Source organism: Kribbella sp. NPDC058245, from assembly GCF_042882005.1.
GTDB lineage: Bacteria > Actinomycetota > Actinomycetes > Propionibacteriales > Kribbellaceae > Kribbella.
Window position 1 is genome coordinate 1 of sequence record NZ_JBHVWY010000013.1, and the last position, 55,020, is coordinate 55,020.

The 55,020-nt window shown below is 67.3% G+C and carries 56 protein-coding genes (1 of these 56 only partly in view); 22 read left to right on the top strand and 34 right to left on the bottom strand.

Features of this window, described 5'->3' with window-relative positions:
• Positions 1-396: 396 nt before the first annotated feature.
• From ACFVWG_RS27670 to ACFVWG_RS27680, 3 genes are all read right to left on the bottom strand, one after another.
• A complete protein-coding gene (locus ACFVWG_RS27670) occupies positions 397-1,716 on the bottom strand; it encodes a serine hydrolase domain-containing protein (RefSeq protein ID WP_391546339.1) in 1,320 nt (439 codons plus the stop codon).
• 48 nt (positions 1,717-1,764) lie between these two features.
• Complete coding sequence (locus tag ACFVWG_RS27675) at positions 1,765-1,986, bottom strand: hypothetical protein (protein WP_391546340.1); 222 nt, start codon at positions 1,984-1,986, stop codon at positions 1,765-1,767.
• A gap of 76 nt (positions 1,987-2,062) precedes the next feature.
• Entirely contained in the window at positions 2,063-2,416 is a 354-nt protein-coding gene (locus tag ACFVWG_RS27680) for an XRE family transcriptional regulator (protein ID WP_391546341.1), read from the bottom strand.
• 141 nt (positions 2,417-2,557) lie between these two features.
• Here ACFVWG_RS27680 and ACFVWG_RS27685 point away from each other — a divergent pair, with 141 nt between their 5' ends.
• Entirely contained in the window at positions 2,558-2,854 is a 297-nt protein-coding gene (locus ACFVWG_RS27685) for a hypothetical protein (protein ID WP_391546342.1), read from the top strand.
• Between the two features lie 56 nt (positions 2,855-2,910).
• Here the strand turns inward: ACFVWG_RS27685 and ACFVWG_RS27690 are convergent, their stop codons facing one another.
• Positions 2,911-3,897, bottom strand: coding sequence for a hypothetical protein (locus ACFVWG_RS27690; protein WP_391546343.1), 987 nt, complete (start codon positions 3,895-3,897; stop codon positions 2,911-2,913).
• Between the two features lie 495 nt (positions 3,898-4,392).
• Positions 4,393-5,022, bottom strand: coding sequence for a hypothetical protein (locus ACFVWG_RS27695; protein ID WP_132406442.1), 630 nt, complete (start codon positions 5,020-5,022; stop codon positions 4,393-4,395).
• 199 nt (positions 5,023-5,221) lie between these two features.
• On the opposite strand from ACFVWG_RS27695, the gene ACFVWG_RS27700 reads away from it, so the two are divergent.
• Positions 5,222-6,046, top strand: coding sequence for an aldo/keto reductase (locus tag ACFVWG_RS27700; protein WP_391546344.1), 825 nt, complete (start codon positions 5,222-5,224; stop codon positions 6,044-6,046).
• Positions 6,047-6,119: 73 nt separating this feature from the next.
• On the top strand, positions 6,120-6,542 hold the full coding sequence (locus tag ACFVWG_RS27705; protein ID WP_391546345.1) for a hypothetical protein: 423 nt from the start codon (positions 6,120-6,122) through the stop codon (positions 6,540-6,542).
• Here the strand turns inward: ACFVWG_RS27705 and ACFVWG_RS27710 are convergent.
• Positions 6,532-7,314 carry an amidohydrolase family protein gene (locus tag ACFVWG_RS27710; RefSeq protein ID WP_391546346.1) on the bottom strand — a complete coding sequence of 261 codons (783 nt, stop codon included), beginning with the start codon at positions 7,312-7,314 and terminating at the stop codon, positions 6,532-6,534. The genes ACFVWG_RS27705 and ACFVWG_RS27710 overlap by 11 nt on opposite strands.
• A 91-nt stretch (positions 7,315-7,405) precedes the next feature.
• On the opposite strand from ACFVWG_RS27710, the gene ACFVWG_RS27715 reads away from it, so the two are divergent.
• Positions 7,406-7,756: a MerR family transcriptional regulator gene (locus tag ACFVWG_RS27715; protein ID WP_391546347.1), complete on the top strand. Its 351-nt coding sequence runs from the start codon at positions 7,406-7,408 to the stop codon at positions 7,754-7,756.
• A gap of 63 nt (positions 7,757-7,819) precedes the next feature.
• On the opposite strand, the gene ACFVWG_RS27720 is transcribed toward ACFVWG_RS27715, so the two are convergent.
• The gene (locus ACFVWG_RS27720) at positions 7,820-10,735 is read right to left on the bottom strand and encodes a vitamin B12-dependent ribonucleotide reductase (protein WP_391546348.1); all 2,916 of its coding nucleotides are present in this window, start codon (positions 10,733-10,735) and stop codon (positions 7,820-7,822) included.
• A 149-nt stretch (positions 10,736-10,884) separates the two neighbouring features.
• A complete protein-coding gene (gene nrdR / locus ACFVWG_RS27725) occupies positions 10,885-11,379 on the bottom strand; it encodes a transcriptional regulator NrdR (protein ID WP_355467557.1) in 495 nt (164 codons plus the stop codon).
• 349 nt (positions 11,380-11,728) lie between these two features.
• Here nrdR and ACFVWG_RS27730 point away from each other — a divergent pair, with 349 nt between their 5' ends.
• Entirely contained in the window at positions 11,729-12,679 is a 951-nt protein-coding gene (locus ACFVWG_RS27730) for a nucleoside hydrolase (RefSeq protein ID WP_391546349.1), read from the top strand.
• Here the strand turns inward: ACFVWG_RS27730 and ACFVWG_RS27735 are convergent.
• Positions 12,672-13,271, bottom strand: coding sequence for a TetR/AcrR family transcriptional regulator (locus ACFVWG_RS27735; RefSeq protein WP_391546350.1), 600 nt, complete (start codon positions 13,269-13,271; stop codon positions 12,672-12,674). The two genes, ACFVWG_RS27730 and ACFVWG_RS27735, sit on opposite strands and share 8 nt — an antisense overlap.
• 77 nt (positions 13,272-13,348) lie before the next feature.
• Here ACFVWG_RS27735 and ACFVWG_RS27740 point away from each other — a divergent pair, with 77 nt between their 5' ends.
• A complete protein-coding gene (locus ACFVWG_RS27740; protein ID WP_391546351.1) occupies positions 13,349-13,942 on the top strand; it encodes a GNAT family N-acetyltransferase in 594 nt (197 codons plus the stop codon).
• On the opposite strand, the gene ACFVWG_RS27745 is transcribed toward ACFVWG_RS27740, so the two are convergent.
• Positions 13,902-14,447 (bottom strand): LysM peptidoglycan-binding domain-containing protein, encoded by a 546-nt coding sequence (locus ACFVWG_RS27745; RefSeq protein ID WP_391546352.1) that lies wholly within the window; start codon positions 14,445-14,447, stop codon positions 13,902-13,904. The genes ACFVWG_RS27740 and ACFVWG_RS27745 overlap by 41 nt on opposite strands.
• 363 nt (positions 14,448-14,810) lie before the next feature.
• Between ACFVWG_RS27745 and lexA the strand changes: the two genes are divergently transcribed.
• The 3 genes from lexA (at position 14,811) to ACFVWG_RS27760 (ending at position 17,324) form a co-directional block, all read left to right on the top strand.
• Positions 14,811-15,590 (top strand): transcriptional repressor LexA, encoded by a 780-nt coding sequence (lexA, locus tag ACFVWG_RS27750; RefSeq protein ID WP_391546353.1) that lies wholly within the window; start codon positions 14,811-14,813, stop codon positions 15,588-15,590.
• Between the two features lie 49 nt (positions 15,591-15,639).
• Complete coding sequence (locus ACFVWG_RS27755) at positions 15,640-16,149, top strand: glutathione peroxidase (protein ID WP_391546354.1); 510 nt, start codon at positions 15,640-15,642, stop codon at positions 16,147-16,149.
• A 215-nt stretch (positions 16,150-16,364) separates the two neighbouring features.
• Entirely contained in the window at positions 16,365-17,324 is a 960-nt protein-coding gene (locus tag ACFVWG_RS27760; protein ID WP_391546355.1) for a hypothetical protein, read from the top strand.
• Here ACFVWG_RS27760 and ligD read toward each other — a convergent pair.
• The 5 genes from ligD to secD all read right to left on the bottom strand — a co-directional run bounded on the left by ligD (position 17,310) and on the right by secD (position 24,639).
• The gene (gene ligD, locus ACFVWG_RS27765; protein ID WP_391546356.1) at positions 17,310-18,287 is read right to left on the bottom strand and encodes a non-homologous end-joining DNA ligase; all 978 of its coding nucleotides are present in this window, start codon (positions 18,285-18,287) and stop codon (positions 17,310-17,312) included. The genes ACFVWG_RS27760 and ligD overlap by 15 nt on opposite strands.
• Entirely contained in the window at positions 18,284-20,281 is a 1,998-nt protein-coding gene (locus tag ACFVWG_RS27770; protein WP_391546357.1) for an ATP-dependent DNA helicase, read from the bottom strand. The genes ligD and ACFVWG_RS27770 overlap by 4 nt, the downstream gene beginning before the upstream one ends.
• 571 nt (positions 20,282-20,852) lie before the next feature.
• Entirely contained in the window at positions 20,853-21,497 is a 645-nt protein-coding gene (locus ACFVWG_RS27775; protein ID WP_391546358.1) for an alpha/beta fold hydrolase, read from the bottom strand.
• Between the two features lie 11 nt (positions 21,498-21,508).
• Entirely contained in the window at positions 21,509-22,291 is a 783-nt protein-coding gene (locus ACFVWG_RS27780) for an EamA family transporter (protein WP_391546359.1), read from the bottom strand.
• A gap of 47 nt (positions 22,292-22,338) precedes the next feature.
• Positions 22,339-24,639, bottom strand: coding sequence for a protein translocase subunit SecD (gene secD, locus ACFVWG_RS27785; protein WP_391546360.1), 2,301 nt, complete (start codon positions 24,637-24,639; stop codon positions 22,339-22,341).
• Between the two features lie 340 nt (positions 24,640-24,979).
• Here secD and ACFVWG_RS27790 point away from each other — a divergent pair, with 340 nt between their 5' ends.
• On the top strand, positions 24,980-26,155 hold the full coding sequence (locus tag ACFVWG_RS27790; protein ID WP_391546361.1) for a S8 family peptidase: 1,176 nt from the start codon (positions 24,980-24,982) through the stop codon (positions 26,153-26,155).
• Positions 26,156-26,182: 27 nt separating this feature from the next.
• Here the strand turns inward: ACFVWG_RS27790 and ACFVWG_RS27795 are convergent, their stop codons facing one another.
• Entirely contained in the window at positions 26,183-26,818 is a 636-nt protein-coding gene (locus tag ACFVWG_RS27795) for a response regulator (RefSeq protein ID WP_391546362.1), read from the bottom strand.
• Positions 26,815-27,939 (bottom strand): MacS family sensor histidine kinase, encoded by a 1,125-nt coding sequence (gene macS / locus ACFVWG_RS27800; RefSeq protein ID WP_391546363.1) that lies wholly within the window; start codon positions 27,937-27,939, stop codon positions 26,815-26,817. Before macS ends, ACFVWG_RS27795 begins: the two co-directional genes overlap by 4 nt.
• 226 nt (positions 27,940-28,165) lie before the next feature.
• Here macS and ACFVWG_RS27805 point away from each other — a divergent pair, with 226 nt between their 5' ends.
• Together ACFVWG_RS27805 and ACFVWG_RS27810 are read left to right on the top strand one after the other, a co-directional pair.
• The gene (locus ACFVWG_RS27805; RefSeq protein WP_391546364.1) at positions 28,166-30,538 is read left to right on the top strand and encodes an immune inhibitor A domain-containing protein; all 2,373 of its coding nucleotides are present in this window, start codon (positions 28,166-28,168) and stop codon (positions 30,536-30,538) included.
• Between the two features lie 146 nt (positions 30,539-30,684).
• On the top strand, positions 30,685-31,074 hold the full coding sequence (locus ACFVWG_RS27810; protein WP_391546365.1) for a hypothetical protein: 390 nt from the start codon (positions 30,685-30,687) through the stop codon (positions 31,072-31,074).
• A 140-nt stretch (positions 31,075-31,214) separates the two neighbouring features.
• On the opposite strand, the gene ACFVWG_RS27815 is transcribed toward ACFVWG_RS27810, so the two are convergent.
• Entirely contained in the window at positions 31,215-31,703 is a 489-nt protein-coding gene (locus ACFVWG_RS27815) for an Imm1 family immunity protein (RefSeq protein ID WP_391546366.1), read from the bottom strand.
• Positions 31,700-32,614, bottom strand: a complete 915-nt coding sequence (locus ACFVWG_RS27820) for a DddA-like double-stranded DNA deaminase toxin (protein ID WP_391546367.1) — start codon at positions 32,612-32,614, stop codon at positions 31,700-31,702. The genes ACFVWG_RS27815 and ACFVWG_RS27820 overlap by 4 nt, the downstream gene beginning before the upstream one ends.
• On the opposite strand from ACFVWG_RS27820, the gene ACFVWG_RS27825 reads away from it, so the two are divergent.
• The gene (locus ACFVWG_RS27825) at positions 32,543-32,707 is read left to right on the top strand and encodes a hypothetical protein (protein WP_391546595.1); all 165 of its coding nucleotides are present in this window, start codon (positions 32,543-32,545) and stop codon (positions 32,705-32,707) included. The genes ACFVWG_RS27820 and ACFVWG_RS27825 overlap by 72 nt on opposite strands.
• Before the next feature lie 26 nt (positions 32,708-32,733).
• Here ACFVWG_RS27825 and ACFVWG_RS27830 read toward each other — a convergent pair whose 3' ends face one another.
• Positions 32,734-33,612 (bottom strand): phosphotransferase, encoded by an 879-nt coding sequence (locus tag ACFVWG_RS27830; RefSeq protein ID WP_391546368.1) that lies wholly within the window; start codon positions 33,610-33,612, stop codon positions 32,734-32,736.
• Positions 33,613-33,617: 5 nt separating this feature from the next.
• Positions 33,618-34,994, bottom strand: coding sequence for a hypothetical protein (locus tag ACFVWG_RS27835; RefSeq protein WP_391546369.1), 1,377 nt, complete (start codon positions 34,992-34,994; stop codon positions 33,618-33,620).
• Between the two features lie 170 nt (positions 34,995-35,164).
• On the opposite strand from ACFVWG_RS27835, the gene ACFVWG_RS27840 reads away from it, so the two are divergent.
• Positions 35,165-35,494, top strand: a complete 330-nt coding sequence (locus tag ACFVWG_RS27840; RefSeq protein ID WP_391546370.1) for a hypothetical protein — start codon at positions 35,165-35,167, stop codon at positions 35,492-35,494.
• 401 nt (positions 35,495-35,895) lie between these two features.
• Here the strand turns inward: ACFVWG_RS27840 and hflX are convergent, their stop codons facing one another.
• Both hflX and dapF read right to left on the bottom strand, forming a co-directional pair.
• Positions 35,896-37,389, bottom strand: coding sequence for a GTPase HflX (gene hflX / locus ACFVWG_RS27845; RefSeq protein ID WP_391546371.1), 1,494 nt, complete (start codon positions 37,387-37,389; stop codon positions 35,896-35,898).
• Between the two features lie 60 nt (positions 37,390-37,449).
• Positions 37,450-38,313 (bottom strand): diaminopimelate epimerase, encoded by an 864-nt coding sequence (gene dapF, locus ACFVWG_RS27850; protein WP_391546372.1) that lies wholly within the window; start codon positions 38,311-38,313, stop codon positions 37,450-37,452.
• 24 nt (positions 38,314-38,337) lie between these two features.
• Here dapF and ACFVWG_RS27855 point away from each other — a divergent pair, with 24 nt between their 5' ends.
• Positions 38,338-38,601 carry a hypothetical protein gene (locus ACFVWG_RS27855; protein ID WP_391546373.1) on the top strand — a complete coding sequence of 88 codons (264 nt, stop codon included), beginning with the start codon at positions 38,338-38,340 and terminating at the stop codon, positions 38,599-38,601.
• Here the strand turns inward: ACFVWG_RS27855 and menC are convergent.
• Genes menC through ACFVWG_RS27870 form a run of 3 tightly spaced genes read right to left on the bottom strand, consistent with a single transcriptional unit; the run spans position 38,591 to position 41,019 of the window.
• On the bottom strand, positions 38,591-39,700 hold the full coding sequence (gene menC / locus ACFVWG_RS27860) for an o-succinylbenzoate synthase (protein WP_391546374.1): 1,110 nt from the start codon (positions 39,698-39,700) through the stop codon (positions 38,591-38,593). The two genes, ACFVWG_RS27855 and menC, sit on opposite strands and share 11 nt — an antisense overlap.
• A gap of 12 nt (positions 39,701-39,712) precedes the next feature.
• Positions 39,713-40,354, bottom strand: a complete 642-nt coding sequence (locus ACFVWG_RS27865; RefSeq protein WP_391546375.1) for a MurR/RpiR family transcriptional regulator — start codon at positions 40,352-40,354, stop codon at positions 39,713-39,715.
• On the bottom strand, positions 40,351-41,019 hold the full coding sequence (locus ACFVWG_RS27870; protein WP_391546376.1) for a hypothetical protein: 669 nt from the start codon (positions 41,017-41,019) through the stop codon (positions 40,351-40,353). The genes ACFVWG_RS27865 and ACFVWG_RS27870 overlap by 4 nt, the downstream gene beginning before the upstream one ends.
• Positions 41,020-41,142: 123 nt before the next feature.
• Here ACFVWG_RS27870 and ACFVWG_RS27875 point away from each other — a divergent pair, with 123 nt between their 5' ends.
• Positions 41,143-42,234 carry a M20/M25/M40 family metallo-hydrolase gene (locus ACFVWG_RS27875; protein WP_391546377.1) on the top strand — a complete coding sequence of 364 codons (1,092 nt, stop codon included), beginning with the start codon at positions 41,143-41,145 and terminating at the stop codon, positions 42,232-42,234.
• Positions 42,235-42,329: 95 nt separating this feature from the next.
• Here the strand turns inward: ACFVWG_RS27875 and ggt are convergent, their stop codons facing one another.
• From ggt to miaA, 4 genes are all read right to left on the bottom strand, one after another.
• Entirely contained in the window at positions 42,330-44,189 is a 1,860-nt protein-coding gene (gene ggt / locus ACFVWG_RS27880; RefSeq protein WP_391546378.1) for a gamma-glutamyltransferase, read from the bottom strand.
• 91 nt (positions 44,190-44,280) lie between these two features.
• The gene (locus ACFVWG_RS27885) at positions 44,281-44,967 is read right to left on the bottom strand and encodes a hypothetical protein (RefSeq protein ID WP_391546379.1); all 687 of its coding nucleotides are present in this window, start codon (positions 44,965-44,967) and stop codon (positions 44,281-44,283) included.
• A 39-nt stretch (positions 44,968-45,006) separates the two neighbouring features.
• Complete coding sequence (locus ACFVWG_RS27890; protein ID WP_391546380.1) at positions 45,007-45,525, bottom strand: sigma-70 family RNA polymerase sigma factor; 519 nt, start codon at positions 45,523-45,525, stop codon at positions 45,007-45,009.
• Positions 45,512-46,507: a tRNA (adenosine(37)-N6)-dimethylallyltransferase MiaA gene (gene miaA, locus ACFVWG_RS27895; protein ID WP_391546381.1), complete on the bottom strand. Its 996-nt coding sequence runs from the start codon at positions 46,505-46,507 to the stop codon at positions 45,512-45,514. The genes ACFVWG_RS27890 and miaA overlap by 14 nt, the downstream gene beginning before the upstream one ends.
• Before the next feature lie 170 nt (positions 46,508-46,677).
• Between miaA and ACFVWG_RS27900 the strand changes: the two genes are divergently transcribed.
• The 3 genes from ACFVWG_RS27900 to ACFVWG_RS27910 all read left to right on the top strand — a co-directional run bounded on the left by ACFVWG_RS27900 (position 46,678) and on the right by ACFVWG_RS27910 (position 48,493).
• The gene (locus ACFVWG_RS27900; protein ID WP_391546382.1) at positions 46,678-46,905 is read left to right on the top strand and encodes a hypothetical protein; all 228 of its coding nucleotides are present in this window, start codon (positions 46,678-46,680) and stop codon (positions 46,903-46,905) included.
• 106 nt (positions 46,906-47,011) lie between these two features.
• Positions 47,012-47,269 (top strand): antitoxin, encoded by a 258-nt coding sequence (locus ACFVWG_RS27905; protein ID WP_391546383.1) that lies wholly within the window; start codon positions 47,012-47,014, stop codon positions 47,267-47,269.
• 102 nt (positions 47,270-47,371) lie between these two features.
• The gene (locus ACFVWG_RS27910) at positions 47,372-48,493 is read left to right on the top strand and encodes a hypothetical protein (protein WP_391546384.1); all 1,122 of its coding nucleotides are present in this window, start codon (positions 47,372-47,374) and stop codon (positions 48,491-48,493) included.
• On the opposite strand, the gene ACFVWG_RS27915 is transcribed toward ACFVWG_RS27910, so the two are convergent.
• Positions 48,464-48,940 (bottom strand): NUDIX hydrolase, encoded by a 477-nt coding sequence (locus ACFVWG_RS27915; RefSeq protein WP_391546385.1) that lies wholly within the window; start codon positions 48,938-48,940, stop codon positions 48,464-48,466. The two genes, ACFVWG_RS27910 and ACFVWG_RS27915, sit on opposite strands and share 30 nt — an antisense overlap.
• 24 nt (positions 48,941-48,964) lie before the next feature.
• A complete protein-coding gene (locus ACFVWG_RS27920) occupies positions 48,965-49,375 on the bottom strand; it encodes a DUF6069 family protein (RefSeq protein ID WP_391546386.1) in 411 nt (136 codons plus the stop codon).
• A 134-nt stretch (positions 49,376-49,509) separates the two neighbouring features.
• Here ACFVWG_RS27920 and ACFVWG_RS27925 point away from each other — a divergent pair, with 134 nt between their 5' ends.
• The gene (locus ACFVWG_RS27925; RefSeq protein WP_391546387.1) at positions 49,510-49,959 is read left to right on the top strand and encodes an NUDIX domain-containing protein; all 450 of its coding nucleotides are present in this window, start codon (positions 49,510-49,512) and stop codon (positions 49,957-49,959) included.
• A gap of 105 nt (positions 49,960-50,064) precedes the next feature.
• Positions 50,065-51,873 (top strand): LamG-like jellyroll fold domain-containing protein, encoded by a 1,809-nt coding sequence (locus tag ACFVWG_RS27930; RefSeq protein ID WP_391546388.1) that lies wholly within the window; start codon positions 50,065-50,067, stop codon positions 51,871-51,873.
• Positions 51,874-51,984: 111 nt separating this feature from the next.
• On the opposite strand, the gene ACFVWG_RS27935 is transcribed toward ACFVWG_RS27930, so the two are convergent.
• The gene (locus ACFVWG_RS27935) at positions 51,985-52,650 is read right to left on the bottom strand and encodes a phosphotransferase (protein WP_391546389.1); all 666 of its coding nucleotides are present in this window, start codon (positions 52,648-52,650) and stop codon (positions 51,985-51,987) included.
• Positions 52,647-54,122, bottom strand: coding sequence for a tRNA (N6-isopentenyl adenosine(37)-C2)-methylthiotransferase MiaB (gene miaB / locus ACFVWG_RS27940; RefSeq protein WP_391546390.1), 1,476 nt, complete (start codon positions 54,120-54,122; stop codon positions 52,647-52,649). The genes ACFVWG_RS27935 and miaB overlap by 4 nt, the downstream gene beginning before the upstream one ends.
• Before the next feature lie 101 nt (positions 54,123-54,223).
• Here miaB and ACFVWG_RS27945 point away from each other — a divergent pair, with 101 nt between their 5' ends.
• A protein-coding gene (locus tag ACFVWG_RS27945) for an amidohydrolase family protein (protein ID WP_391546391.1) crosses the window boundary here: on the top strand, positions 54,224-55,020 show its 5' portion. It continues 724 nt past the right edge of the window; 797 of the gene's 1,521 nt are visible here — the first part of the coding sequence; the start codon lies at positions 54,224-54,226; its stop codon lies off the right edge, out of view.

Below are 55,020 nucleotides of genomic sequence, written 5' to 3' on the forward strand. Positions count from 1 at the left end.
CGCAGCCGAACCTTTCGATTCAAGCTTCCGGGGCAACCCGCCAAACATTACTGTTTCGATTCCAGCCGGTCAAATCGGCCGATTTCGTCCCAGTCTCCCCGTGTTTCAGCGGCCGACCCGGGTCCGAAGACCACGATCCGGCTGCGAAAGCCTTAGAGGAGGGTCAGGAGGTCCGGCCGCTTCCGCGTCCTGCACTCGCTCCCAACAAGAAGAACAATACTGATGTTCACCGTCCAGATGCAAATCGGGGTCTTGCAGCTTGCCGGACCCCTGACATCGAGCTTACTGAGCCGCCCGGCAGACGCCTCTCGGCGAGTGGCCGCTCGTAGCGGCGATGGTTGAGGCCCGGGGGTCTTGTACCGGACGGCACCAGGTGTAACCGGGCCGGTCCGCCGGCTATTCCCGCACGCAGTCGAGCTCGAAACCAGCCTGCTCGAAGACCAGCCGCCCGTCCCGCAGCTCCAGCTGAGCCTGGGTGCTCGAGGCCATGAAGCGCGTCGGTGAGAGCGCGATGAATCGCAGCGGCGGCTGCCCCGCGAACGTGACCAACAGGCCACTCCCCCACGGCTGCACCGCGAGGCGCGTCCGATCCCCCAGCCGATAGTCACCGGCGAGCTCCGCCAGCACCTCTGCGGACGGGGGCTCGAACAACTCAGCCGTGGGCCGATAGTTCTCCCACCCGTACGCCGATGCCGCGGTGGCGAACGCTCGGAGGGAGAGCCGGTTGCCGGCATCGGAGTTCGTCATCACGGCAGCGCCGTACCCGGTCGTCCGATCGACCAGCAGGTTGCAGCGGAACCCTAGGTTCCCGCCGCTGTGCCCGAACAACTGACCGGATGCGCTGAGGAACGGGCCGATCCCGACATGGGTCAGCCCCGCAATCGGCGGGTCTATCTGGATCACCGGCGTCAGCATCTGCCGCGCGAGCTCCGGTGACAGGAGCGCGCCGTGGGCGCCGGCGTACGACTGCTGAACTCCGATACCGAACCTGGCCAGATCAGTCGGGGTGGTCCACAACCCTGCTGCGGCCAGCTCTGGGTACAGGTGCCAACCGCCGTCGACCGGGTCGCCCGCCTCCCCGTGGCCGGTGGCCGCTCTCCCCGCAAGTTCCGACGGGAGTGGTTGGGCGTAGGCGCTGTCGGACATCCCCAATGGCTCGAGAACCAGCTCACGCATCAGATCAGGGAACGGCGTACCGGTCACGTCTTCGAGCAGTTGCTGCATGACCGTCGTACCGCCGCCTGAGTAGGCGAACTGCACACCTGGGATTCGCTCGACGCGTGGTCCGGCCGTGTTGCTCGGCTCGGTGCCGGTCAGGATCTCGACAGTTGTCGGCAGCGGCGCATCCCGGTGGTAGCCCGGGAACCCCGGAGTCGTGAGACCAGCGCTGTGGCTCGCCAACTGCCGCAACGTCACGACAGGCTGCCAGCCTCGGGTCGACGGCACCTGCCACGACTTGAGCCGGTCGTTCACGTTTTCGTCCAGCTCGAGCAACCCGCGATCCACGAGCCGCAGCATCGCGAGCGCCGCCACCGGTTTGCTGATCGAAGCGGCCTGGAACAGAGTCCCCGGCTCGACCGCCGCCGGCTTGCCTGTCTCGAGGACACCGACAGTGCCAGTGGAGGTGATCTCCCCGTTCTCGATCACCGCCCAGCTGACACCGGGAACCCCCAGTTCCTCGCGATCCGCTTCGATCCCGTCCCGCAGTACGTCCACGTTCCCCCTCCTCGGCGCCTCACCGAAGACGCTACGTCGGATCGGGGGCTACCTCGACGGCTTCGGCGCGGTGCAGTCGATCTTCGGGTTGGCACCGATGTAGTTCAGCGGGCCGGCGACGACGGTGAGGAGCGTCGTCCCAACCTTTGCGCAGGTCGCGTCGGAGCCGGAGAAGTAGCTCCGTTGCGCTGCCGCGGCCAGGCCGATCAGCAACCACACGACCACGATGACGGCGAGCGTCCGTGATCTCGATGCAGTGCGAGTACTCATGTCCCCTCCTGGGTTTGGGCGAACCCCCGTATGGAACGCCTCCCCAGTGCCCGCTCGCATGCGCCTGAAAACGTTCTCAGTGCGTCGGCGACTGCTGTGGGTCGGCCGGCTGCAGGCGGGCCAGGACGCGAGCGAGGTCACCGATGGCGGTGTTGAGCTGCGTCAGCGCCGCCGGGTCGATCGGGAGCGGCTGCTGATCGAGGCCGAGGTTCGCGGTGAACCTCAGTCTCGCGTCGGGCGCCGCATCCCGCAGCGAGGTGTCGAGCGCCTCCTGCAGTTGCGGGCTCGGCACCATCTCCGGTCTCTCGCGCCATTTCGTGACCGTGCGTGGTGCGATGCCGAGGTGCTCGGCGAAGGCCTCGTTGGTCAGCCGCAACGCCGCGCGCAAGGCATTCGCATGCCGGCCGGTCCATTCGTCGATGACTGTCATCGGTCTCACTCTCCTGGGGCGTCGATCACTCCTTGCAATCAGACTACGGCGATCGGGTGACCGCCGGAGTGCCTAATTTGTGCCCTGTGGATACCGGTTGAGTTCCTGGTGGGGTCAACGGCCGGCGCGTTGACTTGGGGCATGGACGAGATCAGCGGTAGGACCGCGACGCTGCCGCGGAGATCTTCGCGGCGGCGTCATCTGAAGGTGGCCAGCCAGGCAGGACCGCGCTGTTTCCAGCTCGTGCGCCACGTCGACGTCTCCGGCATCAGTGGGACGGGCGTCGTCGCCGAGGGAGTCGAGTGGACCGACGGCTCGGTGGCTCTGCACTGGGGCGGCCGCTTCCCGACCACCACGGTCTGGGCGGACGGCATCGACGCGCTCCTGACGATCCACGGCCACAACGGCTCCACCACGATCCGCTGGCTGGACGAATGAGCCACCACCGACCCCGGTGCGGCGGGTTCCCCTGGCAGACGGCCCGCCGCGCCGGCCTAATCCGAGTAGAACTCCTCGCGATACTCCTCGCGAGGCTCCTCGGGAGGCTTCGTTCCGTTGCGGCCGGCCCGCCCCTCGACCGCTCGAGGCGCCGTCCCGTTCACTCTCGCCGGCCGCTCGGCCGCGTCTGCGTCAGGTGTGAGCAGGTCGTCAACGGCCGCAGTGAATTCCAGTTCGGCGCGGGTCGGTTTCGGCTGTTTGATCGCCTCGGCCGAGGTCCGGCGTACCGGCAGGTCGTTGGCTGCCTCGGACAGCTCGGCGAGGGTGTCGAGCAGGCCGAGCGCGTTCTCGACATCACCAGGGTGATTGGCGAGCCACCAGACTGCGGCCGACCCCGGCGTCGCAAAGACGTCGTCTTTCAGGTAGGCGCGCTTGTCCTGCTCCATCCGGCGCTCGATCAAGGTCGTCTGTTCGAGGCGGTGCAGCGCCGCAAGGTGCTGAAGATGCTTATGGTCCGCATCGGGCAGCCGCAACCGCACCTCGGTCGCCCAGCAACGCACCTGTCCCTTGTCATCCAAAGCTGGCTCACCAAGGGTCGCCGCGAGGTGCTGCTGGTTCAGCGCCTCCTCCGTCACCTGCAATTGAACGGCCAGCGCCCGAGCCCGCTTCAGCAACGCATCCACAGCCACCGCCCCGAGGTCGGCATGCCGCGACCCCGACAGCACCGTCGACCACTGCACGATCGCCGAGAAGCTGAACTGGAAATCAGCCGAAGCAGACGGCAACCGCACATCGACAACAGTCCGCGTCGGCGGCCCGGTGAACACCGGATCCGGCAGTACGACGGGCGCCGGTGCAGCCTGCTTCACCTGTACGACGGCCTTGGGCGGCTCGGGCTGCTTCCACACCACGGCAAGCAACACCAGCAGCACGACGCTGAGCACAACACCCGCCCAAGTCGGCAAGCCCACGATCAGCGAGACGACGTACAGCACCACAACAATCGCGGCGGCCGTCAGAAGAGAGTTCCGATGGAGCTTCATGGTGGCGTTCCTTCACCGCGTCGGGCGGAAGACAGCAGGCCGACCAATGCGCACCGAACGGCTCCCCGTCGTCACGCCGCCCGGGCCACCGGCAACCCAGACCACGGGCCCCGTCTCACGACAAGCCCTCCAAAAGTCTCACATGCATCACCGACCGTAGCCGCCCGACGCGTGTCGTCCCTCCAGACCTCATCACCCGTCCTTCCCAGGTCCTCCAGACCCTCTCCGCTGCACCCGTCGCCGCTCACGCTGCAGACATCTGGGGTGCGCGTTGAGATTTGGGCGTCCGGCCGACTCCCTCCACACGGCCGGACGCCCAACGTTCCGACGCTCAACAGCCAGCACCCGCTCCCCCGCCCGCCGCTCTTCCCACGAAGGCCGGCCCCAGTCCCTCGGTGGACAGCGAAGGCGAGTTCGCACCCCCGAGACCGAGTGCCCGGCCACCAGCACCGCCGGCCGGGCACTCACCCCTTCGGTCGAGCGGGTGTAGCTGCGTCAGCCGGTGAGGGAGCGGAGGGCTCGGCGGGAGGGGGTGAGGAGGACGGGTTTGTAGGGGCAGCGGGCGTCGGTGAGGGTTTCGTAGGCGCTGATGGCACGGTTGGCGGCGTCCCAGCCTTGTTCGGCGGGGGTGCGGCCGAGGCCGCGGTTGCGGACGAGGGCGCCGTAGAAGGCGGAGCAGAAGACGGTGGCTTCGTACCAGCCGACGACGGTGCTGGTGCCGATGTAGGTGATGTCGTCCTGGAGGCAGTCGCGGATGGCGCGCTGCCATTTGCCGATGCCGGTTTTGCAGCCGTCGGCGATGACCACGCCGCTGGAGATGCCCCACTGGCGGTCGAGGAACCAGTCGGCCAGGGAGCGCAGGGAGACCTGGGTGCGGCCGTCGGTGGACAGGAAGGACGGCTCCTCGCTGTGGTCACCGTGTGCCATCACGTGCAGGACCGTCGAGGGGGTGGTCAGGGCGGAGAAGGCGGTCTCGTGGTCGCGGGTGCGGACGAAGTTCACGTCGATGACGGGCTCGTCCCAGCCGGCGTTGATGTTGCCGGTGATGCCCTGGACGAAGGTCATCGAGGCGTCGAACGAGCTGTCGAGTCCGAGGTCGACCAGAGTGATCAGCCGATTGCGCATTCGCCCACCCTCCAACGCCTTTCGTTCCCCACGGATGCCCATCATGCACCTCGGGTCCGACAATTCGCGCCCCGGATACGGGTACTGAGACACCGGCCCGGCCGTACGGCGTACGGCCGGATCCGGGCCGGGTGCGGCGGTGGGAGCAGAGGGTGTTCGGCGTACCGTGGCCGGAGACTCGCTGCCGAGGAGGAGATCGATGACGAAGGTCCCGACGGTCACATTGAGTAACGGAACGGCGATGCCGCGGATCGGGCTCGGTACATCGCCGATGAACGACGCGGACGCCGAGCGAGCGGTGAATCACGCGCTTGAACTCGGCTACCGGCTGATCGACACGGCCGAGAACTACCGCAACGAGACCGGTGTCGGCCGGGCCCTGCGGCAGGTACCGCGCGACGAACTGTTCGTGACGTCGAAGTTCAACAAGGCCTGGCACAGCGTCGAGGGAGTGCGGACGGCGTTCGAGGCGAGCGCGGAGAAGCTCGGCGTCGATTACCTCGATCTGTTCCTGATCCACTGGCCGAATCCGGACCAGGATCAGTACGTCGACGCGTGGCGAGGACTGATCGCGCTGCGTGAGGCCGGGCTCGTCAAAGCCATCGGTACGTCGAACTTCAAGCCGACCCATCTGCAGCGGCTGATCGACGAGACCGGCGTCGCCCCGGAGGTCAACCAGATCCAGCTGAGCCCGGTCTGGGCGAAGGGGGCCGAGCGCGGGTTCCACGCCAAGCACGGGATCGTCACCGAAGCGTGGAGCCCACTGGGTAAGGGCACCGACCTCCTGGACAACCCGGTGCTCCAGGACATCGCGAAGGCACACGGCCGCACCCCGGGCCAGGTCGTCCTGCGGTGGGAGTCGCAACAGGACGTCGTACCGATCCCGAAGTCCGCAGACCGCGGTCGCCTCGCGGAGAACCTGGCGATCTTCGACTTCGATCTGACCGCCGACCAGCTCGCTGCGCTGAGCGCGCTGGACGGAACGGCGAAGGCCGCGGCGGACTCGGATCGGTTCGGCCACTAGAGCCGTCGGGAGCGCTCCCAGTAGGACGTCCTATGATCTGCGTTCCGATCTCACGACGACTGGGAGCCGCTCCATGTCCTTCTCCGTCAGACGCGCCGCCGCCGGACTTACCGCCGGGCTGCTGGCCACCACAGTGCTTACGGGCACACCGGCGTACGCGAACACTCCGGCGAACTGCTATCACAATCCGTCGAAGGAGTTGGCCAACTCCCGGCTCAGCGCGGCCATCTACTGCACCGATGGTGAATGGCTGGGAGTCCACGACGACCAGGCCGACGGGTACAGCGCCCGGGCCGCCATCCAGCTCTACCAGAGCCAGGTCGGCTTCTGGTACGACGCGCACGAGTGCTTCGACGACACCACTGTCGCCGACTACCAGGGCTGGTCTTTCTGCAACTTCTCGGTACCTGACGGCACCCTGGTCCGCATCCGCCTCTGGTCCTCGCGCAACGGCGTCGAGTCCTACCCGGTCGTGACCGGCTCCTTCACAACCTGAGGAGTTCTGCGAGGTTCTCGCCCAGGATGCGGTCGCGGAGCGGCCCCGATTCGGTGACGCGTTCGATGGTGGCGCGCGCCAGCCAGGGATCGCCGTACGGCGCGTCCGAGCCGAACAGCACGCGGTCGGGGAGTTCGGCGATGGCTAGGCGGATGGCGAAGATGATGTTGGCCGTGGACGTCTCCAAGTAGAGGTTGGGGACGTCGCGGGCAAGCTCGATCGCCGGCAGCCAGTTGAGTCCGCCGAGCTGGCTGATGACGAGCGGTACGGACGGGTGGCGTCGGGCGAGCGCCGCCAGCGTCTCTAGATCGGCGACGGTCGGTCCGTGGCCGTGGACGACCACGGGCAGGCCGCCGTGGTCCGCGGCCGCGGCGAGAGCCGGCTCGACGCGGGCTGCCTGGCCTGGTGGTGGGGTCAGTTCGCCGATGCCGCGGTACCCCCGCCGTACCAACTCCGTTTCGACCACCGTGGCGATCTGCTCGGGTGAGAGCTCGAGGTCGACCTTGCCGAAGCCGATGAAGCGGTCCGGGAAGGCTGCGATCGCCGCATCCACCTCGTCCCACGCAAGCCGGTACGCCGTCGCGCCGGTCGACCGGCCGCTGACGGTGTCGGCCAACACGCTCAACTCGTGCCGGAGGCTCGCCACATCAGTGGCCCGCTCGGGATGCGGGCGGGTGCCGAAGACGACGGTGCGATCCACACCGGCCTCATCGAGTAGGGCAACGTGGCTGTCGACGGGATCGTGGACATGACTGTGGGCATCGAGAATCAACGCAACACTCCTGGTTCGCAGCGGAATGGACCGGTACCGAACCAGGGTTGAACGTTGGCATGGTGTCAGGGTCAAGCCGAGCGGAGCAGACATGTTGATCGGCCAGCTGGCCAGGCAAACCGAGACCAGCGAGCGGCTGCTCCGGTACTACGAGCGCGTCGGCCTGCTCACGTCACAACGGCAGGCCAACGGCTATCGCGAGTACGACGACTCCGCCGTACAGACTGTTCGTCAGATTCGTGCTCTGCTCGCGTCCGGCCTGTCGACCGCGCTGATCAAGCAGGTGCTCCCCTGCGCTGCGAACGACGGATCGCTGCGCCCGTGTCCCGGCGTACTGGAGAAGTTGCGCAGCAGGCTGCAGCAGTTAGACGAGCGAGCGCATGAGCTCGCCCTGGCGCGGCAGACCCTGCAGCAGGCCATCACCACCACCGAACGGGCCTAGACGCACCGCGGCCCCCGGGGGAAGTGGGAAGTTCCCGGGGGCCGGAGTGCGTTCACTTGTGGGTCAGCTGCAGCCGGAGGTGCTGCCGCAGCCTTCGCAGACGTAGCAGGAACCGCTGGGGCGCATCTTGGTACCGCAGGTGAAGCAGAGCGGGGCATCGACCGACGTACCGGTGATGAGCTCGAACATCTCGGCGGTGGTGCGGACCTCAGTGGTGTCGACCGGCTTGGCCGCCGCCGCGTCGGCCGGCTTGTCGGCGGCCTCGGTGACCTCGGCGATCGGCTCGACGGCCTTCAGGGACTCGGCCTCGGAGATCTCTACCGGGGCCGGCTCGTAGGAGCCGGTGTCGAGCTGACGGGAGCGCTCTTCGGCGGAGTAGATGCCGAGGGCCGCGCGCTCGTCGAAGGGCAGGTAATCCAGAGCAAGCCGACGAAAGATGTAGTCCATGATCGACTGCGCCATCCGGACGTCCGGGTCGTCGGTCAGACCGGCGGGCTCGAACTTCAGGTTGGTGAACTTCTGCACGTAGGTCTCCAGCGGTACGCCGTGCTGGAGGGCGATCGAGATCGCGATCGAGAAGGCGTCCATCACGCCGGCCAGGGTCGAGCCCTGCTTGCCCATCTTGAGGAAGACCTCGCCGAGGCCGTCGTCGGGGTAGGAGCCCGCCGTCATGTAGCCCTCGGCGCCACCGACCGCGAACGACGTGGTCCGCGACGGCCGCGACTTCGGCAGGCGCTTGCGGGTCGGCCGGTACTCGATGACCTTCTCGACGATCTTCTCGGCGGCGGCAGCCTCGCTGGCGATCGCCGCGGCGGCCGCGTCCGACGTCTTCTTCGACTTCGCGTCGGCCAGCGGCTGACCGACCTTGCAGTTGTCGCGGTAGACGGCCAGCGCCTTCAGGCCGAGCTTCCAGCCCTGGAAGTAGACGTCGGCGATCTCCTCGACCGTCGCGGTCTCCGGCAGGTTCACCGTCTTCGAGATCGCGCCGGACAGGAACGGCTGGGCCGCCGCCATCATCCGCACGTGACCCATCGGCTTGATCGCGCGCTCACCCATCGCGGTGTCGAAGATCTCGTAGTGCTCGGTCTTCAGACCCGGTGCGTCGACGACGTGACCGTTCTCCGAGATGTACTCGACGATCGCCTCGATCGTCTCCTCGGTGTAGCCGTACTGCCGCAGTGCCCGCGGGACCGTCTGGTTGACGATCTGCATCGACCCGCCGCCGACCAGCTTCTTGAACTTGACCAGCGAGAAGTCCGGCTCGATGCCGGTGGTGTCGCAGTCCATCATGAAGCCGATGGTCCCGGTCGGGGCCAGCACCGAGGCCTGCGCGTTGCGCCAGCCGTTCTTCGCGCCGATCTTCAGCACGCCCTCCCACGCCTCGGTGGCGTGCTTGTGGACGTCCTTGTCGATCTCGTGCACCGAGCGGATCGCGTCGTTGGCCGCGGCGTGCTTGCGCATCACCCGGGTGTGGGCTTCCTTGTTCCGCTCGAAGCCGTCGTACGCACCGACGACCCCGGCCAGCTCGGCCGACCGCCGGTACGACGTGCCTGTCATCAGCGACGTGATAGCGCCCGCCAGTGCGCGACCCCCGTCGGAGTCGTAGGCATGGCCCGTCGCCATCAGCAACGCACCGAGGTTCGCGTAACCGATGCCCAGCTGCCGGTAGGCGCGGGTGGTCTCACCGATCGGCTCGGTCGGGAAGTCGGCGAAGCAGATCGAGATGTCCATCGCGGTGATGATCAGCTCGACGGCCTTGACGAACTTCTCCGAGTCGAACAGGTCGTCGTCGCGGAGGAACTTCATCAGGTTCAGCGACGCGAGGTTGCAGGAGGAGTTGTCCAGGTGCATGTACTCCGAGCACGGGTTGGACGCGGTGATCCGGCCCGTCTCCGGGGTGGTGTGCCAGTCGTTGATGGTGTCGTCGTACTGCAGACCCGGGTCGGCGCAGGCCCACGCGGCGTGCGAGATCTTGTCGAACAGCTCGCGCGCGTCGACGGACTCGATGATCGAGTTGTCCAGCCGCGCCCGCAGCCCGAACTCGCCCTTGTCCTCGACCGCGCGCATGAACTCGTCGGTGACCCGGACGGAGTTGTTCGCGTTCTGGTACTGGACCGAGGTGATGTCGCGGCCGCCGAGGTCCATGTCGAACCCGGCGTCACGCAGGACGCGGATCTTGTCCTCCTCGCGCATCTTGGTCTCGACGAACTCCTCGATGTCGGGGTGGTCGACGTCCAGCACGACCATCTTGGCCGCCCGCCGGGTGGCGCCACCGGACTTGATCGTCCCGGCGCTCGCGTCGGCACCGCGCATGAAGGAGACCGGGCCGGAGGCCGTCCCGCCGGACGACTGCAGGAGCTCCTTGGAGGAGCGGATCCGGGACAGGTTCAGGCCGGCGCCGGAGCCGCCCTTGAAGATCAGCCCCTCTTCCTTGTACCAGTTCAGGATCGAGTCCATCGAGTCGTCGACGGCCAGGATGAAGCAGGCCGAGACCTGCTGCGGCGACGAGGTGCCGACGTTGAACCAGACCGGCGAGTTGAAGCTGAAGTACTGGTGCAGGAGCATCCAGGTGAGCTCGTGCTCGAAGACCTCGGCGTCGGCCGGGGTGGTGAAGTACCCGTGCTCCTCACCGGCCTTGCGGTAGGTCTTGACGACGCGGTCCAGCAGCTGGCGCAGGCTCCACTCGCGGTTGTCGTGACCGACCGCACCACGGAAGTACTTGGTGGTGACGATGGTGGACGCGTTCACGCTCCAGTAGTCGGGGAACTCCACCCCGCGCTGCTCGAAGACGGTCTCGCCGGTCTTCCAGTTCTGCTGTACGACGTCGCGGCGCTCCCACGTCACCTCGTCGTACGGATGTACGCCTTCGGTGGTGAAAATGCGCTCGATGGTGAGCCCCGCCGGCGCGTTCTTACGCCCGCGGAACCCGGCCGGCGACCTCTTGGTCGACCCCGAGTGGCCGGTCACCGTCTCTGTCATTTGTGCTCCTCGCAATTTCGCTCGCCCTGCCGCGGCCTGCCCGGGACCGCCCCGTTTGGTACTGCGTCAACGCCGTACCGGCCGTTGTGTTACTGGTGTTGCTCTGTTGCTACCTTCCCCGCCCCACCGCCCCGGACGGGTCCCCCGATTTATGTCTGCTGGGTCGGTGTCAGCGGCGGCGGCTCGGTGCCCTCGGGCTCCTTCTCCGCGCGCAGCAGGGCGATCTCGGTCTCGAAATCGTCCGCCGACTCGAACTGCCGGTACACACTGGCGAACCGCAGGTAAGCCACCTCGTCGAGCTCCCGCAGCGGCCCGAGGATGGCCAGGCCGACCTCGTGCGCGGGAACCTCCGGCGAACCGCTCGCCTTCAGGGCGTCCTCGACCTTCTGTCCCAGCCGGGACAGCGCGTCCGCGCCGACGGGCCGGCCCTTGCAGGCCTTGCTCACGCCGTTGACGACCTTCTCCCGGCTGAACGGCTCGGTCGCGCCGGAGCGCTTCACGACGGTCAGCTGCATCTGCTCGACGGTGGTGAACCGCTTCTCGCAGACCGGGCACTGGCGCCGGCGGCGGATCGCTCCGCCGTCCTCGGCCACCCGGCTGTCGACCACGCGGGAATCGGTGTGCCGGCAATACGGACAGTGCACGGCGAATCACTCCTCCCGTAGGCCGCCTGCTGGGCGGGTCTGTGGATCGATCTGGGGACAACCTGTGTATGGCCTGTGGGTAACCAAACACTACCTGTGGAAAATTACACCCGTGTAACCACTACATCTAGGGATGCTAGTCCTCGCCTCCGACAGTTTGCAAGAACGGCCAGATCTCGCGCGCGTCGCTTCGGAGTCGGTCTCACCCCTCATGGATTCCAACACTCGCGCGGGCCTGTGTAGTCCCGCGTGGCGTCACCGAAAGCGCCCCGGACGGGTGCACACTGCGACACTTCCCGACACCCTCCCCGGCGGTTCAGCGGTGCGGGCGATGGGCGAGGATGGGGTCATGAAACCGGTGATCCTGGACGTCGACACCGGGCTGGACGACGCTTGCGCGCTGCTGCTCGCCGCCCGCCACCCGGAACTCGATCTCCGCGCCGTCACCTGCGTCGGCGGAAACGTCGGCCTGGACGACGTCGTGATCAACACCCTGACCGTCCTGGAGGCCGCCGGCCGGACCGACGTACCGGTGGCTCGTGGAGCCGCGCTGCCGTTGCTGCAGTTACCGGTGACCGCGCAACACGTCCACGGCATGGACGGCCTTGGCGACCTGGACTGGCCGCGTTCCACCCGCGAGCCGTCTCCTACGCCGGCCGTCGAGCTTCTCCGCGAAACCCTGCAGGATGCCGCTGCGAAGGGGGCGCCGATCACGCTGATCCCGCTCGCACCGATGACGAACATCGCCCTGCTGCTGCGCACCTACCCCGAGGCGGCGGCCGGGCTGCGCGAGATCGTGTTCATGGGCGGCGGGGGCGGCATCGGAAACGTGACCGCGTCGGCCGAGTTCAACGTATGGACCGACCCCGAGGCGGCTGCCATCGTGCTTGCGGCCGCCGCGGAGCTCGACGTACCGGTGACGATGTACGGACTCGATGTGTTCTACGACGTGGTGGTGACGCTTGAGCAGGCACGTGAGTTGGGCGGATCGCCGTCGGCTGATCTCGCCCGCAAGCTGATCGAGAAGCGCACCGAACTGTACGGCGACGGCGGTGCGAGCATCGGCGACGGCGGTGCCGTGTGTGCGGTGATCGATCCGGACGGGCTCACGACGCAGCGCCTCCCGGTGCGCGTTGAGCTGGCCGGAAGCTGGTCCCGCGGCCGGACGATCGTGGACACACGGGACTGGGCGATCGATCGGAGCACCGATCCGCACGGCGTGTCACCGACCATGGTTGCGGTGGCGACGGCTGTGGACGCTTCCCGGTACGCCGAGCTGTGGCTGGACGCGGTCAGGTAGTCAGCTCGACCAGGCGGGCTTTCAGGCCGGCCAGGAAGAGGCTCAGGCCGTCGTCGAACAGGTCCGTGTCGATGGTCGTATCGGCGACGACTGCGGCCAGAGTCCAGCGGGCGGTGACTTCGAAGAGCTGTCGCGCCTGCGGATCCGGTACGCCGAGACGTTCCAGCGACTCGATCTGCGCCCGGATCAGCGCAGCCCGGGAGCCGTCGCCGCGGTCGCGGGCCGGGGTAGCAGTCGCCTGGATCAGGCCGGCCAGCCCGGGGTGGTCGGCATAGAACGCGCGGATCTCCAGCGAGCCGGTCCGGGTGAGGTCGAGCCATTCGTCGATGGTGGCGAGATTCTCGTACGCCGTTTCGTCGGCCGCGAACTCGTCGAAGGCGTTCCGGGCGACCAGGTCGAGGAGGTCGGCCTTGTTGTGCACGTGGTGATAGAGGGTCGGGGCGCGCACACCCAGCCGCTCGGCCACCCCACGCATTGTCAGCCCGTCGACACCCACGGCCCGGATGATCGCCAACGCGGCGTCGGTGATCGCCGAGACGGTAATCCCGACCGCAGCATGCGAGGAGACCGTTCGAGCAGATTTCTTGGGCACGGGAACCTCGTTGTGGGGTTCGGGAGGACGAGTTAGTGTCTAACACTGTTAGACAGACTACTCGTGAGGACGGCGCTGTGAGCGGATTGCACCCTGCTTATCCCCTGCGGACCGAGCGGCTGGAGCTGCGGCCGCATCGGATTGAGGATCTTGACGACCTACTGGCGTTTCACTCAGACCCGGAGATCGTGCGCTACGTGCCGTGGCCGGTGCGGGACCGGGAGCAGACTCGGGTGGCGCTGGAGGCGAAGCTCACGCAGGACCGCCTGACCGAAGCAGGTCAATGGCTGGTGCTGGCGATCGAGTTGCGCGAGACGGGCACTGTGATCGGCGAGGTGCTGCTGAAGTGGGCCAGCGAGGCGAATCAGCAGGGTGAACTCGGCTATGCGCTGCACGCCGGCTATCACGGCAAGGGACTCGCCTCGGAGGCTGCGCAGGAGATGCTGCGGCTGGGGTTCGAGGAGCTCGGGCTGCATCGGATCGTCGCCGTCCTGGACGATCGGAATACGGCGTCCGCGCAACTACTCGAACGGCTCGGGATGCGCCGCGAGGCCCATCATCTGCAGGCTTTGTGGTTCAAGGACGAGTGGTGCAACGAATTCGTCTACGCCCTCTTGAAGGACGAGTGGATCAGCGCGCGATCGGGATCTGCAGCGTCTGACCGGGGGTGATGTCGGCGGGGCCGGAGAGTTTGTTGACGTCGGCAATCTTCTCGACGACGGTCGCCGTGTCGAGACCAGGGTTGGTGTCCTGAGCGATCGACCACAGGCTCTGCCCCGGCTGCACCTGGACCGGGACCGTGCTGCTGAAGTCCGGGCCGGAGTCGAGCACACCGGCGATCCGCAGGCCGAGCACGGCGATGGCGGAGCCGAAGACCAGCACCGACACGAACGAGACCAGCATCCGGCCGCGCCTGGTCAGCCGCAGCGACGGCGCCCCGAGCTCATGCGCGCGGCGCAGTTGCTGAGTGCGGACGACCTGCCGGAGGGCGGGCGGCTCGGCGACGTGGCGACCGAGCACCTCACCGGCGCAGCCCCGGATCGGGAGCGGCTCGGTGGTGCTGCCGGGGATCCGGCGGCGGCGCGGTGCCCCCTGGGGAGCGGGCGCAACCTCGGGTGCCAACTCAGGTGCCAGCCGACCGGCCACTGCATCCGCCGCGAGTGCCGCTGTGCTCATCAGATCCTCCAGACCACGTTGTTCGCTGTGATTCCTTGTCTACCGGTGGCCTCCGACAGTTTCTGCTGAGACCATCAGGCGAACACCTGTTCGATCGAACGCCTGTACGAATGATTAACCCATCGCCCCTGCGGACGCAACTACTTCCAACGCCGACACGCCAGGAGAATTCCCGCCCTATAACCCGACACACGAACAAACGTGCGAACCGACACGCCTTCGAACAGATGTTTGAAGAATCTCAGGATTCGGTCTACGGTCATCTCAGTCGAGCCTGATCGCGGCGGTGCGGTGGGGCTCGGACCGAACACAGCTTTGGCCGGCGTCTTTCCGCGTCGGCCCGACCAGAGGAGCGGATCACCGATGGCCAGGACGCCGAGCGGTTCCAGCAAGAACGAGGACCGCGCCGCGGCTGCCGCCGGCGCGGCGAACCGGGTGAGCGAGCTGCCCGACGGGCCGGCCGACGCGACCGGGCTGACGCCGCGGCAGCGGCGGGTGCTGGACGTCATCCGCGACTCGGTGGACAGCCGCGGCTACCCGCCCTCGATGCGTGAGATCGGCGAGAAGGTCGGACTGACCAGCTCGTCGTCGGTGTCGCACCAGCTGCGGGTGCTCGAGCAGAAGGGCCTGCTGCGCCGCGACCCGAACCGGCCGCGCGCGATCGAGGTCCGCTACCCCGGCGAGGTCGACGCCGCCGCGCGACGCAGTGCGCTCGGCTCGGTGCGCCAGACCGCGTACGACGAGACCGGGGCCGGCGACGCGCACCCGGACGCGGTCTACGTGCCGGTGGTCGGCCAGATCGCCGCCGGTAACCCGATCCTGGCCGAGCAGGAGGTCGAAGAGGTCTTCCCGTTGCCCAAGGCAATGGTCGGCGAGGGCACGCTGTTCATGCTGAAGGTCAAGGGTGAGTCGATGATCGACATCGCCATCTGCGACGGCGACTGGGTGGTCGTCCGGCAGGAGCAGACCGCGGAGAACGGGGACATCGTCGCCGCCATGATCGACGGCGAGGCGACCGTGAAGACGTTCAAGAAGACCAAGTCCGAGATCTGGCTGATGCCGCACAACCCGGCGTTCGAGCCGATCGACGGCAAGGACGCGGTGATCCTCGGAAAGGTCGTAACAGTTCTGCGCCGAGTCTGACATCTCAGACAGCGAGCGAAGTCGGGCGTGTCGTGTCAGCATTGTTCTCATGACGACTGTCTACGACTTCAGCGCGCGCCGGATCGAAGGCAATGAACAGTCTCTTGCCGATTTCCGCGACCAGGTGCTCCTGGTGGTGAACACGGCCTCGCAGTGTTCCCAGACCCCGCAGTACGCGGGACTGCAGAAGCTCTACAAGACCTACCGTCGGCAGGGCTTCTCGGTGCTGGGCTTCCCCTGCGACCAGTTCAACCACCAGGAGCCCGGTGACGAGAACGAGATCGCGAACTTCTGCTCGACGATCTACCACGTGACGTTCCCGATGTTCGCCAAGATCGACGTGAACGGTTCGCGGACAATCCCCTTGTACAACTGGCTGAAACGCGAGGCGGGCGGCCTGCTCGGCGGCCGGATCAAGTGGAACTTCACCAAGTTCCTGATCGGCCGCGACGGTGCGGTGATCGCGCGCTACGCGCCCACCAACACCCCGGAGAAGCTGGCCGACAAGATCGAGGCGGCGCTGGCGATGCCGGCCACCTCCCGGGAATCGAACGACTGACCCCGGCCCACCGCGCTCGGCGATCGATGCCGAGCGCAACTATTTCACACCCGCCTCACTGCGACACCTGAACAGGCCGCGTCGCAGCGCAGCGCAAATACGTCCGTATACCGGGCAGTTTTCTCACGCCTCGGCGAGCCGGTCTTGTCATCTCCGCCGGCACGCAGACCGGTCACCGTTGACTAAACCGGTATAGTTCGACATCTTGACTGCCCATGAGGACAGTCATCAGGACAGCCTGCGTTGCGATCGCCGCCGGTGCCGTCGCGGTGGCACCGATCGCCCCGGCCACCACCGCCACCGCCACCGGCGCCACCGGCGCGCAGAACTGCGGGACTCCCGTCACCTACGGCTATTACCGGCAGTGGCGCGATGTCGCCACCACGAAACCCGAGGACCGGGAGCCGAACGTCCAGCGGCTGAGCGAGGTCCCGCCGGAGATCGACATCGTGTCGGTCTTCGCGACCAAGCCGGCCGACGACCCGGACTTCTGGGTCGCCCTTCGCGACACCTACCTGCCCGCGTTGCACGCCCAGGGCACGAAGGCGGTCTTCACGCTGTGGATCGACGACTTCGCCAAGGCGCCGGTCGCCGACACAGCGGCGGCGTACGACGCCTATGCGCAGCAGCTGTACGACGAGTACATCGTCAACTGGGGTGTCGACGGCCTCGACGTCGACGTCGAGAGCACCCCGAGCGGCACCGCCCTGACTCGCGCGGCCGGCATCCTCAACGCACTCGGCAAGCGGATCGGCCCCAAGTCGGGCTCCGGGAAACTCTTCATCTACGACACCAACATGACCGGCACTCACCCGGTCTTCACCCGGACCTCGTCGAGCTACGACTACGTGATGCTGCAGGCCTACGGCCGTGGTGCGCAGACACTCCAGTCGACCTGGCAGACCTTCGCGAGCCGGATCTCGTCGTGCCAGTTCCTGCCCGGAGTCTCCTTCTACGAAGAGCGCGGCGCCCACTGGGGTGACACGCTCGACCCGTTCGAGACCAGCCGGGCAGCGTCGTACGCGCGCTGGCAGCCGACGGGTGGCGAGAAGGGCGGAGTGTTCGCCTACGCGATCGATCGCGACGGCAAACAGCCTGGTGACGACACCATCTCGACGACCGACTACAGCTGGATGAAACGGCTCGACGCGCTGGCCAAGTCAGTCGACCAGTAGGACATCGCTGGGGTCGATGTCGAGGCGCAGTCCGCGCCAGACCGGATGCCGAAGCCGGCCGTCGGCGGCCCAGCCGGAGAAGGTGACTTCGGCGACCAGCACCGGGTCCAGCCAGTGCGCACGGCGCTGGTCCGGGCCCGGGATGGTGGCCGGGTCGAAGGCCGGGCGGTCGATCTCCAGACCGGCCAGCTCGGTGCCGAGCATGTCGAGGGTCGCGAAGTCGAGACCCGAACCCACCTTGCCGATCAACAGCAGTTCGCCGTCGGGTTCGTCGTACGCGGCGATGTAGAACGAACCGATCTTGCCTTCCCGGTTCCCCTCCCCCGGATGCCAGCCGCAGAGGATGACGTCGCGGGTCTGCACCGGCTTCACCTTGATCCAGTCGGCACTGCGCCGGCCGGGCAGATAACGGGAACGACGGCGTTTCGCCACCACACCTTCGAGTCCGGTCGTCACGGCCAGCTCAAGAGCTTCCGCACCATCATCGAAAGCGGCCGGCGTCTCGTAGAACGGGTCACCGAGCTCCAGCGATTCGAGCAGGCCGCGGCGATCGTCGTACGTTGCCTCAAGCAACCACTTTCCGTCGAAGCGCAGCACGTCGAACAACCGGACCGACACCGGGACCTCGGTGATCAGATGCCGCAACTGCCGTGGATCCCGCACGTGCATCCGCCGTTGCAGCAGGCCGAACGACGGCGCCCCGTGCTCGTCGAGCGTGACGATCTCCCCATCCAGTACGGCGGGCAGCCGCAGCCCGGGTGATTCCGCCAGACCGATCAGCTCGGGGTAGCCGCCGGAGACGTCGCGACTGTTGCGGGACCACAGCCGGCAGACGCCCTCGTCGACCTCGACGACGACCCGGATGCCGTCCCATTTCAGCTCATACGACCAGTCCGGTCCGGACGGCATCTCCCCCAGCGCAGCCATCATCGGCAGCACCGGCGGACCGCCCGACGGGCTCATGTCGTCTGGAGTCTCTTCAAGGCGCCGAGCACCTTCTCACGATCCGCCGTCGGCCACATCGGAGGCAAGGAGGCGCGCAGGAAACCGCCGTACCGTTGGGTGACGATGCGGGGGTCGAGGATTGCGACCACACCGCGGTCAGTGCTGCGGCGGATCAGCCGGCCGGTGCCCTGCGCGAGCAGTAGCGCGGCGTGGGTCGCGGCGACGGCCATGAACCCGTTTCCACCGGCTTCGTCGACGGCGCGTTGGCGGGCCGCCATCAGCGGCTCGTCGGGGCGCGGGAACGGGACGCGGTCGATGATGACCAGGTTGCAGGTCGAGCCCGGTACGTCGATGCCCTGCCACAGCGAGAGCGTCCCGAACAGGGACGTCTCCGGGTTGTCGACGAACTCGCGCGCCAGCTCGCCCAGCTGCGCATCACCCTGGCAGAGGATGGTCAGGTCGGTCGCCTCGCGGACGGCGGCCGTCGCGGCCTCGGCGGCCCGGCGCGACGAGAACAGGCCGAGCGTGCGACCGCCTGCTGCGGTGATCAGGTCGATGATCTCGTCGAACTGTTTCTGCCCGAGACCGTCGCGATGCGGCGGCGGGAGGTGTTTGGCGACGTACAGGATGCCTTGTTTCTCGTACTCGAACGGGGAGCCGACGTCGAGCCCGCGCCACGGCAGCGGCCCGGTCTCGTTGCTGTCGTCGAGCTCGGGCATCTCGTCGTCGTCGCTGAGTTTGTCGGCCGGTCGCAGGCCGACCTGGCGCGCGATCGAGTCGAAGTCGCCGCCGAGCGTCAGGGTCGCGGAGGTGAGGACCGCCGTCCGGTCCTTGAGGACGAGCTCGCGCAGCAGGCCGGCCACGGTGAGCGGCGCGATGCGGAGCTCCCGACCGAACCGCTCCCGGTCGACCATCCAGACGACGTCCAGGTCGTTCAGGGCGGCGACGCGTTCGGCGACGTCGAACATCTCCTTGACCGCACCCTTGGCCTGCCGCTTGGCACCGTCCGGGTCGTCGTCCTTGTCGTCGGACTTCTTGTTCAAGTCGGAGTACAGCCCGCGAGCGGCGTCGCGGACCAGGCCGGCCGCATCCAGGACAGACGTGTTGGACGGTTCGATCCGGCCCTCGCGGGTGCCCTCGAGCGCCGCACGCAGCGCGTCGGAGGCGTCGATCAGGTCGTCGGCCTTGTCGTCGTCGACGAACCGCCGCGCCCGCTTGGCCGCGCGCTCGATCATCTGCGGCGAGAGCTCGTCACCGGCTGCTCCCGTGACTCGAGCAGGGAGCTCATGGGCCTCGTCGACGATGACGACGTCATGCTCGGGCAGGACCGTGCGGTTCTCGAAGGCGTCGATCGACAGCAGCGCGTGGTTCGTGATGACGATGTCCGCCTTGCGGGCCTGCTCCTTCGCCTTCTCCGCGAAGCACTCGTCGCCGTACGGGCATTTCTGCGCGCCGAGGCACTCGCGGGCGGCGATCGCCACCTGCTGCCAGGCCTGGTACTGATGCGAGGGCGCGTGATCGCGGTCGCCGGCCTCCCCATCGAGCAACTGCTGCTCGGCCCAGTCCCGCAGCTCCAGCACCTGCTGCCCGATCACCCCGGCCGGCGGGACGTCGATCAGCATGCCGTCCTCGTCCGGCGCACCCTCGCGAATCCGATGCAGGCAGGCGTAGTTGTTGCGGCCCTTCTGAATCGCGTACGACGGTCTGCGCGGCAGCAGCTTCTCGGTCGCATCAAGCAGCGCGGGGACATCGCGGTCCACCAGCTGCGACTGCAGTGCGAGAGTCGCGGTGGAGACGACCACGCGCCGGTCCTCGATCGCGTGCAGCAGCGCGGGCACAAGGTACCCAAGCGACTTCCCGGTGCCGGTGCCGGCTTGGACGAGCAGGTGCGAGCCGTCATGCATGGAGGTGTTGACGGCCTCGGCCATCTCCACCTGACCAGGTCTGGTCGTCCCAGCGATCCCGGACACAGCGGCTTCGAGCAATTCGCGTACGTCTACACCCACCGCCACACCCTAGCCCGCCCCACGGACAGAATCCGCCTCGTCGATCCCACCTGTGGATAACCCGTCGCGAGGCCCCGGGCTCAGGGTGTGGACGCATCACCTTGAGCACCCGTCACGCGAGACCCGTCGAATCGGTTGAACCGTGCACAAGGTCGGAGTGCGGTCGCACCTTGGGCACCGCTCAACCACTTTCCGGCCGGACAAATGGTTGACACGCGCCCAACGTCGTACCGCCGGGATGGTGTTCGCCCTGACTGGGCGCATCTCATGGGTGAACCCATCCGATGGTGGGTTCTGGACTCTCATGCGGGTGCAGAACCCACAAACTCATGGGTCAACCCAGCAGATGCCGGGAGGCGAGAAGGCCGTGGGAGGCCGGCGCGAGAGGCGAGGGTGGTGGCGGGATGAGAGGCGGTGGCGGGGTCAGGGGCGGTGGCGGGGTCCGGCGAGGTGGGAGGTTGGGCGAGGTCGGGATTAGGTGAGGTGGGCGGTTCGGCGAGGTCGGGGGCTAGGCGAGGTCGGCGGCTAGGTGAGGTCGGGGGGGCTCGGTGAGGCGGGGGGCTAGGTGAGGTGGGGGCTAGGTGAGGTGGGGGGTTGTGGCGGTTAGCCAGGGGGTGGGGGCTTTGGTGTGGATGCGGTGGCCGGCTGGGATTTCGGTGATGGTGGCAGTGGGGAGGGCGGCGGCGACCAGGGGGAAGCGAGATTGGTCGAGGTGGCTGGTGGGGCCGCCGGCTAGGAGAAGGGTGGGTGCGGGGACTTTGGTCAGGCCTTCCCACCAGGCTGGGTTGGGCTGGCGGAGGGCGGTGACCACGTCGCGGAGGACGCGGTGGTCGCAACCTCGGGCGAGGAGGCCTAAAACGTTGAGAACGACCGTGGGAGTGGCTTTGCGGGAGGGGCCGTGGTCCGCGGCGTTGCGGGGCGGGACGGGGAGTTCTTCGAGGACGAGGCGAGTGACTCGAGTTGGGTGCTCGATGGCGATCGCGGAGGCGATGAAGGCGCCCAAGGAGTTGCCAACTAACGCGAATTCGTCCAGGTGGTCGAGCTGGGAGAGGACGTCGTCGCGGAAGGCGTCCAATGCATAGGTACGGCGGCGCTCGGCCCCCGCGTGACCGAGCAGGGTCGGGGTGTGGACTCGGTAGCCGAGTTCGGCCAGGGGTGGAGTGAGTGCGTCCCAGGTGGCGGGGCTGCTGGCTGCGGCGTGCAGGAGGACGAGGTCTTTCATGCGGAATCCCTTCAGATGCTCACGAGTACGACGCCGGCCACGACCGCAGCAAGTCCGGCCAGGCGGGTGCGGGTGACGCGTTCATGGAGGACGACGAAGCCGAGGAGCGCGCCGAGGACGACGTTCAGGGTGCGGCCGACGGCGACCGTGCTGACCGAGGCGAAGGACAGGGCGAGCAGGACCAGGCCGTAGCTGGCCGGGGTGAGGATCGCGATCGGGATCGCTCGCCGCCACTCCCCCAGCGCTGCGCGGCGACCGCGGACCAGCACTGAGAGCACGACGACCTGGGCGAGGTTGCCGACGGCCAGATAGCTGAGCAGGTCGGCGTGGAGCGTGGTGATCGCGTAGGCGTCCCACAGCGTGTACGCCGCCGTACAGGTCGCGACGAGTAGTCCGAGCGCGATGCCACGGGTATGCGGTTGGATGCGGTCCATCAACAGAATGCCGCCGAGCACGAGAGCCGCGCCCGCGTACACGTGCCAGGACGAAGCGAGGGCAACGAGCGTGACGAGGACGGGAGCCGAGCCGCGACTGACCGGGTAGACGGTGGCGAAGTCGGCAGCGGCGTACGCCTTCTGGAGCGTGACGGCGTACAGGGTGTGCAAGGCCATGCTGATGAGGGCGGGCCACCAGGTGATGGCGGACGCGCGCAGGAGCAGGCCGACGGAGAGCGGAAGCGTGACGAGCCCGCAGAGCCAGACGAAGGCAGGGCCCTTGGTACTGACGGATTTCATCAGCAGGTTCCACGTCGCGTGGCAGCACGCGGAGGCCGTCAGCAGGGCAAGAGCGATCACGTAGACAGTGTCTACACCCTCGGCGTAGACACTGTCTATTCAGCGGATCAGACGACTGCCCCGCGGTCCGGCGCGGCGTCGCGGTCGACCTGAGCGCGCTTCGGGCGCGGCGGCGGCGCGGGGTAGCGCCGTTCGAGCTCGAGCAGCAGCGGCGCGGCGGTCAGGTTGGACGAGTAGGTGCCGACCAGGATGCCGAGCAGTAGCGCCAGCGAGAAGTCGCCCAGCGAGTCACCGCCCAGCACCAGCAGCGCGGACAGGATGAACAGGGTCGAGATCCCGGTATTGATCGTTCGCGGCAGCACGTTGACGATCGCGGTATCGATCACGGGCCCGAGGTTGTCGGTGGCCCGCGAACTGCGGGTCTCGCGGATCCGGTCGAAGACGACGACCGAGTCGTTGACCGTGTAACCGATGATGGTCAGGATCGCGGCCAGGAAGATGCCGTCGATCGGCTTGCCGGTCCAGGCGAAGACTCCGACCACGACGGCGACGTTCTGGAGCAGCGCAAGCACCGCGCCCGCGCCGAAGGTCCAGCGGAACCTCGCGGCCAGATAGGCCAGCTGCGCAAGCAGGGCGATCCCGAGCGCGATCAGGCCCTTGTTCCGCAGCTCCTGGCCGAGCGACGGACCGATGCTCTCGTTGCGAACCAGCTCGGCGCTGCCACCGATCCGCCCAATGGACTCGCGGACCTTCTCCGCCTCGTCGTCCGAGATCGTCCCGGTGCGCACGGTGACGTTGTCGTTGTCCGTCGCCTGCACGATGGCCGTCGGATACCCGGCCTCGCCCACCGCCGCGCGCGCCTGGTCCGGCGTGATCCGCTGCGCCGTACTGACCTCGAGCAACCGTCCGCCAGTGAACTCGATACCGAGATTCAGACCCCGTACGACGACGCCCGCGACACCGACCGCGATCACGACCGCGCTGATCAGCAACCACCGCCGACTGTGGCTCATCAACGCAGGACGCTTGTCCTCCAACCAGATGCGCACTCGACCGTGACCCGCGATGCCACTCAGGCCGGGGCGCTTCAGGACGAACTTGCGGGAGACGAAGAACTCGGCAAGGACCCGGGTGACCACCAATGCGGACAGCAGCGACGCCAGCACACCGATGCTCAACGTGACACCGAATCCGCGCACCGGACCAGCCGCCAAGAAGAACAGCAGACCGGCCGCGAGCAGCGTCGTGATGTTGGAGTCCGCGATCGCGGAGAAGGCGTTCTGGAAGCCGCTGCGCAGCGATCGGCGCAGGCCGTCGGTCCGCCCGCCTATGTGGTCTTCCCTGGCTCTCTCGAAGACCAGGACGTTGGCATCGACCGCCATCCCGATGGCGAGCACGAAACCGGCCAGGCCCGGCAGGGTCAGGGTGGCGCCGAGCGCGGTGAGGGCGGCGTACGACATCCCGGCGTACCCGATGAGGCCGAGGACGGCCATCAGACCGACCAGCCGGTAGACGAAGATGATGAAGATCGCGGTGAGCGCGAGGCCGATGATCGCGGCGGTCGCGCTCGCCTCGATGGCGTCCGCGCCGAGCGACGGGCCGACCGAACGCTGGTCGATGATCTCGACCGGGACCGGCAGCGAGCCGCCCTCGATCAGCGCGGCGAGGTCCTTCGCCTCCTTCTCGGTGAAAGTGCCGCTGATCGTGCTGGTCCCGCCGGCGATGCCGGTGTTGCAGAGCTGGTTGCCGCCGTTCGGATCGACCTGCGGGGCGCTGATCACCTCGTTGTCGAGGACGATCGCGATCTGCCGCTTGGGGGTGTTCACCGGCTCGCAGGCGGCCTTGCCGGTGATGTTCGCCCAGATCTTGCCGCCGTCGCCCTGGAACTTCATCTGGACGAACCAGCCCTGGCCCGGCTGCTGCGGGTCGATCATCCCGTCGGCGCCGCTGACGAGCTCGCCGGTCATCGCCGGTTGGGAAAGCTGCAGCACGCCCGCACCCATGTCACTGGGCAGCCAGATCTCACCCTTGGCCGTCTTGGCCGGCTTCTCGGCGACCTGGTTCAGCACCTCATGGAAGGTCAGCTGGGCAGTCTTGCCGACCACCTTCGCGGCTTCGCGCGGATCCTGGACGCCGGGGAGCTCGACGATGATCCGGTTCTCGCCCTGGCGGGTCACGTTCGGCTCGGCGACACCGAGGGCGTCGACGCGCCGGTGCAGCACCTGGGTCACCTTGTCGGTGATGTCGCTGGTGACCTTCACCCCCGGAGCGTCCTTCGCCTCCAGCACGATCTGCGTTCCACCCCGCAGATCGAGGCCCAGCTCGGGCTTCGCCGTCAGTACGACGTACGTCGAGGCGGCCAGGACGAAGAACGCCAGGAGCGCGCGGATGAGCGACGACCGGTTCACTACAGCCTCCGGGGATGGGCACCCGCAGTACGGGTGTCGTGACGCAGAGCAGTCACGGCAAGCGTGGAACGCACAGTGTACGAACCCGATTCAAGCGGTCGTCGAACAAGTTCACCAGCGATCGGGTCGCGGCTGGCAGGCCGATTTCACGCTCAGCGGGGGTGAACAAACGAACACCCACGGCAGCGCAGTGCCATGACATCAGTGCGCATCGGAATTGATTGACGCGTCAGGTGAGCCCGACCTAACTTCATCCTCCACCCCGTTCCGTAGCTGCACACGGACCGTCGGTGATCACCCCTCCGCCCCGGTGGGTGATGAGTTCCTTGAGGAGGAACCCGTGCGTCGTACCGTCTCGCTGATTCTCGCCGTGGGCCTGGCCCCGGCTCTCGCTCTCGCCACGGCCGGTGCCGCCGGCGCAACCGCTCCCGGCCCGGACCGGATCATCGTCCAGGTCGCCAAGGCCGAGCCCGGCGTCTCTGTCATCAAGGACACCTACATCGTCGAGCTGAAGAAGGGCCTGAAGCTCAAGAGCAGCCTGGGCATCACCCCGCAGAAGCAGTTCAGCACCGCGGTCAACGGCTTCAGCGCGAAGCTCACCGCCGTCCAGCTGAGCGCCCTGCAGAAGAGCCCCGACGTGATCGCGATCTCGCAGGACGTGCGGATCGAGAACGCCCTCGACACGACCCAGACCAACCCGCCGTCGTGGGGCGTCGACCGGATCGACCAGCGCAACCTGCCGCTGTCGAACTCCTACACCTACACGCGCACCGGTCAGGGTGTGAACGCGTACATCATCGACACCGGCATCACGCCGTCGCACCCGGACTTCGGCGGCCGCGCCACCTTCGACTTCAACGGCATCGACACCAACAACACCGATTGCATGGGCCACGGCACCCACGTCGCCGGCACCATCGGATCCGCGACGTACGGCGTGGCCAAGGGCGCCCGGCTGCACGGCGTGAAGTGGCTGGACTGCAACGGCGGCGGTACGGCGTCCTCCGCGATCGCGGCCGTGGACTGGGTGACTCGGAACGCGGTCAAGCCCGCCGTAGCCAACGCTTCGTGGAACTTCGACGCGAACACCACGCTGGAGAACTCGCTGCGCGCGATGATCAACTCCGGTGTCTTCCTGGCCGCTTCGGCAGGAAACACCGGCGCGAACTCCTGTGAGCGACTCCCCCGCAAGATCGAGACCGCACTGGTCGTCGCGGCCTCGGAGAAGAACGACGCGCGGGCGTCGTACTCCAGCACTGGTGCATGTGTCGACGTGTACGCGCCGGGTTCGGCGATCATCTCCACGCTGCGCACCGGCGGCAGCGGCGCGATGAGTGGCACCTCGATGGCGACGCCGCACGTCGCCGGTGTCGCGGCGCTCTACCTGCAGACCAACACGACTGCCACGCCCGCGGCGGTCAAGTCCTACATCGAGACCAACGCGACGCCGAACGTCGTCAGCGGTGGTACCACGGGCGGTACGGTCAACCGCCTGCTCTTCACGAACGGCCTGTAGTACAAGGGGGATCGGCGCCCCTGGGGACTACTCGGGGGCGTCGATCCCGTGCTCGATCGCGTAGCGCACCAGCTCAGCGCGGTTGTGCAACTGCAGCTTCCGCAGGGTGTTCTGCACGTGGTTCTCCACAGTGCGGTGCGACAGCACCAGTCGGGTCGCGATCTGGCGAGCAGTCAGCCCCCGTGCGACCAGCCGGAGCACTTCGGTCTCCCGCTCGGTCAGATGCGGTACCTCGGGACCAGCTCCGAGCCGGCGGTACTCCCCCAGCAGCAGTCCGGCCAGTCCAGCACTGAAGACCGCGTCTCCGTCGGCAGTACGCCGTACTGCGTCGTCGAACTCGTCCAGGGACGCCGACTTCACCAGATAGCCCGACGCACCGTTCTTCACAGCAGCCAGTACGTCGTTCTGTTCCGCGCTGGCCGACAGGACGAGCACCCGGGTGTCGGGGAGCGCTGCGGTGATCTCCCGGGTCGCATCGACCCCGGAACCGTCGCCCAACTGCAGGTCCATCACCACGACGTCCGGTCGCGTGGCCAGGGCGATCTTCACCGCACTCCCCACATCCTGCGCGGTCGCACAGACGTCGTACCCGCGACTGCCAAGGTCTCGGGCCACACCTTCGCGCCACATCGGGTGGTCGTCGACGATCATCACTCTGGTCATGCTCGGTCCACCTTCAACTCCCACTCGGTTCCTTCGCCTGGTGCGGTGCGGACGGTGGCGGTACCGCCCAAGTCGGTGATCCGGCCGCGGATCGACTGGCTCACGCCGAGGTGGCCGTCGGTCCGGGCCTGCTCCAGCTGGGCGGGCGTCGTACCGAGGCCATCGTCGCGGATCGACACCAGTACGGCGTCGTCGAGGTCCTCGACCACCACCCACGTGCGCGCCTCAGCGCCCGCATGCTTGTGCACGTTGCTGAGCGCCTCCTTGACTGCGGCAACCAGTTCGTCGGCAGCAGTCGATGGCAGGAGGACTGGTACGGCGGGGACCACTACGTCGATCTTGGTGGTGGCCAGCGGCAACAACTGGGCGCACAGGTCGATCCGGCCGCCTCCGACTGCGGCCGGGCGGCTGGACATCAAGGTCCGCAGAGCGACCTCTTGCTCAGCGGCCAGCTCAGCCAGCTCAACGGCCTCACCGCCGATGGCGTGACCGCGGCGCTGGACCTGTGCCAGCACCTGCAGGACACCGTCGTGGATCGACCGGCTGAGCCGCAGCCTCTCGGCAGTCGCGCTCTCTGCCGCGATCGCTTCCCGGAGCCGGTCACCAGCTCGCCGCAGGGTGGAGGCGGCGTACCCGACGACCAGTCCGGCGACCAGCAACAGCTGCACGTTGCCGAGCACCTTTCCCAGTTGATCGACGCCCCGCAGGGACAGCAGCGCCAGACTGACAGTCACTGCGCCCAGCAACCCGCCGTCGCGACCACGGGAGATCGCCAGGGCCAGCACCGGCCCGGCCACCCAGATCGAGGTCAGAACCGACGCACCACCGCGGATGTGGATCAGCGGCTGTGCGAGCAGCGTGGCGTACATGCAACCGACGGTGATGATCAGGTCGGCGAAGGCGAGCCGGGTGTTGCGGCGGCCCCAGCGCCGGCTGTAGCCGATCGACGAGACGACCGTCCACACCCCCATGACGACCAACTGCAGGATGGCGCCGTACGGGTGGACGATCGCGTCCCAGCGGGTCCAGACGCCGAAACAGGCGAAGCCGAAGGTCATCAGCCGGAACACGACCAGAGCACGCCACAACGGCTGCAGGAGGTCGACCGGATCGCGTTCCACCGGCACAGTCTGTCAACAACCGGGCCGGCCGGAGGAGAGGCGTCGTACTCGGTCGTCTGAGTAAGACCACTCATGGTGCAGGTTTCCCCGCTGCTTTCCCGGTTTTTTCCGCCATCTGCTTCCGGACCGGCCAGATTTCCCCGTACTCTCGCGCAAAACACGCTCGGGGGAGCTTTGAATACGCCGCGTCACCACCGCGGCGGTCAACAATGCATGGAGGGGAATCGTGCGCAAGCTACCCGCTGGGCTGTTCAGCCTGGCCTTAGCGGCGACCGCCGGGCTCGGGTGGGCCCAGGCCGGAAACGCCGTCACACTGCCCGCCAGCGCGACCGCGCCGACTGCCAGCGAGTCCGCGCCGGCACCGGACGAGCTGCCCAACCCGCTCGAGGACAAGCGCCGTGAGCTCCGCCAGGAGGCGCTCACCAACGTCCTGGCCGGCAAGGCCAAGCCGGAGGTCCGCAACGGCAGCACCGTCGTCAAGGTCGGTGCCAAGGCCGCCGGGTCCAAGGGACTCAAGGCGGGCAAGACCGGCAAGGTCGACCAGTACGTCGAGCTGGCGCGGGAGAAGAGCGACAAGATCTTCGTCGTGCTCGCCGAGTTCGGCAACGAGCGGCACCCGAGCTACCCCGACCAGGACACCGCGCCGGCCATCCCGGGCCCCGCGACCTTCGAGGGACCGCTGCGCAACCAGATCCCCCAGCCGGACCGCTCGGTGGACAACAGCACCGTCTGGCAGGCCGACTACAGCCAGAAGCACTTCCAGGACCTGTACTTCGGCAACGGCAACTCGGTCAAGAAGTACTACGAGAAGCAGTCGTCCGGCCGGTACAGCGTGGACGGGACCGTCACCGACTGGGTGAAGGTCAGGTACAACGAGGCCCGCTACGGCCGGTCCAACGGCAAGCCGTGCGCAGGCAACGTCTGCAACAACACCTGGGCGCTCGTCCAGGACGCGGTGAACCAGTGGGTCGTGGACCAGAAGGCCAAGGGCCGCACGGCCGCCCAGATCACGGCCGATCTGAAGGCGTTCGACCAGTGGGACCGCTACGACTTCGACGGTGACGGCAACTTCAACGAGCCCGACGGCTACATCGACCACTTCCAGATCGTGCACGCCGGTGGCGACCAGGCCGACGGTGACCCGCAGCAGGGTGAGGACGCCATCTGGTCGCACCGCTGGTCGGTGCAGTACCCCGGTGGTCCCGCGACCAACCCGCGTGGTGGCGCCCAGATCGGCGACACCGGCCTGTGGGTCGGTGACTACACGATCCAGCCGGAGAACGGCGGCATCAGCGTCTTCGCGCACGAGTACGGCCACGACCTCGGTCTGCCGGACCACTACGACACCTCCGGCGCACCGGTCGAGAACAGCGTCAACTGGTGGACGATCATGGCGCAGAGCCGCGTCAGCAAGGCCACCGACGGTGGTCTGGGCGAGCAGGCGGCCGACATGGGCGCCTGGGACAAGCTGCAGCTGGGCTGGCTGGACTACGAGATCGTGGCGGCCGGTCAGAACCGGACCCTCGAGCTCGGTCCGTACGAGTACAACTCCAAGAAGGCCCAGGGCCTGGTGGTGACGCTGCCGAAGAAGCAGGTGGTGCACGACCTCGTCGCACCGGCGGCCGGCACGAAGTCCTGGTGGAGTGGCCAGGGCAACGCCTTCACGCACACCATGAACCGCCAGGTCACGCTGCCGGCCGGTGCCGCGGCGAGCCTCAACTTCCAGGCGAACTGGGACATCGAGGACTGCGGTGCGGACCCGTGTGACTACGCCTACGTCGAGGTGAACGACGGCACCGGCTACAAGCCGATCGCCGGCAACATCACCAAGGCGGCCGAGGGCAACGGCATCGACGGCACCAGCACCGGCTGGGTCCCGGCCACGTTCGACCTGTCGGCGTACGCCGGTAAGACGATCGGCCTGCAGTTCCGCTACGCCACCGACCCGGCGGCCGGCGGCAAGGGCTTCTTCGCCGACGAGATCAAGGTGACCTCGGGCGCGACCACGGTGGTCGGCTCCGGCGCGGAGACCTCGCCCGACGGCTGGACCCTCAACGGCTTCAGCGCGATCGGAGCGACGTACACGAGTCTGCACGACAACTACTACCTCGCCGCGCACATCAACTACGTCGACCAGGACCAGTACCTGAAGACCGGTCCGTACAACTTCGGCTTCGCGAACACGGCGCCGGACAAGGTCGAGCACTTCCCCTACCAGGACGGCCTGCTGGTCTGGTACTGGGACACCTCGCAGTCCGACAACAACACCAACGAGCACCCCGGTGAGGGTCTGGTGCTGCCGGTCGACAGCCACCCGGTCCCGATCAACCGTCTCGACGGCCAGCTCTGGCGGCCGCGGGTCGGCGGGTACGACGCTCCGTTCGGTACGGAGAAGGCGGACTCGGTCACCCTGCACATCAACGGCCAGGCCAGCTACATCCGTGGCCAGGACGGGGTGCCGACCTTCAACGACTCCAAGGCGTACTGGTTCGCCGAGCAGCCGATGGCCGGCGTCAAGGTCCCGAACAACGGCGTCAACATCAAGGTGCTCTCCCGCACCGGCACGACCATCAAGGTCCAGGTCTCCAAGCGCAAGTAGTGACCTGACCTGAAAGAACACCATGTGGTCGTCGCAACCCCTCGATCTGAGGAGTTGCGGCGACCATGTCGTTTGTACAACTACGAACTCCTCCAGCGCGGACCCGACCAGATGGATAAGGTTGGGGGCTCGCACGATCGACCACGTTGCTGGAGGAGTTCATGTCAGTTGGTGAGAGCGCAAACATGGCTTCGCTGCTGGCTCCAGCTCAGGCAGGCGTCGTTAGAGAAGGTTCCCCGGTCTTCCACACAGGACTGTGGCTCAGCCCGAACAGGACGCTGCTCTTCATCGGAGTAGTGGTTGAAGGAGAAGCACCCTCGGCGCAGCGCCCGTCAATCACGATCGACGGCAGCCAAGGTCTCACGATCAACAACTTCTCGTACGTCATGGGCTCCGGACCCCGAGGGGGCTATACCTGGTTGCTCCAGGCTGACATCGATCACGACCGTGTTCCGCTCCTTTCGGGCGGGACGCTGACCATGCGGTACGGGAACGCCGAGTTCGAGTACACCGCGCCGCTGGCCCTCTTGCCTTAGCGGTTCCTGGCATCTGGCACTGCGTCCTTGGGCGTAGACCTGATGTGGTCGACCGTCGTAGTCCACCATTTCCCGATCCTATCGATCGAAAGACCTGCTGGCGTTCGAGGCGGCCTGAGTTGGACGCGGCGGGCCTGACGTCAGTCCCTACGAGCCACGCTCGGATCGAACTCATCGAAGTCGTCCAAGGTGAACGGCTCGAGCTCGACCGGCGGTGGGTCGAACAGCTTCCAGGTCACGCTCTCGGGGCGTCTCCTGGTCGCGACGAATTCCAGCGCCGCAGTGCGCGCCTCCTGGACCGTGATCGCACTTCCTGTCTCGATCGGCTGCGGTGTGCCGCCGAAGTCGAGATCGGCGTCTTGAGGATCGCTCAATGTCCCGACTGAGTCGTACCGCAGTCCATCGGCGCCCGGCTCGTGGAAGGTCAGTGAGCCGAAACCATTGCCGAGAGCAACATCAAGGACGGTCGCCCCGTAGGGCCCCGCTTCCGCGTCGTCGATTCGTGTCGAGAGCTCAACCCACACAGGAACGCCAGCGGCCTGAAGCTCGTCCAGCAGCGCAGTCATCTCGTTTGCCGTGGCGATCTTCCGGCCTTCTCGGAAGTATCCAGCGGATACTTGGTCGTTCACCCAGGCTCTCCTTCTTCTCCGATATAGACCTGACGCCCACCAGGCCAGTACACGGTCAGCTTCGACCCGGGCGGTATCTGGTATTTGAGAGTGGCATCACAGCTTAATGGCAGCACGTCATTGCGACCTCGTCCGCAAGGCTCATTGTTGAGGTACAGCGTTAGCTCACGCGCTCGCAGCCGCCGCATGATCGCAGCTGCGTGTCCCTCTGCGTCCACTCGTGCTACTCGGAGTCGCGCGGTCTTGCCTTTCAGGCCGGGAGCGCCGGCCCCTGGTCCCTGGGTACCGCTCACAACGCGCTTCAGGGGCGTGCCGTCCGGCGTCGCCAGGATGCCCGAGGTTGGCCCCTTGCCTCCCGGCCGTCCGGGGAGCAGCTTGAAAATGTTTCCGAAGAAAGGCGCAGGAACCCGGTCGGTGCTGTCCGTACGTTTGTGAGGCTCCTGGCCACTGCTCGACGGACCTCGAGTTGGCTCGGAGTCATCAATAGCATCACCCCGAGGAGGTGGAGCACCGCCGTCCTTGCCGTCGCCTCCGCGGCCGGCTCCCGGGCCAGACCCTTCGCGGTCAGCAGCACGATCATTGACGTCAACCGGACGTGGGCTGCTGCCAGCAAAGGGGTTCCGCTCAGCGGAGTCTGACGACGGGCGGTCCGTTCCCGAACCGCCGCCGACCAACCGGTCGGCCCAGGCACGCGCCTTCGGTGGCGCCATCGACAAGTAGTGCGCCGCCGCCTCACAAGCGCGCGCTGCAGCATCCAGCTGATGCGCAGCAACAGTCGCACCGCCCTGCGCCGCTAGCGCAGCGCTCTCACGGCAGCGGGCAGCAGTGCGTTGCAAGTGATGCAGCACCTGCGGCACCTCGTCGAGACACTCGACCAGCCCACGCGCTACCCGCTGCAGGTCCGACGGCATGAGAGGTCAGATCTGATCGGCGTAGAGCCGCTGTACGTCGGACATGACCTGTTCCTCACGATTCTCCGTAGGGGACGAGCCTCGTCGCTCTGAGGATGAGACTCGGCCGAGTTTGCGCGCTACTTGTACCGCTGCCACAGCTCGTCTTCACCGGTCCGCAGTGTGGCCAGCCGGTGTGCATGGACTCGCGCAATATCTGGCCGGTTGCTCAGGTCAGGAATGACGCTTGTGACGAGGACAAGCTCACGAATTCGGCGCAAGACCGGCCAGGACGGTGATTCCGTCACGTCGACACCGAGCGTTGAGGCTAGCTCCTCATGATCACGATTGGCACCGAACCGGACCGCGCTCACTGCCGCTACTACCAGGTCGTAGTCCAGTGGTCCGACGCTCGTCTCGTCGAAGTCGCAGAGCACGAACTGTCCGTCGTGCCGCCGGAGCAGGTTCCCGATGTAGGCATCCCCGTGCAGGAGCCCGAGATGCAGGTTCTCGTAAAGCTCGCCGTACAAGGCCTCAATTTCTGCCCACTGCTGCGAGAGCCACGAGTGATCCTCTGGAGGGAGCCCGTCGGCCATCGCCAGGCTCGCACGGGCTTTGCTGAACGGGTCCCAGTCCTTGAGCCAGTCCGGAGGGGACAGCGACCGCCAGCCTCGTAGCGCCGCCGCGAGATCAGCGCCATGCCAGGCTGGGTTGCTGGCCTCCAACTGCTCCCAGATGGTGGCCGAATAGTTCTCGAACAAAATTGGGTTGTGGGTCCCGGACAGCCTGACCGCCGGCGCTCCCTGCTGGTCGAGCCACTCGGCAATGCGGGTTACATGTTGGGCCCGCTGGCTGGCGAGGTTGCCGATTCCAAATCGGACTACGGCGTTCTCGCGGGGCAGGATGTAGACGGCGTTGTTGGTGTATTTGACGAGCTGTGCATCGTCTGTGTCTAGTTCGGCCTCCTTGCAGATCCCGGCAAGGGCGTAGCGGAGCCGCTGGTTGAGATCGTCGGACATGACCGTCATACGGTGATTGCTTTCCGTGTGGTGTGCAGATGCGTCGAGATGGCTTGTGCCACTGATTGCGCGGCTGAGTCCTTGGTCGCTACCGCCGCGTCGGCGATCTCGCCCAGTCGGCGTGCACCTCGTCCACTGCGGATAGCCTGAGAATCTTGCAGCACCTCGACAGCGGTGCTGACACCGGAGTCGACCTCGCCCGTGCGCAACAGGTTGGTCGCCAGTACGATCCGGTCGAAAACCCGGCTCCGCGGCGGTCGCTCGGGCCCTGATTCCGCAATTGCCCTGGTCGCGTAGCCAATCGCTACCTCGGAGAACTGCCGCTTCTGTGACTGATCCTTCGTGGCATTTGCGAGCATGTTGAAGACCAATGCCTCGTGGCCGGTGTAGTCACCAGGGGTGAAGTACAGCGTTGTCCACGGCGATACGCGAGAGCTGTCTGCTCTCCCCATCTCGTACTCGGCGCGAGCTAGTGCGTCGCGGACGTGGGTCTCCTTACCGAGCATCGCGTACGCCAGCGCCTCATTGGCATGCAGACGTGCGATCTCTGCAGGATCACCGGCGTCCTGGGCGGAGATCTGGCCGATCTGCAGCATCTTCAACGCTTCGGCGGGATGGCCCTCGTGCATGCTGACGCGGCCGAGCCGATAGAGGATCGACGATATGAGCGACGGTTCGTCAGCTTCGCGGGCCAGCACCAGGGCGTTCATCAGGTAGCGACGTGATGCCAACTGGTTGCCGACGTCGTGGAAAGACCACGCCACCATGCTGCTGAAGTCGGCGAGCGATATCTTCAGATCGCGCGAAACGGAATCCTCAGCCCTTGAGTTCAGCATGTGCCGTGCGTATCCGTAGAACCCACGGGAGGCATCGACGGCCGCTCCGCCGCCGAACCGCTGATCGAGCTTCCGGAATTCACGCGTCATGGACCGGACCTGCTCGATATCTGCCGCAGTGATGAGGTCTGGCACCGACGCCGAACCCCTGGAGAACCTGGGCAACCACCTTCGGGCATCGGCCGTCGCTGATCCAAAGGCGACGCTGGCAACCGACCCTGCGAAGGACTGCCTGTCTTCGAAGGTCAAGTGATGCGGCTTGTCGGTCTCGGCGGTCGAACTGTAGGCCAGGCCCATCAGACCCCGGGGAATGTCGAACGCGTCCGAGATCCGCTCCAGAACCTCATAGGCCTTCACTTGTCGGCCAGCCAAGATCTCCGAGACTTCGCCCTGAGACTGGAACGTCTTTGACCCGATCAGAGTCTGGCTCCAGCCGTGGCGTTGAAGCCAGCGATAGATCGCACCCACGTCACGACTGGCAAGAGCGGGTTGCAGTTCCGGCCGCTCCCACCAGGTGGGGTCGAGCGGCGGGTGGGGTGCCGTCATCTCGGTTCTCCCTCGTTCGCCCGTCGCCGCGAAGGTAACCCGCTGTGCATGGCCGAGTCTATCGGCGTTGCCGATAGGTCCAGTGGATGAGCGCTGCCCGTAGTGGTCCAACTACTCGCAGCGTCATCGTTGCTAGGTACCAAGCGATCCCGACTACCAAGGTGGACCAGATGTTGCAGGCTTACGGATACGTGCGGAAGCACTTCCTGATGAACGATGTGGAGGTCACCGCAGCGGAAGGAACGCTTGCGAAAATAGCCGCGCAACGAGGCGTCAAGTTGGTTGATGTGCTGGTTGAAGACCTCGCAAACTCACCCGCTGCGTTCGAGACCGTACTGTCTCTGGCCCTGCAGTCGAGGGATCGCATTCTCATCGTCCCGAGCGAGTTTCACCTTGATGCGAACGGTGAGAGCAAGGACGTACGGAAACGCCTTGAGGTCAACGGGATCACCGTAATATCCGGCGACGAGTTGGCTGAGCCAGCTAGAGACGATCGCTGAGAGACCGCGATGGAGACGGACGACAAAGGATGGCCGTTGCTCCGGTCGACTCAGGACGCCTTCTGTGATGGCGAGAATCCAGCGACGGGCCGGAAGTGCGTACTCGCTCAGCATCGGGGATTCCACCGTGACGAGTTCGGCGCTGAATGGCTCGACGACGCCTGAACAGGCGGCGTCATGAGGAGTCGAAGAAATGGCGCTCCCACCACGCATCTGGATCGAGGCAGCACGCCCGCATCCATAAGCCGGCCAGGGCGGCATGTAAGAACGGTTATTCCCCCGCCTTGCTGCCCTGGCCGTTCCACGACACAGCCACCGCCTCCTGACGGAATGCGGTCGCCTTGCCTCCCGAAACGGAACGACCCCGAGGAGCTGATCCTCGGGGTCGTTTGTTGTCGTGCTTAGGCCGAAGCCACCTCGTACGGCGTGAGCTCGTCGGCCAGGGCGGGGTGGACCCGGGCGGTGACGCGCGTGCCGTCGCCGGTGTGCTCGAGCTGCTCGACGGAGCCTTCGGAGTGGATGCGGGACACCAGGTCACCGCGCTCGTAGGGCAGCAGCAGGTCGAGCGAGATGTGCGGTTGCGGCAGGGCGCCCTCGAGGTACGCACGGAGCTTGTCGATGCCCTCGCCCGTACGGGCCGAGACGACGATCGCGCGCGGCTCGCGGGCCAGGATCGGCGCGAGAGCGAGTGCGTCGGCGGCGTCGGCCTTGTTGATCACGATGATCTCGGGAACGTCGAGGGCGTTGATCTCGCCCAGAACCTCACGGACCGCCTGGATCTGCGACAGCGGGTCAGGGTGCGAACCGTCGACCACGTGCAGCAGCAGGTCGGCGTCCGCGACCTCCTCCAGCGTGGAGCGGAAGGCCTCGACGATGTCGTGCGGCAGGTGCCGGACGAAACCGACCGTGTCGGTCAGCGTGTAGACGCGGCCGTCGGACGTCGTGGTGCGGCGGGTGGTCGGGTCCAGGGTCGCGAACAGTGCGTCCTCGACCAGTACGCCGGCGCCCGTGATCCGGTTGAGCAGCGAGGACTTGCCCGCGTTGGTGTAGCCCGCGATCGCGACCGAGGGGACCAGGTTGCGGCGACGCTCCTGGCGCATGGTCGAGCGCGTGCTCTTCATGTCCTTGAGCATCCGGCGCAGCTTGGAGATCTTGGTGTTGATCCGGCGCCGGTCGGTCTCGATCTTGGTTTCACCGGGACCACGGCCACCGATACCGCCACCGGCCGCACCGACCCGGCCACCGGCCTGGCGGGACAGGTTTCCACCCCAACCACGCAGGCGCTGCTTCATGTACTGCAGCTGGGCCAGCTCGACCTGGGCTTTGCCTTCCTTGCTCTTCGCGTGCTGCGCGAAGATGTCCAGGATCAGCGCGGTCCGGTCGACCACCTTGACCTTGAGCTTGTCCTCCAGGTTGCGCAGCTGCGCGGGAGCCAGCTCACCGTCGGCGATCACCGTGTCCGCGCCCGAGGCCGCGACCAGGTCGCGCAGGTCGGCCACCTTGCCGGAACCGATGAAGGTCGCCGGGTCCGGCTTCTTGCGGCGCTGGATCACTCCGTCCAGCACCTCCGAACCGGCCGTCTCGGCGAGCAGCTTCAGCTCGGCCAGCGAGTTCTCGGCATCCTCGGCGCTGCCTTCGGTCCAGACGCCGACCAGCAGCACCCGCTCCAGCAGCAGCTTGCGGTACTCGACCTCGCTGATGTCGGTCAGCTCGGTCGACATGCCGACGACGCGGCGGAGCGCCTGGCGTTCCTCGAGCTCTAGGCCGTCGGTGTTGCCTTCGCGGTCGTCGTCGTAGTCATCGTGACCCGTCAACGAAGCGCCGGAGTCATCGCCCTGAAGCAGGTCGGTTTCGACGTCGGAGGTCTCTTCGTATGCGTTCGATTGGGTCGTCATATACCTTCCATGTTGGCACGGGCCACCAGTACAGGCGACCCGATTAACCACGTCAACGCCTCAGCGCGTGCCTGAATTCCCGTTCAGCCAGGCGCGGTCGAACTCCCCGCGAGCGTGCAGGACGGCCGGACCGGTGAGCTCCAGGTGGTTGTCCGCCCGCCACGTCACGCTCACTTCACCGCCCGGTACGCCGACGCGGTACGTGACCGGTAGCTCCTGGTTGGCCTTCAGAACGGCCGCCACGGTCACAGCGCACGTTCCCGTGCCACAGGACCGGGTCTCCCCCGAACCACGCTCGTGGACCCGCATGTCCACGTCGTACGGACCACGCCGTACGACGAACTCCAGGTTGACGCCGTGGGGGAACGCCTCGGTCGGGGACCAACTCGGCTGGTCACACAGGTTGCCTGGCTCGGACAGGTCGTCAATGAACGCCACTGCGTGTGGATTGCCCATGTCGACGTGCAGCGCCGGCCACTGGTGGCCGTTGGCAGTGACGACGATTCCGGCGGGGCCGGGCAGGGTGGGTTCGCCCATGTCGACGGTGAGCGTGCCGTCGTCGTTCTGGACGACCTCTTTGACACCTGCACGTGTGCCGACGCGGACTGGCTTGTCGTCGATCAGTCCGGCGTCTGCGAGGTACCGGACGAACACGCGGACGCCGTTGCCGCACATCTCCGCGATCGAACCGTCGGCGTTGCGGTAGTCCATGAACCAGTCGCCGCCGTCCTCGACGTACGACTGGCCAGTGCCCTGGAGGACCCGCAGTACGCCGTCCGCACCGAGGCCGGCGTGGCGGTCACACAGGAACTGCACCAGCTCCGCGTCCAGCTCCCCGTGGACTGTGCCATCGGGGTCAGGAAGGATCACGAAGTCGTTCTCGGTGCCATGGCCCTTCAGCCAGGGGAACGTGGTGCTGCTCATGTCTAGATCGTACGGTGTGTCGTTATGGAGCTGATCGCCTACTTCTGGGAGCAGGAGGACGCCTCGTCGGTGGCTGCGCAGCTGGACGGCACCGTACGGCGGGGGCGGTTCCACGGCGAGGACGATGACGAGGACCACCCGTGGGTCGTCGTACTGCCTGCTGGTGTGAGCCGTCCTGAGCTGGATGCGTTGCTGACCGAGTACGAAGGGTGGCTGGAGACGGCAGACGATGAGCCAGCAGTGGCCCCACCGCCGTTGCCCAGTGAGCCCAAGCGCTTCAAGAAGTGAGCTCTATGGTTGCGACCGCGTTCTGGGCGATGAAGGCTGTGTCGACGTCGTGGCCGAGGCCTGGCGCTTTCGGCACCTGTACGACGCCTTGGGTGGCGATGACGGGTGGAGTGATGACGTCCTGGGCGTAGTACTTGGCGGAGGCCGAGACGTCGGACGGGAGTGAGAAGCCGGGCAGGCTGGAGAGCGCTACATTCGCCGCTCGGCCGATGCCGAACTCGTGCATGCCGCCGCACCAGACCGGGATGCCCGCTTGGTGCGCGCGGTCGTGAGCGGCGCGGGCCCGGGTGAGGCCGCCCATCCGGGAGACCTTGATGTTGAGAACGCGGATCGCTTGCAAAGAGAGCGCTGTCTCGAGATCTTCCAGGGTCTCGACGCTCTCGTCCAGGCAGATCGGAGTGGCGATCTGCCTTTGCAGGTTGGCGTGCGCGAGCAGGTCCCGGGGCGCGAAGGGCTGCTCGATCATCGTCAGGCCGAACTCGTCGAGCGCCTTGAGGTGATCCGACTGCTCCGCGGTATAGATGCCGTTGGCATCGACATGGAGATCCAGGTCGGGGTGCGCGGAGCGGACCGCGCGGACCGGTTCGACATCCCAGCCGGGCGCGATCTTCAGCTTCACCCGCGGATATCCGGCGGCTAGGTGCCGCTCGACCTCCGTGAGCAGGTCGTCGATCGTCGGCTCGATACCGAGCGAGACACCGGCCACGACCTCGGTCCGCGTACCGCCGAGCGCCTCGGCCAGCGGGACGCAGTTGATGGTTGCCCAGAGCACCCATCCGGCCGTGTCCAGGCCGGACTTGGCGAACTGGTTGCCGCGGACCTTCGCCCACAGCTGCGACAACTGCTCGGGGCGTTCCCACTCCTTGCCGAGGATCGCGGGCACGAGATAGCGCTCTCCGAGGTGCCAGCAGGATTCGACCGTCTCGGGTGCGTAGAACGGATCCGACGGCGAGGCGACCTCGCCCCAGCCCACCGCGCCCGACTCATCGGTCAGCTCGACCAGGATGTGGTCGAGCATGCTCTTGCCGTGCGAGCTGGTCCGGAACTCGTGCACCAGCGGCAGCCGGACCCGGTGCAGCTTGGCCGCGACGATCTTCATGGAAGGTTCCTCTCAGGAGATGTACAGGCCGAGCTCGGTGTTCAGGCGATCGCGCTCTCCCAGCCGGCGCCGGGACCCCTTGGCGCTGGCCGTGGTCAGGGTCGCGAGCACGTGCAGGACGGAGACGATCACGGTCGGCGAATCGACGTACGACGCGCTCCCGGTCGCGACGTAGATGCACTGATCGGCGACCGCTGCCAGCGGCGCGTCCTCGAAGTCGGTGACGACGACGAGCTCGCCGCCGGCCGCCTTGAAGGCGCGCGCGATCTCGACCGTGTCGCGACGGTACCGGCGGAGTGAGAACGCCACCATGAGGTCGTTCGCTCGGACATCGGACAGGACGTCGACCGCGCGCACGACCGTCCCGTCGACGAGCGTCACCTGGGACAGGCCGGCGCTCAGGTCGAAGGCGAGCAGCGACGCGTAGGAGAACGATTTCGCCGATCCGGCCACGAAGCGTCGGCGGGCGGCGACGATCCGGGCCGCCGCCTGCGCGATCGCGTCGTCGGCCAGGATCTTGTCGAGTGCCTCCTCGATCGATGCCCGCTCCTGCTCGACCACGCGGCGCTGGAGCAGCGTCGACGACCGTCGTTGCAGACGTGCGTCGTACCGGTCTTGGGGGCTGGTGAGTTCGCGGTTCTGCTTCTCGTTCATTCAGCTGCTCCGAACACGTATGACGCGGTGTGGTCGTCGTCGCGGTGGATCCCGGTCGCGACCAGGCCCATGGCGAACAGCTCGGCGAACTCCTCGCGAACCCGGGCGACCACACAATCCGTGACGGACGCGCGATCGGTCGGCACGGGGATCTCAGCGACGGGAGCGCGGCCGGTGGACGGCGCTTGAGTGAGGTCCCAGTCGACGACCAGCCGGTCGGTGCCGGGGCCGTAGAGATCCGGGGAGTACCAGCGGGCGCGGGCGCCGAGGACGTTCAGGTTGAAGTGGGCGTTGCGGACCTGGAAGGGGTCGTAGGTCCAGCGCATCCGGCTCATGCCGTTGGCGAGAGCGACGTCGCGCTGGGCGTACTTGAGCATCCGGCCGAGGCCGCGACCCTGGAGGCCGGCGACGACGACGGCTGATTGGGAGTAGTGGTAGAGAGCGCTCTCCGACGTTCCCGGGAAGCCGTAGGCGAAGGCGACCAGGCGGTCGGTCGCGTCCAGGACGCCGACCACGGATCCGCCGTTCCGGGCGAGGGCGGCGAGCAGGCGGGGGTTCAGGCCGTGGTCCGGCTGCTGGTAGCCGAACACCTCGCGGTACAGCGCGGCAGCGTCGGCGTACTGCGCCGGGGTGCTCAGCGAGACCGCCCGGAAGTCATCGGACACCGTGCACTCCTCTCAAAGATACGGAACGGATCATGTCCGTCGCTTGAATAAAACTCCTTCCGAACGAGGGAGTCAATCCTCGACCAGATGGTGATACGTTCCGTATTTATGAACCTGCCGCTGATGATCGATCGTCTCCGCAGCTATGTCGAGGACGAGACGCCGACCGGTGACACCGGCGCGCTGAACGCGTTCGCCGACCGCCTCGTCCAGCGGTACGCCGACCTCGGGGGTACCGCCCGTCGGGTCGCGGCCGCCACCGGGGATCACGTGGTCGCCGATTTCCCGGGCCGGGGAGCGCTCTCTGAGGCCGCTCCGGTGCTCTTCCTGGGCCACCACGACACGGTCTGGCCAGTCGGGCAGTTGGCCGGCGCGATGCCTTGGCGGGTGGCGGACGGGGTGATCCACGGGCCTGGCGTGTTCGACATGAAGGGCGGGCTGGTGATCCTGGAGAGCGCTCTCGAAGACGTTTCCGACGCGGATCATCGGCCGGTGCGGGTGATCGTGGTCGCCGACGAGGAGGTCGGTTCGCCGACCGCGCGGGAGCTGGTGACAGCGGAGTCAGCCGGCGTGATCGCGGCCTTCGGGCTCGAACCGCCGCATCCGAACGGCGATCTGAAGACGTCGCGCTGGGGCAGTACGCGGGTCCGGATCACGGTCACGGGCCGCGAGGCGCATGCGGCGCTCGATCCGGAGAGCGGTATCTCGGCGATCGACGAACTCGTCGACCAACTGATCGCGGTGCGCGCGGTGGTCGCTCGTCACCAGCAGGTGCTGTGCAACGTCGGCACGATCGAGGGCGGTGGGCGGACCAACGTGGTCGCCGGTTCGGCCTGGGCGGATGTCGGGTTCCGGTTCGTCGACCCCGAGACCGAGACCGCCGTACTGGATGCCGTGACAGCGCTACCTCCGGTACGACGTGGGGCCGTGGTCGAGGCGAAGGTGATGTCGAACCGACCCGCATGGCAGCCCTCCCCCGCCACCGACGAACTGCTCGCAAAGGTGATCGCGGCCGGGGCGGAGGTCGGTCAGCAGGTAGGTGGGGCGGCCGCCTCAGGTGCCGCGGACACCAACCTGACCGGCTGGCTCGGCATCCCCACCCTCGACGGCCTAGGACCGGTCGGCAAAGGCGCACACGCAGTCCACGAACAGGCAGTCGCCGCAACCCTCACCGAACGAGCCGCCCTCGTCGCCGCCATCATCCGGACCGTGTGACCAACGGCGAACCAGGTGACCAATCACAACGTCCGAAAACACGCCGACCACGTACTGCGGGCCTTCGGACGTTGCGACAGATTCCTAGCAGCTAGCTAGCGGGTGGCGGGCCAGAGTTGGTGGACGGTGCCGGCGGAGCCCCCGCCTCGGCGGACGGGTTCGGCCGCGGCCAGGTACGCGCCGTCGGGAAGGAACTCGAGCGCGGCCACAGCGCCGATCTCGGCCGCTGAGGTCAGCGCATCACCGCTCGGGACCAGCGTGTGGCCGTAGGGCTTCAACGCGGTGCCGTAGGCGTCGATGAAGGGCGGCTCAGCGCTAACGGCAGCCGTGTTGCGCTGGGAGGCGCGCGGCGCTGCTACTGCTTCGGGCAGCGTCATGTTGCGGTCCAGGCGGTTGGTCAGCGTCTGCAGGACGGTGGTGATGATCGTCGAGCCACCGGGCGAGCCGAGCGCCAGGAACGGCTTGCCGTTGCGGAGGACGATCGTCGGCGACATCGAGGAGCGCGGACGCTTGCCCGGCTGGATGCGGTTCGGGTCAGCGGCGTTGTACACGGCGGAGAAGTCGGTGAGCTCGTTGTTCAGCAGGAAGCCACGGCCCGGGACGGTGATGCCGCTGCCGCCGGTCTGCTCGATCGTCAGCGTGTACGAGACCACGTTGCCCCACTTGTCCGCGGCGACCAGGTGCGTGGTGGACAGGCCCTCGGTGTCCGGGCCTTCCTTGGTCGTGGCGGTCGCACCACAGGAGCCGTAGGAACCGTCCGGCACACCTGGCGGGAGCGGCTTCACCGAGGCCTTGGCCGGGTCGATCTGGCAGGAGCGCTCGGCGCCGAAGCCAGGCGACAGCAGCTCCTTCTGCGGTACGTCGACGTACGCCGGGTCACCGACGTACGCACCGCGGTCCGCGAAGGCGAGTGCCGACGCCTCGAGGTAACTGTGCAGCGCCTGCGGCGTCGACTGCTTGCTCAGGTGCAGCGGCGCGAGGATGTTGAGCGCCTCCCCGACCGTGGTACCACCGGATGAGGACGGTGCCATGCCGTAGACGTCCACACCGTCGTACCGGACCTTGGTCGGCGCACGGTCGATCACCTTGTACTTCGCGAGGTCCGCAGTGCTCAGGTAGCCCGGCATGAGCGGCAGGGTCGCGCCCGGCGCCTTGGGCGGGTTCTTCACCACCGCAGCGATCTCACCGGCCAGTGCGCCGCCATAGAACGCCGGAAGGCCTTTGGCACCGAGCATCCGGTACGTGTCGGCCAGCTCGGGGTTCTTGAACACCGTCCCGACCTGTGGCGCGTCCCCGCCCGGCAGGAACAGCTTGGCGGTCGGTACGACGGCCGAGAACCGCGCCTTGTTGTCCAGCGTCTGACTGCGGAACGTCGTGTCGACCACGAACCCGCGGTCGGCCAGGTCGGCGGCCGGCTTCAGCGCCTTGCCCAGGGGCAGCGAACCCCACTGGCGCAGTGCGCGGTCCCAGGTCGCCAGCGTCCCCGGAATGCCGACGGACACCCCAGACGTGACCAGGTCCGGGAAGAACTTGTACGGCGCCCCCGTGGCCGGGTCGATGAATGCGTTCGACGGCATGGTGGCCGGAGCGGTCTCCCGGCCGTCGATCGTCATGACCTTGTGCTGCTTGGCGTTGTAGTAGACGAAGTACCCGCCACCGCCGACACCTGCGGAGTACGGCTCGGTGACACCGAGCGCCGCGGCAGTGGCGACGGCGGCGTCCACCGCGTTACCCCCACGACGCAGTACGTCGAGACCGATGCTCGTCGCGTCGGGGTCGACCGAGGCGACAGCACCGCCGTACCCGATGGCTGTCGGGTACTTGGTCCGGGCCGGGGTCGCGTCGTGGCTCTGCTCCGGTACCGACGGTTTCGGTGGACTCGCGGACGCACCACTCAGACCGAAACCGGACAGGACGAGCGCACTCGCGGACAGGGACGCGACCAGCTTCTTCACCGGGGTCTCCAAGAGCTCAGGCGGCAGGGACTGTCCCTGCCTACCCCGAACTCGCCCCCGCACGCCAGTCAACGGGCGCATTCGGCCCAGATCAGTTGATCGAGCAGGACCCCAGGAAGCGGCGCAGCGTCTCGTCGTTCCAGGCCTGGTTCCCGGCCGGAGCCTCGACCAGGAGCCACTGGTCGGCCAGCTTCACCTGACCGGTCAGCCGGCCCGACAGCGTGCCGATGTGGAACGTCTTGCCGTCCGAATCGGTCACCCGGACCGCATCCAGCGACAGCGCGGTCTCCCGGCGCTCAAGCACCACCTTGGTGGCGACCTCGGCGGTCCGCATCTCCGGCTGCGCCAGTACGACGCGGTTGGCAGCGATCGGCTTCTCGGGGGCCCACCCCATTGGGGTCAGCGTGCAGCCGATGGTGTTCCAGCTCTGCTTGTTGGCCACCAGCTCGACACTGCTGGCGAACAGCGACATCTCACCTTTACTGGCCTTCGCGCTCGGCGCAGCCGGAGTCCCCGACGCTGCGACCGACGACTCGGTCTCCCCGCCAGATGCGACCGGTGAGCTGCCTGCGCTCCCCCACCACTTCACCTGGTTGCCGAACGCCAGCACAGCAGCCGATACCGCAGCCACACAGAGCACTCCGGTCACCCGGCGGCGCCGCTTGATCCGGCGCAGCGCTCGTCGCCCTCGCGCGATGTCCGCGTCGATATCCGCCGCGGGCAGGCCAACGGCGGCCTCCTCGGCGAACCCCTCCAGCAACTTCTTGACCTCGTCCACTACTCCGTCCCTCTCCCGGACCCAGTGTCGGCCGGGATGTCAGCCACTCCCCGTGGCCTGATCCGACTGCTCGTCGGTCATCAGGTCCTTCAAACGCTTGAGAGCCTTGGCGGTCTGGCTCTTCACCGTGCCCTCGGTGCACTCCAGGATCCGCGCGCAGGTCGCGACATCGAGATCCTGGAAGTACCTCAGTACCAGGACCGCGCGCTGACGCGGCGCCAGCTCCAGCAACGCCCGCCGGACCGCGATCGTGTCCACCGGATCCGTCTCGTCGGCCAGCCTCGGCTCGAGCGTGTCGGCGGTCACCACCTCAGGGTGGCGGCCGGCCCGGCGGCGCTCGTCGAGGAACGCGTTCACCAGAATGCGGTGCGCGTACGGCCCGGCGCCTTCGTGCCGGATCCGGTGCCAGTGCACGTAGACCCGAGTACAGGCGGTCTGGACCAGATCCTCCGCGGTGTGCGAATCCCCCGCGGTCAGCAACAGCGCCGTTCTCATCAGTCGGGTGCGATCCGCGAGCAAGTACTCGCGGAACTCCGCCTCACGGTCACCCCCTCGCATCGACGGCCCCGGAATCCGGCACAGTGCCCGGGGCGATTTCTACCCCGACTACGCCAGCGGCACCCGTTCGGTTGCCTGCAGCCAGGACATCGATCGCCTTGTCCAGCAAGGCGGAGTCGTCGTACCGCAGCCAGGTGATCCGCGGATCCTTGCGGAACCAGGAATCCTGCCGCCGCGCGAACCTGCGGGTCGACTGCGCGGTCCGCTCGCGGGCCTCGGCTTCGTCGATCTCGCCGTTCAGCAACGCGATCACCTGCGAGTAGCCGAGAGCTCGGTTCGCCGTCCGGCCGTCGAGCAGACCGTGCTTGAGCAGCTCGCGGACCTCGTCGACGAAACCGGAGTCGAACATCCGGTCCACCCGGCGCCCGATCCGCTCGTCGAGCTCGGGCCGCGGGACGTCGAGACCGATCTGTACGGCGCCCGGGTAGACGTAGCGATGTTCCGGCAGCGTCGCGCTGTACGGCGCCCCGGTGATCTCGACGACCTCCAGCGCCCGGACGATCCGCCGTCCGTTGCTGGGCAGGATCTGAGCAGCAGCCTTGGGATCGACGGCCGCGAGCCGCTGGTGCAACGCACCGGATCCGACGTCTTCCAGCTCGGCCTCAAGACGCTCCCGTACGGCGGGGTCGGTGCCGGGGAAGGTGAAGTCGTCGAGGATCGCGCGGACGTAGAGCGCGGACCCTCCGGCCAGGACCGGAATCACCTGTCGCTCGGTGCAGTCGTCGATCGCGGCCCGGGCCAGCTGCTGGAACTCGGCCACGGTCGCGGTCTCGGTCACGTCGAGGATGTCGAGCAGATGATGCGGTACGCCGGACCGCTCGGGCGCGGTGATCTTCGCCGTACCGATGTCCATGCCGCGGTAGACCTGCATGGCGTCCGCGTTCACGACCTCGCCGCCCAGGCGCTTGCACAGGGCAACGGACAGGTCGGACTTGCCGGCCGCTGTGGGGCCGACGACCGCGACGACGAGTGGTTCGGCCATCGCTCCAGTGTGACAGTTTTCGGTCGGCCCCCGCTGCACCGGCCCCGCCGACGCCGTACCGGGCCGGTCAAGTCTGCACTAAGAGCCCGGGGGCGTCCTTGTGGATGACCCCCTGCGACCGGTAGACACGACGGCAGTTCGCAACACCGGATTACGGGAGGAATGAAGCTGTGACGAATCCGTTCGAGGGAGAGTCCGACGCGGCCAAGGACGCGCTGGACCTGGGGGACGACGAGCTGGCCGCTGCCAAGCGCAGCGGTGGCGACGTCGAGCTGAAGAAGAGCGGCGGTGACGTCGAGTTCAGCGGTGGTGACGTCGAGTCCGGCGGTGATGTGGAGTCGGGTGGCGACGTCGAGTCCGGTGGCGGAAGTCAGGACTCCGGCGGCGACGTCGAGTAACACCCGCTGAATTCCTGTCCGACAGTTCGCGGCGGTCCTAGGTGTTCGGGGCCGGTTGGTGCAATCATCTACCGCTAGCTGTCAGTAAGCAGTTCACTACGCAGGAATGGGAGCCCCTGAGATGGGCATCTTCGACAAGTTCAAGGACAAGGCCGAGGACCTGAAGGACAAGGCCGGCGACCTCGTCGATCAGCACGGCGACAAGGTCGGCGCGGGTCTGGACAAGGCCGGTGACTTCGTCGACGAGAAGACCGGCGGCAAGTACGGCGACAAGATCGACCAGGGTGTCGACAAGGCCAAGGACGGCCTGGATGGCCTCGACGGCCAGAACGACGACATCCCGGACGCTGACAAGCCCGCCTGAACACCTCCTTACCGAAGGGCCGCGAGCAGTTGCTCGCGGCCCTTTGTCGTGGCGTCCGGTAGGCTCCCGCCGTCCGCGAGGGGTCGCGGCACGGGAGGAACCATGCACGCACACGCCGCGCCGGCGTCCCGGTCTTGGACCGTCGCTGCCAGGCTCGCCTGGCCGGCCGTTGCCCTGTACGCCGTGACACGGGTCCTGACGTTCGTCGTACTGGCGATCTGGAGCCGGAGTACGCCGGAGAGCCTTGGCAAGGTGCTCGGCGATTTCGACGGTGCGCACTATGTGCTGATCGCCGACAAGGGGTACGACGCTGTTGCCGGTGGGAAGGAGATGGCGCTCTTCCCGCTGTACCCGATGCTCGTGCGCGGCCTCGGCTGGGTGTCGCCGTTGACCACGGCACAGAACGCTGTGCTGATCAGCCTCGTGGCCTCACTGGTCGCGGCCTGGGGAATCTTCGCCGTCGGCAACCACCTCGCGGACCGGCGTACCGGGATCTTGCTCGCGGGACTGTGGGGCGTCGTACCGCACGCACTGGTCGAGTCCATGGCCTACACCGAATCACTCTTCACCGCACTGAGCGCCTTTGCGTTGCTGGCCCTACTGCGCCGCAACTGGGTCACAGCCGGAGTCCTGACCGCGATTGCTGGTCTGACCCGGCCCTCTGCGATCGCACTGGTTGGCGTGGTCGGGCTGGTCGCACTGATTGCCGTTGTACGGCGTCAGGACGGGTGGCGACCGTGGGTCGGCGGACTGCTCGCTCCCGTGGGGTGGCTGGGCTACATCCTGTGGGTCGGTCAGCAGACTGGACGGGTCGATGGCTGGTTCCACATCCAGAAAACCATCTGGCGCTCGTCCTTCGACTACGGCACCTCGGCATTACGAGTCGCCAAGAAGACGCTGACCACCGCCTCGGCCCTCGACTTCACCGTCGTCACGTTCGTCGTGGTCGCCGCAATCCTCCTGCTCGCCCTGAACGCGATCGACCGGCTCCCCTGGCCACTCATCCTCTACAGCGCGCTCATCCTGATCTCGTCCATCGGCGCCGCGAACTACTACAACTCCAAGGCCCGCCTCATCCTCCCGGCCTTCCTGCTCCTGCTCCCCGCCGCGCGCGCTCTGGCTCGAACGCAGACCGCCAAAGCCGCTCTGATCTTCGCGTTCCTCGCTGCGACCTCAGTGACCTTCGCGGGCTACCTAGCCTTCATCTGGACCCTCTCCCCGTAGGTGGCCTTCCGCTGCGAGGTGGGTGAAGAGGGCTTGGTTGTAGGGGTTCATGGCGGGGAGCGTGTGGGGGTTGAAGAAGTCGAGGGCGACGGTTTCGTCGTTGGCGGGGTTGAGGGTGCCGGTCCAGGACTCCGCTCGATAGGTCAGGGAGATGACCTGGACCTGGTCGCCGTTGGGGTAGGTGATGAAGCAGTCCGGACCGGAGCGGGCTGAGAGCAACGTCAGGGCGCCGGCGTGTAGGCCGGTCTCCTCGTGGAGCTCGCGGCGGGCCGCGTCCTCGAGCTCCTCCCCCGGCTCGACGCCGCCGCCGGGGATGCACCAGGTCTGGTCGTCTGAGCGCTGCTGGAGCAGTACCTGCTGTTGGTCGTTCCACACCAGTACGCCGACGCCTGCGCCCACCAGCGGTTCCGTACCGACCAGCCGCCGCATGCGTTCGATATAGCTCATCTCCGCAGGCTAGGGCTTGGGGGGTCAGCGGAGGCGGCGGGCTACTGCGGGGATGACGAGGGCCGCGGCGATCAGGTGGGTTGTCATCAGGAGGGCCTTGGTGGTGGGTGCGGCGTCGGCGAGGAGGTCAGGAGTGAAGGAGAGTGCGGTCAGGACAATGGTGATCCGGATCCAGGCGGTGCGCGGGCGGGCGGCGTACCGACGGAGGGCCAAGGCGATGAGGAGGCCGAGGGTCGCGAAGATGAGGGTCATGACCGCGAAACCGGTAGGCGGGATGGGGGCGCCGGCGACATTGAGGCTGAGACCAGCGGCTTGACCTGCGGCGGCGACGGTTGCAGTGGCCACGGCCGCGAGGACGATGGCGATGGCGCCGTCGCGGAGCAGGCGTCCGACCGACGGGGCAACGGTCGTGGTGGTGGTGAGGGTGGCAGTCATAGTCATCTCCGGGGCAGTGGACCGGCCCGTTGCCGGTCTCTTGCCTACTCGTCGAAGCGGACCGCCGTGTTTTGACACGTGGGGTCGAGGTTCTTCACAAAAGTTTCGTCGGTGGGGGTGGTTAGGGTCGTGGGATGGATCGGTTTCGGGTGGTACCGGCGGCTTATGTGGTGTTGCGGCGGGGGGACGAGGTGTTGATGTTGTTGCGAGCCAATACCGGCTATATGGATGGGTATTGGGCGGTGCCGGCGGGGCATGTGGAGGCTGGGGAGTCGGCGATCCAGGCAGCGGTGCGGGAGGTTCGCGAGGAGGTGGGGGTGGAGATCGATCCGCGGGATCTGGTGTCGCTGACGGCGATGCATCGGACGGGCGGGAATGGGGATCCGATCGACGAGCGGGTGGACTTCTTCTTCACGACGTCGCGGTGGACGGGTGAGCCGCGGTTGATGGAGCCGGAGAAGGCGGACCGGCTGGAGTGGTTCGCGCTCGACAAGTTGCCGGAGCCAACGGTGCCGCACGAGACGCGGGTGCTGACCGGCCTCGACAGCGGGCTGCCGGCGGTGATCGCGGAGGGGTTCGGCTGAGTGACGCGGTGTGCGTTGGTCCAGGGTTCTGGAGGCGTTCACTGATGTTTGGTTGGTGCGCTCTAATGTTCGCTGCGGTGTCAGGCAGCGACGTGGAGGCGGCAGATGGATCAGCAGGGCGACGGGACGAGCCGGCGGCGGCTTTTGCAGGCCGGGGCGTTGAGCGCGGGGGCGGTGGTCGCGGGAGGCGTGCTGGATGGTGGTGCTGCCGCGGCGACGACCTCGTCGTACGGCGGGCGGGTTGACCCCGAGCACCCGCGGTTCACGGTGGCCGTCGTACCGGACACGCAGTATCAGTTCGACCAGGATCGGGGTGACTCGGCGCCGTTGACGGCGACCTTCGAGTATCTGGTCGAGCAGCGGTCCGCGGAGAACCTGGTGTTCGTGGCGCACCTCGGTGACGTGGTCGAGAACGCGCTGGCGAGCGAGTTCGCGCAGGCGGATCCGGTGTTCAAGGTGCTGGACCGCGCACGGATGCCGTACTCGGTGCTGGCCGGGAACCACGACATCGACGGGTCCAAGGACGATACCCGCGGCGACTCGCCGTACCTGCGAACGTTCGGGCCGCAGCGGTTCCGGCGGATGCCGACGTACGGCGGATCGACGGCGAACGGGTACAACTCGTACCACGTGTTCCGGGCGGCCGGGCGGCAGTGGTTGCTGCTGGCAATGGACTGGCGGCCGTCGGACGCGAGCTTCGCGTGGGCGCGGGCGGTGATCGCGGCGCATCCGAAGATGCCGGTGATCCTGACCATCCACGAGCTCGTGTACGCCGACACCGGGGTCGCGGAGCTGAGCAACCACGGGGTGCGGGTCTGGGACCAGCTGGTGAAGGACAACGACCAGATCTTCCTCACCCTGAACGGGCACTTCTGGCCGCCGGGGCGGCTCACCAAGCAGAACGCCGCCGGCCACGACGTGCATCTGCACCTGGCCAACTTCCAGGACCGGTACTACGGCGGTTCCGGGATGGTCCGGCTGTACCACTTCGACCTGGCCCGGAACACGATCGACGTCGAGACGATCGCGCCGTGGATCTTCGCGCAGGACCCGGCCCGGCGGAACGAGCTGGCCGAGGGCGAGATCGAGCTGACCGACGACGTCAATCGGTTCAGCATTCCGATCGACTTCTCGGCGAGATTCGCGGGGTTCGCTCCGGTGGCCGTGCGGCCGGCGCGACCGGCGAAGCAGTTGGTCATTCCGGGGACAGCGGCGTACTGGCGCTTTGATGGACCGGTGGGCGGGCAGGTCGTCGACCAGTCCGGACAGGGCAACCACCTGACGCGCGTGCAGCTGGGCGGCGATGCGCCGAGCGTGTCGAGCGAGTTCCACCCGGAGCAGCCGGGGCATGCGAGCTGGTTGTTCCCGGGTGGGAAGAATCCGGCACGCGGTGGGTATCTGAAGACGGCCGACGATGCGCCGATCAACAAGGCGACGTTCCGTGGCGGGTACACGATCGAGGCGTTCGTGAAGCTGGCCGACGACGGTCAGGACCACTCGTGGGAAGGGCTGATCTCAAGGCTCGGCACCGGGCGCGATGCGGGCAAGACGGGCAGCGACCCGGACGAGCCGGTCGTGAAGCTCGGGTTCTCCGGTGGGCGCCAGGTGCAGTGGGCGGTCTACCCGTTCGACAAGAACGACACGTTCACCAACTGGGGTCACGAGCAGGTGGCCGGGCGCTGGTTCCACCTCGCGATCGTGAACGACGGACGGCACAGCACCGTGTACGTCGACTCGTCCGAGCTGCTGCGTAATCCGGCGACCCCGTCGAGCGGGCTGGCGACGGTCGGCAAGCCGTGGCTCGTCGGAGCCGGTCACTATGCGAATGAGGTCGACCAAGGCTTTGCCGGATACATCGGTGAGGTGCGGATCGTGAGTCGCGCCCTGAAACCGTCCCAGTTCCTGAACGCGTAGGCGGACGCCCATCACCCACTAACGTCGCCCGGACAGGCGTGGCCGCGCTCAGCTGAGCGCGGTCCGACGGCTTGGGGTGCACTTAGTGGGTGGTGCAGGTCCGCTTACCGGTCAGAGCAAGCTGCGGATCAGAGCTTCCTGCGCTGGAAGGAGCTCCTTCTCGGCCGGCGTCAGGGTGATGTTGTTGCCGCGGGCATCTAATGCGGCGGTGAGGCCGGGCGTCGGGTCGATCGAGTTCGCCAGGTAGGTGGCGAGGGCCTCGCGGAGGAGCGGGGAGAGCTCGGCCCACTCTGGGTCGAGAGCGACCTGGGCGAAGATGATCGCGGTCATCGCGATGTCGAACTCGGCGATGCCCTCTTCGGCGTTGCGCCAGTCGATGACGATGGGTCCGGCGTCGGTGGCGATCACGTTGTACAGGTGCAGGTCGCCGTGGACGACGACGAGCCCCGGCGTACCGCTCGGTGCGGGGATCGCGTGCAGGCGACGGTGCAGGTCGGCGTGCAACTCCCCCAGCCGTACTGCGTCCAGGTCGCCCGCGACGGCGGCGTCCGCGAGCGTCGGTCCGTTGAGGCGCTCGATCACCATGTCGGCGCCATCAATCTCCCGTACGGCGGGCACCGGGTAGCCGAACTTCGCCACGTGCCGCATGAAGTCGGCCTCGTCCCGCACCGGGTACCCGTTCCGGTACCGCCGCAGCACCCACTGCTCGTCCAGCGCGTACACATCCGCATCCCGCACAGCCGCGAACGGCTCCGCGCCCGGAGGAAGCAGACTCATGCGATCTGGCAACCGCCGACTGCCGGCTCAAGCGGCTTGGCACCCAGCGTGGGCATGCCGAGCATGACGCCCGGAACTGACGACGGCGGGGCGTCCTGCGTGCGCTCCCAGGCATCGCCAGCGCGAGTACGGCGGATGGAACCGAAGACGTCCGCGACCAGGTGGTGCGGGGCAGCGTAGGTGACCTCGACCGTGGCCAAGTCCCCTGGTCGCGGAGCCTCGACACCCTCGGGGAGAGCGAAGTGGACCAGGCGGTTGTCGCGAGCGCGACCGCTCAACCGGTGGGTGGCGGCGTCCTTGCGGCCTTCGCCTTCGGCAACGAGAACCTCAAGGGAACGACCAACAGTCAGCTTGTTCTCGGCCCAGGCCATGTCGTCCTGCAACGCGACCAAACGCTCGTAGCGCTCCTGGACGACCGCGCGCGGGACCTGGTCCTCCATCGACTCCGCCGGCGTCCCGGGACGCTTGGAGTACTGGAAGGTGAAGGCACCCGCGAACCGCGCCTGACGGACGACGTCGAGCGTGCCCTCGAAGTCCTCCTCGGTCTCACCCGGGAAGCCGACGATGATGTCGGTGGTGATCGCCACGTCCGGCATCGCCGCGCGCACGTCCTCGATGATCTTGAGGTAGCGATCCCGCCGGTACGAGCGCTTCATCGCCTTCAGCACGCGGTCCGAACCGGACTGCATGGGCATGTGCAGCGAGGGCATCACGTTCGGCGTCTCGGCCATCGCCTCGATCACGTCGGCGGTGAAGTCGCGCGGGTGCGGCGAGGTGAAGCGCACGCGCTCCAACCCGTCGATCTCCCCGCAGGCCCGGAGCAGCTTCGAGAACGCATACCGGTCGCCGAACTCCACGCCGTACGAGTTCACGTTCTGACCGAGCAGCGTCACCTCGAGCACGCCCTCGGCGACGAGTGCCTCGACCTCGGCGAGCACGTCGCCGGGACGGCGGTCCTTCTCGCGGCCGCGCAACGCCGGGACGATGCAGAACGTGCAGGTGTTGTTGCAGCCGACGCTGACCGAGACCCAGGCCGAGTACGCCGATTCGCGGCGCGTCGGCAGCGTGGACGGGAAGACGTCGAGCGACTCGAGGATCTCGACCTGCGACTCCTCGGCGACCCGGGCCCGCTCCAGCAGCACCGGCAGCGAGCCGATGTTGTGCGTCCCGAAGACGACGTCCACCCAGGGCGCCTTCTTGGTGATGGTCGCCTTGTCCTTCTGCGCCAGGCAGCCGCCGACGGCGATCTGCATCCCCGGCCGCTTGGCCTTCACCGGCGCCAGGTGACCGAGGTTGCCGTACAGCTTGTTGTCGGCGTTCTCCCGGACCGCGCACGTGTTGAACACCACGACATCGGCCTGGTCGCCGTCGGGCGCACGGACGTAGCCCGCGTCCTCCATCAGGCCGCGCAGCCGCTCGGAGTCGTGGACATTCATCTGGCACCCGTAGGTGCGGACCTCATAAGTACGCATAACAGCCACCAAGAGTACGTGCCGAGGTGGGTATTTCCCTACCTGGCACCGGCGGCCTGCTACCCCTGACGCGGAGTCCGGCGCAGACAATAGTGAGGGGCATGAACAGTTCTCGTCGCCAGTTCCTCGCCCGCACCGCCGCCGGAGCCGCCGTGATCGCCGGCGGATCGTTCACCACGGCAGGCCCTGCTTTGGGCTCTCCACGCAACCTCACCGCCCTGACGGGCGCCACCGTGATCGACGTCGTGACAGGTCACCGCCGAAGGAACCAGACCGTGCTGATCGCTGGTGACCGGATCGTCGGCGTCGGCCGGTTGCCGATCCCCCGCGGTACGACGGTCATCGACGCGACCGGGAAGTACGTCGTACCGGGCCTGGCCGACATGCATGTCCACAGCCTCGGCGACGAGCATGTCTCGCCTCCGCTCTACCTGGCGAACGGCCTCACCACGGTTCGCGAGATGGCAGCGCCGGACCCGATCGTCTACGACTGGCGGGACCGGATCGAGGCCGGCACCCTGCTCGGCCCGCGAATGGTCGTGGCCAGTCAGATCATCGACGGCGACCCGACCTTGTGGGACCCGAACCTGCTGCACGTCCTGGTCGTCGACACCCCGGCCGCGGCGCGGGCCGCCGTACGGCAGGTGCAGGCCGAGGGCGCCGACTTCGTCAAGGTCTACTCGCGCCTCAACCGGGCGTCGTACTTCGCGATCATCGACGAGGCTCGCAAGGTCGGCCTGACCGTGCACGGCCACGGACCGGACCAGGTCACCAGCAAAGAGGCCAGCAACGCGGGTCAACGCAGCATCGAACACATCCACTCGCTCGGCCTGGCGGTGTCGACGCGCGAGACCGACGTACGGCGGATGGTCAGCGAGATCAAAGTCCAGACCGGCGA

Excerpts from the sequence above, each read along its gene's own strand:
- ACFVWG_RS27825 (WP_391546595.1), top strand. The coding sequence starts at position 32,543 with ATGCAGCACCTGCGGCACCTCGTCGAGACACTCGACCAGCCCACGCGC.
- ACFVWG_RS27700 (WP_391546344.1), top strand. The coding sequence starts at position 5,222 with ATGACGAAGGTCCCGACGGTCACATTGAGTAACGGAACGGCGATGCCG.
- ACFVWG_RS27930 (WP_391546388.1), top strand. The coding sequence starts at position 50,065 with ATGGATCAGCAGGGCGACGGGACGAGCCGGCGGCGGCTTTTGCAGGCC.
- hflX (WP_391546371.1), bottom strand. The coding sequence starts at position 37,389 with ATGACGACCCAATCGAACGCATACGAAGAGACCTCCGACGTCGAAACC.
- ACFVWG_RS27730 (WP_391546349.1), top strand. The coding sequence starts at position 11,729 with ATGAAACCGGTGATCCTGGACGTCGACACCGGGCTGGACGACGCTTGC.
- ACFVWG_RS27820 (WP_391546367.1), bottom strand. The coding sequence starts at position 32,614 with ATGCCGTCGGACCTGCAGCGGGTAGCGCGTGGGCTGGTCGAGTGTCTC.
- ACFVWG_RS27890 (WP_391546380.1), bottom strand. The coding sequence starts at position 45,525 with ATGCGAGGGGGTGACCGTGAGGCGGAGTTCCGCGAGTACTTGCTCGCG.
- ACFVWG_RS27685 (WP_391546342.1), top strand. The coding sequence starts at position 2,558 with ATGGACGAGATCAGCGGTAGGACCGCGACGCTGCCGCGGAGATCTTCG.
- ACFVWG_RS27835 (WP_391546369.1), bottom strand. The coding sequence starts at position 34,994 with ATGACGGCACCCCACCCGCCGCTCGACCCCACCTGGTGGGAGCGGCCG.
- ACFVWG_RS27830 (WP_391546368.1), bottom strand. The coding sequence starts at position 33,612 with ATGTCCGACGATCTCAACCAGCGGCTCCGCTACGCCCTTGCCGGGATC.
- ACFVWG_RS27755 (WP_391546354.1), top strand. The coding sequence starts at position 15,640 with ATGACGACTGTCTACGACTTCAGCGCGCGCCGGATCGAAGGCAATGAA.
- ACFVWG_RS27720 (WP_391546348.1), bottom strand. The coding sequence starts at position 10,735 with ATGACAGAGACGGTGACCGGCCACTCGGGGTCGACCAAGAGGTCGCCG.
- miaB (WP_391546390.1), bottom strand. The coding sequence starts at position 54,122 with ATGCGTACTTATGAGGTCCGCACCTACGGGTGCCAGATGAATGTCCAC.
- ACFVWG_RS27855 (WP_391546373.1), top strand. The coding sequence starts at position 38,338 with ATGGAGCTGATCGCCTACTTCTGGGAGCAGGAGGACGCCTCGTCGGTG.
- ACFVWG_RS27690 (WP_391546343.1), bottom strand. The coding sequence starts at position 3,897 with ATGAAGCTCCATCGGAACTCTCTTCTGACGGCCGCCGCGATTGTTGTG.
- ACFVWG_RS27840 (WP_391546370.1), top strand. The coding sequence starts at position 35,165 with ATGTTGCAGGCTTACGGATACGTGCGGAAGCACTTCCTGATGAACGAT.
- ACFVWG_RS27705 (WP_391546345.1), top strand. The coding sequence starts at position 6,120 with ATGTCCTTCTCCGTCAGACGCGCCGCCGCCGGACTTACCGCCGGGCTG.
- lexA (WP_391546353.1), top strand. The coding sequence starts at position 14,811 with ATGGCCAGGACGCCGAGCGGTTCCAGCAAGAACGAGGACCGCGCCGCG.
- miaA (WP_391546381.1), bottom strand. The coding sequence starts at position 46,507 with ATGGCCGAACCACTCGTCGTCGCGGTCGTCGGCCCCACAGCGGCCGGC.
- menC (WP_391546374.1), bottom strand. The coding sequence starts at position 39,700 with ATGAAGATCGTCGCGGCCAAGCTGCACCGGGTCCGGCTGCCGCTGGTG.
- ACFVWG_RS27910 (WP_391546384.1), top strand. The coding sequence starts at position 47,372 with ATGCACGCACACGCCGCGCCGGCGTCCCGGTCTTGGACCGTCGCTGCC.
- ACFVWG_RS27865 (WP_391546375.1), bottom strand. The coding sequence starts at position 40,354 with ATGAACGAGAAGCAGAACCGCGAACTCACCAGCCCCCAAGACCGGTAC.
- ACFVWG_RS27760 (WP_391546355.1), top strand. The coding sequence starts at position 16,365 with ATGAGGACAGTCATCAGGACAGCCTGCGTTGCGATCGCCGCCGGTGCC.
- ACFVWG_RS27775 (WP_391546358.1), bottom strand. The coding sequence starts at position 21,497 with ATGAAAGACCTCGTCCTCCTGCACGCCGCAGCCAGCAGCCCCGCCACC.
- ACFVWG_RS27675 (WP_391546340.1), bottom strand. The coding sequence starts at position 1,986 with ATGAGTACTCGCACTGCATCGAGATCACGGACGCTCGCCGTCATCGTG.
- ACFVWG_RS27925 (WP_391546387.1), top strand. The coding sequence starts at position 49,510 with ATGGATCGGTTTCGGGTGGTACCGGCGGCTTATGTGGTGTTGCGGCGG.
- ACFVWG_RS27935 (WP_391546389.1), bottom strand. The coding sequence starts at position 52,650 with ATGAGTCTGCTTCCTCCGGGCGCGGAGCCGTTCGCGGCTGTGCGGGAT.
- ACFVWG_RS27915 (WP_391546385.1), bottom strand. The coding sequence starts at position 48,940 with ATGAGCTATATCGAACGCATGCGGCGGCTGGTCGGTACGGAACCGCTG.
- ligD (WP_391546356.1), bottom strand. The coding sequence starts at position 18,287 with ATGAGCCCGTCGGGCGGTCCGCCGGTGCTGCCGATGATGGCTGCGCTG.
- dapF (WP_391546372.1), bottom strand. The coding sequence starts at position 38,313 with ATGAGCAGCACCACGTTCCCCTGGCTGAAGGGCCATGGCACCGAGAAC.
- ACFVWG_RS27795 (WP_391546362.1), bottom strand. The coding sequence starts at position 26,818 with ATGACCAGAGTGATGATCGTCGACGACCACCCGATGTGGCGCGAAGGT.
- ACFVWG_RS27745 (WP_391546352.1), bottom strand. The coding sequence starts at position 14,447 with ATGAGCACAGCGGCACTCGCGGCGGATGCAGTGGCCGGTCGGCTGGCA.
- ACFVWG_RS27920 (WP_391546386.1), bottom strand. The coding sequence starts at position 49,375 with ATGACTGCCACCCTCACCACCACCACGACCGTTGCCCCGTCGGTCGGA.
- ACFVWG_RS27875 (WP_391546377.1), top strand. The coding sequence starts at position 41,143 with ATGATCGATCGTCTCCGCAGCTATGTCGAGGACGAGACGCCGACCGGT.
- ACFVWG_RS27905 (WP_391546383.1), top strand. The coding sequence starts at position 47,012 with ATGGGAGCCCCTGAGATGGGCATCTTCGACAAGTTCAAGGACAAGGCC.
- ACFVWG_RS27680 (WP_391546341.1), bottom strand. The coding sequence starts at position 2,416 with ATGACAGTCATCGACGAATGGACCGGCCGGCATGCGAATGCCTTGCGC.
- ACFVWG_RS27715 (WP_391546347.1), top strand. The coding sequence starts at position 7,406 with ATGTTGATCGGCCAGCTGGCCAGGCAAACCGAGACCAGCGAGCGGCTG.
- ACFVWG_RS27695 (WP_132406442.1), bottom strand. The coding sequence starts at position 5,022 with ATGCGCAATCGGCTGATCACTCTGGTCGACCTCGGACTCGACAGCTCG.